Origin of the sequence: Paenalcaligenes sp. Me131, from assembly GCF_050487225.1 — a bacterium.
Taxonomy (GTDB): Bacteria; Pseudomonadota; Gammaproteobacteria; order Burkholderiales; family Burkholderiaceae_B; genus Paenalcaligenes.
Map to the genome: position 1 here is coordinate 1,490,774 of NZ_JBKQGY010000001.1, position 56,342 is coordinate 1,547,115.

Genomic DNA, 56,342 nt, shown 5'->3' on the forward strand with positions numbered 1-56,342 from the left:
GAATCTTGAGGCGTGGGAATGTCGCCTTAAGCCCCATGCTTTTCAGTTCGTTTTGATCGTTCATAGCTAAAATTAATATCTGAAAGGGGGAAGGGTTCGAGACCCATCTGGCAACAAGCACCGACGGATTCCGAGATGGGTTACATCGTAGCATAATGCACGGATGTCCAAACTCATATCCCTTATAATAACGATTTTATTTAACAAGAGCACGGTAAGCTGATGAAAGCAAAAAACTACTCTTCTGTCCTACGCACCGGCGCAGCCATGTGTTTTACCGCACTATTACTGAGCGCGTGCGGCGGTACAAAGTGGGGATTTCCTTACAAAGCTGACATACAGCAAGGTAACTGGATTACCTCTGAGCAGGTAGAACAACTGCGCGTCGGCATGACCCGTGAGCAAGTACGTTTCGTACTGGGCACCCCTACTCTGCAAGATATTTTCCACTCGGATCGCTGGGATTACCCTTACTACAACAAACCTGGCTACGGCGACGTACAGAAACGTTTGTTTACCGTTTGGTTTGATGGCAACACCTTGGTGCGCTGGGATGGTGATCACCAACCTAATCACGAGCCATTCCAAAACCCCGCCACAATGGGCCCAGACACCCCTAACACCATTCAGCAAAGCGTAGATGAATCCCCATTGGAAGCAGAAAACCCCAATATCACGGACAACTACCGCAGCCCTGATCAATAATTTCTGGAATTTGTATGCGTATCGCCATTGCTGGAGCAAGCGGCCGTATGGGCCGCATGCTGATTGAAGCTGTACTGAACAGCAACGACATGACTCTCGCCGTTGCGCTCGACCATACTGGCTCTACTTCCGTAGGCCAAGATGCGGGTGCATTTATGGGTTGCGCCACAGGGGTGGCTATTAGTGACGATCTTAATCAGTTAGCAAACGCCGACTGCTTAATTGACTTCACTCGCCCCGCAGGCACATTGGCACACCTAGACGCTTGCGTGCGTCACAACACCAAGTGCGTGATTGGTACTACCGGTTTTTCTGAAGCCGAAAAAGCCCTCATCCAACAAGCCGCCGAAAAAGTCGCTGTGCTGTTTGCCCCCAACATGAGCGTAGGCGTGAACGCCACGCTAAAACTGTTGGAAATGGCAGCAAAAATGCTGCAAAGCGGCTTTGATGTGGAAGTTTTTGAAGCCCATCACCGTCATAAAGTAGATGCGCCATCCGGCACGGCCTTAGCGATGGGTGAAGCGATTGCCACAGCCTGGAACAAACCACTAGACGAGATCGCCGACTGGGCACGCCACGGTCACACCGGTGCGCGCAAAGAAGGCAATATTGGTTTCTCGGTAGTACGTGGTGGCGACATTATTGGCGATCACACCGTATTTTTCTGCGGCGAAGGTGAGCGTATTGAGATTTCTCACCGTGCCAGTAACCGCACTATCTACGCACAAGGTAGCTTACGCGCGGTTCGCTTCTTGAAAGACAAGCAACACGGTCTATTCAACATGCAAGACGTGCTAGCAGGCTAACAGCCTAGGTTAGGCGTACAGCACAGGTTCTTGTTCCAGCTGTACGCCAAACTTTTGCTGCACATCATTCTGAATCTGCTGCGCCAGATTCAACACATCTTCCAGCACCGCCCCACCACAGTTAGTCATCACTAACGCTTGACGTGGATGCATAGCTACTGCGCCTGCTTCACGCCCTTTCCAGCCAGCCTGATCAATTAGCCAGCCAGCGGCCAACTTATAGCGGCCATCAGCTTGCGCATACGCCACCACATTAGGATGCTGTGTACGCAATACGGCGTACTGCTCAGCCTGCACCACTGGATTCTTAAAGAAGCTACCCGCATTACCCACTTGAGCGGGGTCAGGCAACTTGGTACGACGTACCTCGCACACTGCTTCAAATACGGCCTGTGCCGTAGGCGCATGTTGCAATGAGGCATGATCTCGCAAATCAGGATACTGCAATAACGGCTGCCACTGTCTGGGCAATCTAAACCGCACCGCAATAATCAACCATGTGCCTGGCTTAGCACGCTTAAACATACTGTCTCGGTACGAGAACTCGCACTCTTCCGCACTAAATTCGTATAGCTCGCCCTCTAGCAAATTCCATGCCAAAACGCTGTGCACACGCTGCTCTAGCTCTAGGCCATAGGCTCCAATATTTTGTACAGGTGCCGCGCCTACTGTGCCAGGAATCAACGCTAAGTTTTCTAAACCATACCAACCCTGCTCTAGGGTGTAGGCCACAAAATCGTGCCAGACCTCGCCCGCGCTAGCTTCCACCAACCAGAAATTATCGTGCTCGCACAATAACCGTATACCTTTGTTGGCCACGTGAATGGTCAACCCAGCCAAGTCGGGGTGCGTAATGACGTTGCTACCACCACCCAATACGCGATGTTGTGCATACTCTTTAATAGCCGCACTGAGCGTCGGCAACTGAGACACCTGTTCAAACCTAAACAGCGTCTGTGCCACACAAGGCAGTCCAAAGGTATTACAGCGGGATAGATCTTGGTTATTCAACATAGTTAGGTGTGTTTGCTTGTCACGTCAGCAGAGAAAGTCCAGCCTTGAGTATAAAGCAGGTACTGTCCCTACTTCGCTGCATAACCGGCCTTAGGTGCATTTATTTCAAATCATTTCTCAAAACCGCTTGACACAATAGCGCAAAACCCGCTATATTCACTTTCTGGCTTGATTGAACACCAAACAATCAAGTGTAGCCAAACAAACAGCAATGTAGGTGCGGCGGTGATTAGAAAAGTGGTTTTGAAGTTCCAGCAAGATACTTGCAAAACAAAAGAAACCAACTTATAATTCTAATCTTTCCTGAGAAGGAAAATAAGCGGGAATAGCTCAGTTGGTAGAGCGCAACCTTGCCAAGGTTGAGGTCGCGAGTTCGAGCCTCGTTTCCCGCTCCAAATTCTTTAGAAAGCCCAAGCCATTGTTTGGGCTTTTTATATCAGCTACGTTAGCATTAGTTCAAACCTGAAAACAGGTAGCAGTGTTAACAAAGCAGGCAACGCTTAAATGCGGGAATAGCTCAGTTGGTAGAGCGCAACCTTGCCAAGGTTGAGGTCGCGAGTTCGAGCCTCGTTTCCCGCTCCAAATTAAAAAAGCCCAAACTTCGGTTTGGGCTTTTTTGCGTTTATTCCCTGCCTACCCTTCTTGATTCACACACCAACTAACACTCTGATTCACCCCCACTTCCCCGTCATCTCGTATTAATGTGATAATAACGATTCCTATTTGCATCAATAGAATCACGATAATGCCTGTCTTACGTCACCTTCTGCTTGGTATCGCCGCCGTCTCCTTTAGCTACGCTTTACCTACTGCTGCACAACCAGCACAACAAAATGGACGTCAAATTGAGCGAGTGCAAGCCCCTAGCATCGCCGATCAAGAACTCGCCACGTATAGATTCGAGAGCTTTACGCTCTCATCAGAAGATGGCAAACGTCATTACAAGATAGAAGTAGGCATCCCTAAACGCCCAGCCCCAGCTACCGGTTTTCCGGTGATTTATATGTTGGATGGCAATGCAGCGTTAACCAATATTGATACCACCGACCTCACCGCCATGGATGCGCTGTCGCCTACGGTATTGGTAGCCATTGGCTATGACATTAATGGCAGTCACGATACGACGGCCCGCGCTTATGACTACACGCCTCCGGTGTTTAAGGATGGCGTAGAACAAAAAGAGATAGAAGTACGTGGGCGTATAGGGGGAGGCGCTGCTGAGTTTCTGGAGCTCATCGAGACTCGTATAAAACCCGAAGTGGATTTGCGCGCCCCTACCGACCATTCTCGCCAAACGCTGTGGGGGCATTCTTATGGCGGTTTATTTACGCTGTATACGCTATTTACCCGCCCAGAACTTTACCAACGCTACGTAGCGGGTGATGCGTCACTGTGGTGGCACGACGGTTTTTTAGTGACCGATACTTTTACACACTTTGATCGCAGCAAAGCCCTAGGCAAGAAAATACGCCTCATGGAAGGCGGCAATCGCTCTAAGAGCAGAAGCGCCTCAGATTCGCGTGCTCAATGGTCAGCCAAAGATATAGTTAGAGATTTGCAAATGGATGGCGTGGATATTAGCTATGAAAACTTCAGTGAGTTACATCATGGCCAAATGTTGAGGGCATCATTGAAGCCTGCGCTACGCTTGGCTGCGACACCTCCACAGTAAACGCCCCACATACTACAGCCTGACACTGATCAAGGCCCTGCTTTCGCAGGGTCTTTTTTTATGCCCACTGGCGGTGCACAGAGTGCACCTGCAAACAACTATTTTTGTGCGGCCACAAGGCCATCCATAAAATCAGTTCATACAAATACGAGGGCGCATGAGCTCCCTCCAAAACACAAGATACCGAGACAGAAATGACGCCCTCTTGCTAGCAAGTGACTATACACATGGCGGCATAAAGCGCATTTCCTCCCCTACCTGATTAAGACAAAAGCCATCCTGAATCGGCGATTTGCTGTAGAGCCTGCCGGTTCAGCCACGAAATCTGGAGATTCTATGAGTACCAGCGTTGTTAAGCTTAAGTGCCTGTCGCACACCCCATTGCGCGGTCTCAATGACCCTGCCCCTAACGTTGTCGCCGAAGTCGATGCGGTGATTGCCGCCGCTCGTGCCGAGGTGGAGGCCTTTGATCCAGAGCTGATCGTGGTCTTTGCACCGGATCATTACAACGGCTTGTTTTATGATTTGATGCCGCCCTTTGTGGTGGCGACTGCTGCAGAATCTGTTGCAGATTACAAAACGCTGCCAGGTCCTCTGTCTATTCCAGACAAGCTGGCCCTAGACCTAGTTCGTCACCTGCTGGATAGCGATCTGGACGTAGCGCTGTCTCATCGCTTGCAAGTGGATCATGGCTGCACACAGATTCTGGAAGAAATGACTGGCAGCCTTACCCGCTACCCAGTGATTCCTATCATCATCAATTCCGTAGCACCACCGTTTGCTCCCTACCGCCGTATTCGTCTGTTGGGCGAAGCTGTGGGTAAGTTCATCGCTGGCCTAAACAAACGCGTACTGATTTTAGGTTCTGGCGGCTTGTCACACGAACCGCCTGTACCCGTGTTTTCCGGCGCTAAGCCTGAGATCTCTGAGTTCTTGATTTCTGGGCGCAATCCTACTCCCGAAGCACGCGCCGCACGTCAAGCACGCACGCTGGCAACTGGGAAGATTTTTGGTACTCCTGACTGCGATCTGACGCCACTCAACCAAGAGTGGGATCACGCTTTCATGGATCTGCTGATCAACCGAGATCTGTACAAAGTGGATGACTTTGAAATTGATGTGATCTCTAAAACAGCAGGCCGTTCCACCCATGAAGTACGTACCTGGATTGCCGCTTTTGCTGCGCTGTCTGCCATGGGCCATTACGACGGCACTAAAGATTACTACCGCCCCGTGAATGAATGGATTGCTGGCTATGGCGTGATGAGTGCCGAGCCGGCCTAACGCTCACCAACAACACGTCACTTACTGATCTAGTCTGTAGGACACACCACTATGACACTCGATAACCAACTCTCGTCACTCACAGTTGCTGATGCCGCGCTCGCGCTACGGTTAGCAGCGGAACAAGGCCAACCTGTTGCTGCTCTGCGTGACCGTCTGCAAAACGTCAGTGCTGATACGGCCTACGCAGTGCAAGAAGCTAATACTCGTTTCGCCTTAGAACAAGGCCGCCGCTTAGTGGGCCGAAAAATTGGCCTGACGTCGTTGGCTGTACAAGCACAATTGGGCGTAGACCAACCTGACTTTGGCATGCTCTTTGATGACATGCACGTAGGTGATGGCGACGCTATCGCCGCTGGCCGCCTGATTCAGCCCAAGGCCGAAGCAGAAATTGCTCTGGTATTAGGCCGCGACTTAACTCGCGAACACCATAACTACGCCGACCTGATTAACGCTACCGAATACTGTTTACCCGCCATTGAAGTGGTGGACAGCCGTATTGCCAATTGGGACATACGCTTTGTGGACACCGTGGCCGACAACGCCTCCAGCGGCTTGTTTGTATTGGGTAGCCGCCCTGTACTGCTGCGCGACATAGACCTCACTGATTGCGCCATGGAAATGGAATGCGATGGTGAAGTGGTCTCGCGTGGTAACGGTAGAGCCTGCTTAGGTAACCCCATGAACGCAGCCGTCTGGCTGGCTAACACCATGGTGCGTTGCGGGCGTCCACTACAAGCGGGTGACATCGTACTGACTGGCGCGCTAGGCCCCATGGCTGTCGCGAAAAGCGGCCAACACTTCAACGTCAAGATTGCCGGCATGGGCCCTGTGTCCGTGCGTTTTGAATAACTCTGCTGTGCAGGCTGAATAACCAGCCTGCTCCTCTCGCATTTCCCGGTGCTTAGGTGCCGATCAATGACAAGGAATCATCATGACCACAACCGTGCTACATACTGAAGCCAGCACCAGCCGCTTCGCTCATATCAAAGAACAAGATCTAGACCTACAAATTCACTACAACGACACCGGCGGTAATGGCCCAGTAGTCGTTATGATTCACGGCTCTGGCCCAGGTGCTAGCGGTTGGGCTAACTTCAATCGCAACGTACAACCGTTATACGACGCCGGTTTTCGCGTCATTTTGATGGACTGCCCCGGCTGGAGCAAAAGCGACCCTATCGTTTGTACCAGCTCTCGCTCTGACCTGAACGGCCGCGCACTGAAAGGCTTGTTAGATGTGCTAAACATCGAACGTGCTCACATCATTGGTAACTCCATGGGCGGCCACAGTACCGTTGCCTTCTCGTTGGCTAACCCTGAGCGTATCGGCAAAATCGTTCTGATGGGTGGTGGTACAGGCGGCCCTAGCCAGTTTGTGCCTATGCCTGCTGAAGGCATCAAACTGCTGCAAGCGCTATACCGTGAACCTACGATCGAAAACCTGCGTCGCATGATGCAAGTGTTTGTGTTCGATACCAAAAACCTGACTGAAGAACTGTTCCAAGCTCGTTTAGACAACATGCTGTCCCGACGCGAACACTTGGACAACTTTGTGAAAAGCTTGGAAGCTAACCCTCGTCAGTTCCCTGACTTCGGGCCACGCTTGGGCGAGATCAAAGCACCTGCATTGATCATTTGGGGCCGTGACGACCGCTTTGTACCGATGGATATTGGTCTGCGCCTGCTGTGGGGCTTGGCCGATGCTGAACTGCACATTTTCAGCCGTTGTGGCCACTGGGCTCAGTGGGAACACGCTGATAAATTCAACCAGATGGTTATTGAGTTCTTCAGTAAAGACTAACTCCCTAAACGCGGCTACGGCCGCGTTGCTCTTGTTCGTCATACAAAATGGCGAGCAAGAGCAACGGGAAATCAGTAGACAGTCAACGCACTACAAAGCAGGCATATTCCATGCCCTACATAGCGACTTGCAGCGGTTACCACATACCAGAGCTGTTCAACTGTGCCTCTATTTCATCCACAGTAGAACGCAACGCGGGTAATAAACGTTGCTCGGCCTCTCGGGTAGTCATCGCATTTTTAGTAAAAATAATATTGAGACATCCCAACACGCGCTGTTCATGGCAAATGGGTAAAGCAATCGCCCCCATACGGGTTTGCTCATGCCAATCCCCGTCGTTAGAGCCAAAGCCCTGCTCCCAGGTTTTCTGCAATAACGCCGATACTAACTGTGGGTTACGTGCTAATCGTGCTTGCTCGTCAGTACCTGATCGCAATAAATGTAGAATTTCATCGCGTTCAGAATCCAAGCACGCACTTAAATACGCCCTGCCCACTGCAGTAAATAAAATGGGCATGCGTCTACGTATCATGGCCTTATGAAACGACAACGGGCTAAACCTATGCGTGGTTTCGCGTACCACCATGCTGGCACCATCCAAGACGCACAAGTCCGATGGCCACACGGCTTTTTGCTGCAAGCGTTTCAAGGCCTCGCTGGCAATTTGAGACACCCAATCTTCGTCGGTAAAGCCGTCGCTCAACTGTCGTACTTTCTGATTCAAGCTATAGCATTCATCCGCTGCATTACGACGCACATAGCCTTCGTTCTGCAGAGTTTCCAGCATGCGGCGTACCGTTGTGCGATGTATGCCTGTGGCCGCACTGATTTCTTTGATAGAGGCGTAGCCCCCTGCTGCCTGATTCAGGCTGCGCAGGATTTCTAAGCCTCGACGCAAACTCTCAATAGGCCTATAGCAAGATGGGTCATCTGACTCATCCCACTCTTTTACAATAATACTGTCGGCCACCCACGATGAGGAGGCTCTTAAGGCTTGTACCTGGGCCATCCATACTCTCCCAATGGTAAGGAATCGAGTTCGCTTTCTATGTCACGCACACACTTATGCAGCGCATCCAAATAACGCTCAGCGGCTTTGGCGGGTGTCATCGCACTTCTGAAAAAGATGATATTGATCGCCCCTAGCACGCGATTGCGCCAACATACTGGGTAGGCGATGGCGCTAATGTTGGGCTCGGTACCACCTGAGGATTCGGCATAGCCTAAACGACGGGCTTCTATACGACGCTGCAGCAGCTCGTGCCGCATATCGTCTTTTGAGACGCCATCAGGCTGCATGAGGCTGGCAAGATCTAACATCTGCTCTAGGCTCTCGTCTGCCACTTCGCTCAAGATGGCAATGCCCATCGCTGAGCGCAGTAATGGCCGAGTTTTTCCTACCATCGCACGGTTCACCGACATGGGACTAAAGCGGTGCGTGGATTCGCGAATTTCCAAATGCCCTGACGTAAAGGTCGCAAAATCGCTAGGCCACTGCACCTGTGCAAGCAAACGCCCCATATAGGGGCCAATGACCTGCACCACCCAATCTTCGTCTTTCACGCTATCGGCGAAACGACGAAAATGCTTGGTCAGAAAATAACGTCCATCACCTGCTCGCAGGTACACATAGCCCGCCTGTTCCAAGGTAAACAACAAGCGGTAAACCGTGGCTCGGTGTATGCCGGTGTACTTCGCCAGTTCCCCTGGCGTAGCCCAACCCAGATCACTTAGCGCCCCGATGAGCTCTAAACCGCGCTCTAAGGCCCTGACTCTGGGGTAGATATCAGTTTCTGGCATAGTCTGTGCCTCAAATAGGAGGATAGAGCTTCAGCATTTCTTCGCTGGGCTTCACGTAATGCCACCGTCTACCCGCATGCAAACCCGTGAGCTTATGCAACTTAGCCAACATTTCTGCATACGACAGTGGTGCTCCCACCCCATCCAACACACTGACGCCATCGATTTCATACACATCATTGGCGGCCAACACTTCGGCCACCAAGCCCTCAGCGGGAACGATCAGATCAGCCCCTTCTGCAATGGCGCGTCGTGCGGTTTCTGTGAAAGCCGCAATGTATTCGCTAGGGTCCAGAAACACCTGTTCGATGCTGCGCTCTGGTAGCTGCGGCTCAATCACATAGATGCCACTAATACGTGCCTCGAAACGATGGCGGTGCATGGCGTTTTTCAGGAACCACTGATTTTCTTCGTTCAATGTCACCAAGCCAATTTGCTGCGCCATAGAGCACGAAATCAGCACAGTGCTTTCTGGCATAGAAATCACCGGAATATCCACCAACGAACGGCACTCACGCAACAGTGGTTCTGTGTAGGTGCCAATCACAAATGCGTCATAGCCTTCTTTTTCAGCTTGATGCACATTGTGCAAAAGCTGCCGGCTCATGGCTTTGTGATAGGCATAGGGCACCTTCATCACTTCACTGGGCGACTTGCCGTGCCACATAGACTCCGGCACCCCATGCAACACAATTTCGGTACCCGGGTTGGCAATACGTGCATAGTGCGTTGCCAACGACGCTTTATACACAGGGTAGTTATCCAGATCGACGCTGGATTGATGCCAAATTTTCATCGTCATCCCCTTACACCATGTAGTAGCCGCCGTTGACGTCTACGGTGCTACCTGTCACATAGGATGCCAAAGGCCCTACCAAATACGTCACTGCCGCCGCTACCTCTTCTGGTAAGCCCACTCGCGCTAACGGTACTAATCCAACCGACTTATGATCGTCCTCGGGGGCCAAGCGCGTACGTAGCATAGGCGTGTCGATTAGACCAGGCGACACCACGTTAGCCGTAATGTTCATGGGGGCCATTTCACGCGCTAAAGCTTTAGTGAAGGCAATGACTGCTGCCTTGCTGGCCACATAGGCCGTGCACGAACGGTAGCCACCTAACTGCGCCCCGGTAGAAGCAAAGTTAATGATGCGACCATACTGAGTATCTTGATCTACTTGCATCACGAATGCTCTGCAAACCGCATAAGTACCGAAGGCATTCACCGCAAACACTTTGTCCCATAGTTCTGGGGTAGTACCTTTTACATCAATCACCGCACCGCCTTCCCCTACAGGGGAAATAGCGGCGGTGTTTACCAACACAGACACCCGCATACCGTCATCACGCAAACTCGCAAACAGTTGCTCTACGGAGGTGATGTTGCTGATGTCTACACTCGCTGCACGGTGACCGTGCCCTGGTAACGTCGCCATCACCGCTTGTACTGCCGTTAGATCCAAATCGGCCAATACCACTTGCAAGCCTTGCTCGGCCAAGGCCTGACAAACGGCTTGACCAATACCACCAGCAGCGCCCGTTACTAGGGCAATACGATTTTCATTCATGTTTATTATTTCCCTCAATTACTACTCAGCACGCTAGGCAACCACATCGTAATGATGGGGAACGATGTGAGTAGAATGACGCGGATTAAATCAGCGACCAAGAAAGGTGTCACGCCTCGGAAAATGGTAGACAACGGTAAGCGATCACCCACCACACTGCGCATCACAAATACGTTCATGCCCAGCGGTGGCGTAATCATGCCAATTTCCACTAACGATAGCGTCACCACGCCCCACCAGATCAGGTCATAGTTCATGCCTAGAATCAGAGGCACCACTAGCGGTGTAGTCACCAACACGGCAGCCAAGGTATCGAACACCGTACCCAGCAACAAATAGAACACCACCAAGCCAAATAGAATCAACCAATTAGGCATAGTCTCTATGTCGATAATGCTCAACACTAACTGGGCAATATCGGTGAAGCTCATAAAGCTGGCGAAAATATTTGCACCAATAAAGATGACGTAAATCGCACCAGCATTGATGGCCGTATCTACCAATGACGCTTTGAATTTTTCTAGCGTGAAACCTTTGGTGCTGATGGCAAACAAAAACGCCAACAATGCACCAACAGAGGCGGCTTCTTGCGTCGTAAAGATACCGCCATACAAACCGCCCAACACCAATGCAAACAGTAATACTGGACGCCATGCTTTGATTAACGCTGCACGAGCAACTGGCCAGTTAAATTCTTCTACATCAGGCGCCAAACTAGGTTTGAGTCGTACTGACACAAAAATCGCCAGTACATACATGGTCAGTGCCAACAGGCCGGGCACCAATGCTGCTTGGAAAGCGATCTGAATGGATTGCTCTACCACCACGCAGTACACAATCAGCACAACAGACGGAGGGATCAACGCCCCCAACGTACCGCCAGCCGCAATACAACCCGCTGCCAAACTGTGCGCATAGTTACGGCGTTCCATCTCGATGAAAGCCACTTTACCGAAGGTAGCCGTGGTGGCGATAGACGAGCCGCAAATGGCACCAAAACCGCCACATCCCAATACGGATGCCATCGCCAAGCCACCACGACGCGACCCCAACAAGGCTGTACCGGAGTTAAAAATATCGCCTGACAGACCTGCCCACGTCGCAAAGTTACCCATCAACAAGAACAGTGGAATCGCTGCCATGTCCATACTGGTCAACGCACGGCCTACTTCGTTTTGGGATACCACCAGCGCCTGTTCACCACCCATAGTCAGCGCCAAACTGGCCACGCCTACCAACATCAATGACACGCCAATAGGAATCTGGGCCGCAATCAGCAAGTACAAAACCAAGAACGCCATACTGGCTTGCATGCCGGGGCTGCTGTCTTCGTTGATGAACAACACTGTCAGTACCGCACACACCGCAATGGTGCCTACCGTAACTAACGCACCACGCCAGAAACCAGGTTGGGCGTAACCACGATCACGGCACAGCGCATACCAATGCTTCACGGTCTGAATCAGCACAGTCAGCACCGCCAATGACATCAGTACACCAGCAACCGCCCACCAACCTGCGGTATGCCAGCCCACTACCATCGTTTTTTCGCCGTACTCTTGAGCATCCATCGCACGAAACAGCAACGATGCCGCTAACCAACCAAACACTAGTACCTCGGCGATTTCACACACCAAGTGCACAGCCGTTTGATTACGGCCCGCTACTACCTTCATCACATCCATGCGGATATTTAGATGGCGTACAAAAACCAGCCCTGACAACCCAGCTACGATGATGGCCATGAACAGGCCATTCAATTCGAATAGCCCCCTCACGGTGTACGATGTAAAGGCACGCAGCAAGATGTCTACTAACGTCCCTGCCGACACAAACAACAGCAACGTTAAGACGGCCCAGGCCATTACTTTACAAAACTGGTCTGCCCAATCAGCCTTGGCGGAAGTTTCCACAATATTGGCTGAACTCATGCTTATTGCGCTCCACGCTGGGATTCAATACCTTGGGTATACACTTCCCAAATACGCTGGCCTTCAGGCATGCTGGCTACCCATGTGTCAATCACGGGTTGGATCGCCGCCGACCAACGTGCAACATCTTCTTCGCTAGGCGTCAATATCGTGTGTGCAGGATTCTCGGCCAGTTGAGCGCGTAGACGTGCGTTCTCACCGCCCAAGCCCTCAGACCAACGCGGCAAGAAGTTAGCACCACCGTGTTTTTCCAGTGCTGCTTTAGCTTCTGGAGGCAGACGATCATACGCACGTTGGTTGATCACCAAGAACACCGTACTAGAACCCATAGGCACATCAATGTGATACGGCACAAAGTCCAGTACCTGCCATGTGTACACGGCGTTCCAATCGTTTAAGCTGCCGCTCAAGGTTTTCTTGGACAGGTTTTCAGCCGTTTGTGACACAGGTAAACCCACAGGGATAATACCCAACGCTTCTACCGATGCACTGGCCAAGGGGCCTGCTGCACGAATACGGTGCCCTTTAAAGTCATCCAACGAACTGATTTCGCTCACGCTGTGACCCGACAAAATGCCGGACGACACCATGGCAAATACTTTCACATCGTCAAAGCCATCCATCAAGCCTTCTTCGTACAAGCGCCATACGCCAGTAGAAGCTTCTCCTACAGTACGTGCTTGGAAGGGAATCTCGGGAATATCCGCAACTTTAAAGCGACCAGGTGTGTAGCCTGTTACGCCCCACGCCATATCCACTAAACCACGACGCACCGCGTCAAAAGTATCCTCGGCTTTGACCAATGAACCACCTGAGTACAACTGAATTTTCAGCGTACCTTGTGAGTCTTCTTCTATGTCTTTGATCAGGGGCTCAAACATACCTTTGGTCAAATATGCGTTGGGCCCTGCAAAGTTGGCGAATTTTAGTGTTGTAGGTTTAGCCGTCGCCGTCACCCCGCATGTTAAAGAGAAGGCGCAAAGTGCTGCCATGAGGATTCGTTTCATCGTTATCTCCGTATTTTGGTTGGCTTACCGTGCTGAGCTAGCTCGCACTGCGCGTATCTGTGGCGGGATACGCAGCCGTGCCATTCACTTTTTTTGATCGCTTACCTAGGGTTAGGTCCGGCAAGAGTTCGTATTACACACACTCGCGTGTAGCAGAGCAATCGAAATCCTTTAGGTGTTCACCTAGTAAACACATATTCAGGGATAACCCCATAAGCCTTTATTGGCGTTGTTTCTCGCTGTTTTTTGGGTGTTTACCTGATGAACTTGTCATAGGTTTAAAGAATGTACAGAGGACATCACGGCACTTTTCTCGAATGCGAAAAGCGTCAATTACCTCGAGCTCCCCCATCACACCGTCAAAAGTATGGTGATGGAGAAAGGCGGTCGCTTACACAAGCCGTAATAATGCACATTGTTTGAGATCACAACGTAGCGTGTGGGTGTTTGAAGAAAAGTGAACGCGGTTGCGAGCAGTAGGTGAGTCCGCTCCCCCCAGCAGGGGCACGCACTGAGTGCATCAGCGCCGCAGTATGTTGCCTTCCACCTACATACGCTTAGCGCCCTTTTGCACGATGACAATACTTAACAAAGGGACTTTGCTCTATTGCAGCATCGCTACCATGCCCCCAGAAGCTCGCCTATCTCGCTATATCGCTGTATTCATCAGCTATTTCATGCAAGAAGCAGGCTTTCTTCTTTTAGGGATGGTGCCATGTCTCTCACAACAACAAAAATCACGTCTTCTGCACAAAAACAGGGCTACTAAAGGCCAGACACTCTCTTAGCCGCCTAGTACAATCATCTAATGACAGAAGGCGTCATCGTAAGGGGTCTACAATGACGCTCTAGATTCACAGGGCACAACTAGCAGAGAGTGCACCCTATACTCTGCTGGTAAAATAAAGAATTCTCGTCCCACAATTGCTTCTACGCAGCACTACGCGGCCCGCTACGTAAAACGTAGCTAAAAAATACGCTAGGAACCTTGCATGTTAACTTTGAAGAAACTACGAGTCGTCATTGCGGATGACCACCCATTGATTCTTATGGGTATACGTGAGTTGCTTAGCCGCGATATCAACATAGCCGTAGACGCCGTAGCCGCTACACCCTCCGAACTCGTACAACAACTAGAAACTTCCCCGCCAGATGTGGTGATCACTGATTACTCTATGCCGGGCGACGAGCAATACGGGGATGGCATCCGCTTTATTTCCTACCTACAGCGTCGATTCGAGAATGTTCAGCTTATCGTGTTAACCATGGTATCTAACCCCATGATTATTTCGTCGTTATACGATGCTGGGGTTCAGGGCGTGGTACTCAAACAAGACGAGCTTTCTGAGGTACTGGTCGCCTTACACCTACTTCGCCAAGGCGTTAAATACTATCCTGCAACGTTTAAGCAGTATGCCTCTAGAACAACGTTGCATAGTTCTGTACAAGAACGACTCAACACACTGAGCCCACGAGAGTTCGAAGTGCTACGACTCTTTGTTCAAGGCAACTCTATTAGCAATATTGCCGAGCAATTAAACCGTAGTATCAAAACGGTCAGTTCGCAGAAGGTCACGGCCATGCGCAAACTCAATGTGGATAACAACCAAGACTTGATTACGTTCTGTTCACAACATAACCTTTTCACCTAGTCTGGGTACTTACACGGCTCCATGCTGACGCATCCAGGTCGCTAACTCTGCGACGGGCAGAGGTTTAGCAAACATATACCCTTGGGCATAATCACAACCTGCTTGCTGTAAAAAAGCGAGCTCTGCCTGCGTTTCTACTCCCTCTGCTGTAACCTTTAATCCGCGCTGCTTACTGGTACGAATCGCTGTACGTACAAGCTCCGCTCTTTCAGGCATGTCGGATACGCCCTGCACCAAACTACGATCCAGTTTAAGCTCAGAAAAAGGCGCTAATAACAAACGCTGCATAGAGCCATAGTCAACGCCAAAATCATCCAGCGCCAAACCAAATCCATAGTCCGCCAAACTACATACTCCGGTAAATAATGCATGCGTAGTGGCAGTATCTGAGGTCTCTAGTAGTTCGAACGAGATATCGCTATGTCGTCCTTGTTTGGCCTCTACAAACTGCCCCAACCTTTGTGGCAAGGTGGAATCATCTAATAAATGGGTAGGTAGATTAACAGCAACAGGAATCACTACACCCTGTTCACGCCAATATGTTTGAAAAGCCAAGGCTTCTTCCAACATATGCATCAGTAGTGCCTCGTCCAAATCATAAGACTCAAACCAAGGCAAAAATACGTCCGGTGTCAGCACTCCCCATTCTGGGTGAGACCAACGAGCCAACGCTTCTACGGCTACTAATTGCTGCGAGCCCACCGCTATCTTGGGCTGTAACCACGCTTGGATTTGTTTCTGTTCCAAGGCGTTGAGTAACGAATTACGCGTTATGAGTAAGCCAACCTGCTCACTGGTCCATAACACATTGTTTTTCTGTGATTTTGATGCACCACCAATCTGCTTACGCTGGTTTACACGCCAGTCTGTACTGGTGTGCGATGGCGAGCTGAATAGTGAATACATAAGAATCCCCGAAAAAAGACGGGCATCCGCAAACAAAAAAAGTTTGCTCTACAGGCCATCGTCAATGCCCGTAGCATAGAACTCTTTATGGCCTTTCAAACTAAGACAAGTCTGAAAGTAAGGTTCTGTAAAGCCGCTATCTAGGCATGTACCACGCTGACCGACGCTTCGAGATTTTGACACTGGAAGCCTTGTGCGATGCTATGTTGGACGCATGCCTACTGTGCCGCTACGAAACCGTGATGCGCCCCAAAGAGCTGTATTGGGAGGACTGGTTTAACGGTCAAATAGCCAAAGTGGATTCTGGTTTAGACGACCTAGAAAACAAATGGTTTGAGTCCCTCACCAACGGTGGTTTCCACGCCGGTGCTATTGCCGCTGCCTGCACACTAGGCTATTTGGACTTCCGTTTCCCCGATAAAGACTGGCGCACTAACCACCCTAAATTGACACAATGGTTTGCGGAAGTATCCAAACGGACATCCATGAAAGAGACCTTTCCAAAAGGCTAGGCATCCCCTAGATTTGGGTCACAAGTGCTACAATCGCCGGCACCCATATAGGTCGAATACAGGCCCAAACTCGTGTTTGGGCTTTTTGTTTTACGACGCTATGTTTCGTGGACGATTAAGGAACTCAAGCAATGGATATTGCATTAACCCTATTGGCAGCCTTTGTGGTGTGGCATGTGCTACGTACGAAGTATCAGCGTACGCATATTGCACTGCTTGGACGTCATTTATCCAATCTGCAACTTGAACGCCACATGGAAACGCTGACGCAGGGCTATACCCGCGCCATTAAAGAAACCGACGAAATGCGTCAGTTGCAGGTGCTGGAAACCTACGCGCAAACCGAGCGTGCCGTGGCCGCACAAATCCAAACTTTGGCCACCTCCATACAGAAAGAAAGCCAAGAAGCCACAAGCGTAGGCACGTTACCCATGTGCGTCCCTTATGCCGAACGCTTCTTGCCTATGATTACCCGCGATTTTCGTGAGCTACTGGCTATTCATGCCGTTGGCTTGCGGTATGTAGTGGATAACGAAGAAGGCTTAGACGCTAAAGGCCGAGCCTTCCATTTGTCGGCTGAGCTCTACTTGTTCCAACACAGTTGCCACTGGTTTTGTAAATCCAAAGCCGTGGCTGATGCTCGCTTGGCGGTACGCCATCAAGTCACCCATCAGAAGGTACTGGAATCGGTATCTAGTGTGACGCGTGCGGCGTATCAGAACTGGTTAAAAAACCGTGCGTAGCCTTTTTACTTAAGCCACCTACACAAATACATCCTGCAGCACTGTAACGGTAGGCACGTGCTAGCAGAGTAGAAAAAGCCATGGTAGTTTTACCATGGCTTTTTTACGGCAATCACACTGATGAGGCTATCAAAACTCAGCCGAAACGCTCAACATAAAAGTGCGTGGCTGCGAGAGTACCAAATAACCATTATTAGGATACCCACCTACAGAAGACCAGTACGATTTATTGGCCACGTTCTCTACACTGGCACGAACAGTAACCGGCACGCCAGATACTTTTCTGGTGTAACTAGCCCCCACATCCCAACGCATCCAACCCGGCACATTAATTGAGTTACTCGCATTCGCATACCTAGCACCTGTAGCCAGTAACTGTGTATCCAAGGAGAACCCTTCTACACGTGGCACATCCCATGTTAGCCCTATGTTTCCTTGCCAACGCGGTACACCAATAACGCGTTTCCCATCACTGCTCGCATCGCCTGTTTGCTTTTGCTTAGCATCCAGCATGGTCACCCCGCCAAGCAAGCGCAAGGAGTCACTTAACTGGCCATAAAAACTCAACTCCACCCCGTTGTGGCGGTCTTTACCGGACTCCTCAAAGTACATATCACTGTTTACCAATGATCTGGGTTTGGTCGTAGTAAAGAAGGTTAAGCCTCCACCTATAGAGCCGTTATCGTACTTAACACCTACTTCTTTTTGCTTAGCGACAAATGCCGATAGGCGCTGCCCCGCATTGACTACGGGTTGATTGTCATAGGTATTAGGGGCGATGGCACCTTGGGCTAAACTTTCGGTGTAGTTACCATACAGCGCCCACTCATCTGTTAGCTTAAAGACCAGCCCTACCGCAGGACTAGTGTGGCGTTGCTTGTCTTTACGCTCTAAGTCAGCCGTGCCATACGCATAGCTACGTGATTCCATCACCTGATGACGCAAGCCCAGCATTAACTCTAGACGGTCATCCCACATGTACATGAGATCGCCAATGGTATAACTGGTCAGCTTCGTACGCCCCACCAGCCCTGGCGAACCTAAATCGCCACCCGTAAAAGCAATTGGTGGCAAAGCATGGTCTACCGGGTTGTACAAATTACTGTTCAACGCCGAACCCATGGCCCAAGCGTTTTTCTCTTTGTGGTCATACACCGACGCCGCAGCCACAAGTTCATGCAATACCGGGCCTGTTTCAAAACTGGCGCGCACCCCTAACTCCCCAGTTTTGACATCGTCTCGCCTACTGTTATCAAAACGGGACATCGTGCCATCACCGGTAACGGCATTGGTTACCGTTAAGCCGGCGAGCTGGTTTTCTTCTTTACCATGCTTCATGCCATACGCCGCCCAGAGCGTAATGGCATCATTCAGATCGTACTCACCCCGCACGGTTCCAAAGACGGTTTTCTCATTGGAGTACGTCCACGGCTGTGCAAAATTACGCTTGTTAGACGGCATATCAGGCAGCGCTGTCAAACCAGCATGCAGCGTCACATTCGGCCTAATCTCACGTAATTTATGCTCTTGATAACCCACATCGGCAGAAAGGCGGAAACGTTCGCCGCGCCAATCCATCCCAACGGTATAGAGATCTAAACTGGCATGCTCTCCATCAACAGCGGTGCCGCCTGTGCGCCTGACCGCATTCACTCGTACACCGGCTGCATTATCCGCAAAACGACGCGAGATATCGGCTTTGATATAACGCTGTGCGCCCGTAGCATACCCAACACCGACTTGCGTTAGTGGGTCGTCCGAGGCACGTTTAGGCAACACGTTAATGGTCCCACCTATACCACCACCCGAAGGGGCTGCACCATATAAGAAACCACCCGCGCCATGCAGCACTTCTATACGCTCCGCCAACTCTGCTGCGGTAGATTGTCGGGGTAACAAACCGAACAAGCCGTTATACGCAATGTCATCCGACGCTGTTAAGAAGCCCCGGATAAAGAAGCTTTCTTGGAAATTACCAAACCCCCGTGCCGTACGTACCGAAGGATCATGACGCACTACATCTGCCACAGTCGTGGCCTGCAGTTCTTCTATATAACGGCTGGTATAACTGTTCACACTAAAGGGGGAGTCCATATTGCTTAAGGACCCTAAAATCCCGACTCGCCCCCCGCTCGCCACCTGCCCACCCGCATACTCTGGCAACAAGCCATCTTTAGAGGCATCGGCACTGGCATTCACGGTAATGGTGGATAACTGCTTGGCAGCTATGTCCTCGGTCTGCTCTTGTGCCGTCACTACTGCAGGCACCGCAAACACCGACAACACCACCAAACGCCCTACACTCAATCTGACTACTCCTTGCATCGCCACACCCTTAGCCCTTCACATTGTTTAAATCAATGCGAACCACGCTTTCACGCGCACTGGCTTTGTACTGTGGGGTGAACGGTGCTTTCACGGTCACATACAGCTGATTATTTGGCCCTAATAACAAGCTATTTGGGTTTTCCTTCACGTCGTAGCTCGCCTTAACGGTGTAGTCTGCGCCGTTCAAAATGGATACTTTGCCCTGCTCTCTGTGGGTGACATACAGTTCATCACGCGTAGGGTTATACAAAATGTCCAACGCATCGCCTACTGGTAGTTTGCGTAGCAACTCACCCGTGGTGGCATCCAACACAAAAATGGTTTGCTGATGCTTGGTCTCGGTCACATATAACAAATTTCGGTCTGCATCTAAGGCAAAATTCAACAACAAGGCGGGCTCGCCTGCGGCAGGTTTCCAACGTTGCTCTATCTGATTGGTTTCGGTATTAATGACCATTACTTCACCATCACCATTGCCTGCATACAGACGTGGTGAGCGAGGGTCCACCAACAAACCAGTCACCCATTTACCCGCATTTTCTATAGTATCCAGCAACTCAAAACTGCTGTCGTCCAGCACCCAAATTACCGCTGGAGCCCCTACAGCACCAACGTAGACACGACCATTCTGGGGATCATGCCGTATGGTTCTCGGCCCCATTTTGGTGTCGTCATAACTGGTATTGCTAAACCGTGTACGTTGTATGGTTCCCTTTTCACCCACACCTACTTTGGAAGCAGCGGCGGCAATACTGTTGGTGACATAAAGTGTGTCCCCTGTGGTATTCACGGCCAGCCCGAAGTTACCTTCATCGGTATAAATGGCCCCGGTCACATCCAAGCTCATAGGGTCTAATTTATAAATGACGCCTCCGCGTACACCGGGCAGACTTTCTGCTGAAGCCACGTACAAAGACTGATCCGCTGGGCTATAAGCGACCTGATATATCCCATAAGCCAAATCCTTACGTAGCAAACCATCTGCCGTCAGAGACGTTTTCTGGGCCAATTCTGGCGTTAACGCTAAGGCGGGAGGATTAACGGGTTGTGCATAGCTAGCCGTAACACCTACACCCAACATTGCAGCAGATAAAAGATACGAGTAAATGCGACGATTTAGCATGACTTGCCCACTTAAATAGAAATAATAACGATTATTATTATCACACAAGTCACCGTAGACGCCATTCAATCACCACACAAAACCACAACTACCACACTGCTCACACCCCCACTGCCATGCGGCAGCACTCTATATTTTCTCGCTATCTATGTTGTATAGTCCTGCTTGCGAATGGTTACTGATCCATTGCATTGTCATTTGCGCTATGCTAAAAAACGGCGCTCAATCAACCATAGCGGGAGACATTTGCTGTGATAGACCAAGGTCATCGGTCAGGGGAAGCTCACTGGCCCACACCTGAAGAGAAGAAAAGCAAAACCCAAGCCAGCCAAACGCTGCTTCGTGGGTTAGACATTATTGACGCCGTCGCTAGCGGCATCGACGATTTGTCCGAGATTGCTAAAGTCACCGGCATGACCTACAGCACTGCCCACCGTATTCTTAGCGCTTTACAACAGCGCCACTACATACGTCGTGAACCCGATCAAGGGTATAGATTAGGGCATGCCCTGTTAGGGCTGGGTTATCAAGCGCAAGCACAAATTGACCTGGTCACACTGGCTAAGCCGTTGTTGGTAGACCTCGCCAGACAAACTTCAGACACCGTGCATCTGGGTATGCCCTCGCAAGACAGCGTTGTGTACCTAGAAAAAATATCTAGCCGCCGACCTGTGGAAATCAGTTCGCGCGTTGGAGGTAACAAGCCGCTATTTTCTACCGGTATTGGTAAAGCGCTGTTGCTAGACCAAACCGAAGAGCAATGGTTAGCGCTGTATGACCGCAGCCCGGCTAACCTGCAAGCCATCTGCGACCGCGATAAGTGGCTACAAATGATGCGTCACTATGCACAAGGTGGTTATGCGTTTGACTTGGGTGAGGATGAATCCACCATTCGCTGCGTGGCCGCCCCCATTCGAGATGGCCGCAACCATATTGTGGCGGCAGCCAGCGTATCTAGCACGGTGGAATACATGCCGCCCGGGCGTATGCAACAACTGGTGGCAACCGTACAAGAAACAGCATTAAAGATCAGTACCGTTTTGGGCTACCGCGCTGTCTAAGAGGCCGGCTTCTATATCAAGCCGTTGGCCTTGACGCCTCAGCGACTGCTTGAGGCGTTTTTCTAAAACTCACGCCCATGCGGTTATACGCATTCATCAAGCTGATCGCAATGGTTAGGTCAGCAACTTCTTTCTCGTTAAAGACTGCGCTAACTGCTACGAAGTCAGCTTCGGGTACGCCGGTGGTCGCCACATTAGTCACGCTTTCAGCCCATGCTAACGCCGCACGCTCTCGCTCATCAAACAAGGGGCCTGCCTCTGCCCACGCCTGTACCAAGGCGATTTTTTCTATTTTCACGCCACGCTTCAGCAAGTCACGGGTATGCAAGTCTAAGCAGTAGGCGCAGTTATTGATTTGAGAGACACGCAAGTACACCAAATCCACCAATACCGGCGACAAGCCTGACTGCGCCACATACCCATAAACCGAACTCAGCGCTTTAGCACCATCTGGGGCAACGTGAGCATAATCTAGTCGTGTAGTCATGTGCATCATCCTTTGAAAATGTGACCTACATTACGTCGTTGTGCGATCCGCAAACATGCGGTCGTCGTACATAAACTCGTACTGCTCCGCTATCTGCACCTGTTTGATCTCAGGGTGCAGCGGGTTGATCACAATATTGTGTTCTAACGGTAGTACGGCCGACGGCACAATCAAACCCAAATACTTGCTCTCGCGCAACCAGGCCGTGCCATAAGCCATGCTGGCTCTATCGGGGGGAATGCTGTTCCAGCCTTTGGGTAAGGTGCGTGGGTCAGGGGTGAAATACAACGCGTTATCCTCAGGCAATTGGAAACGTGTGATTTTTAGTGGCAACAAGGGATAGCTGTTGGTGTGCACGAAGGTTTCCAGACAGCAGATAGCGGGTGATAAGCCCATGTACACCGCCCGCACATCGGCCTCATTCCAACGCCCGCCTTCTAGCGCCGCCCCCACGCCAGATAAGTCGTTCGCGCGTTTGGCTTTAGCGATTCGCCACGCAATCATTAGGCTACACCGCCCCACTCTAGGGCATTCAAGATACGCAGCACTTGCTTAGCACCAATGGCGGTTTCGCAGTTCATCACAGGGCTATTACCGTTTAACGCTTTATGAGGCGTAGACATCCACTTGGCAGCCGCTGCACTGTCTTCAAACACGCTTTCGGCTTGTAGTGCTACGGTGGCTACCCTATCCAAACGCTCTGAAGCGGTAACGTCTAGTGGCTTATCAGATACGCGTCGTCGTTCGTAGGTAGCGGTAGAGACATTCAGCAGCTCTACCAACGAACGCATATCCATATTGAAGGTTTCGCGTACGGCATCCGCCATCGCTACCGAGTGACCCGCTTTGATAGAGCTAATACGGTCGGACTCACTCATTTTGCCCACAGAGTGCGCTATCGCCCAAAAACCAGCATCCTCGGCGCGGCGGCGGGTGCGACGTTTACTGCCGTCTGCCGATACCCCGGCACCGCGTGCCGTGCGGCTGCTACGTACAGGGTTAGTTAGCATGGCTTTCTCCTACAGAGTGATAACAGCAAAAACCCATCAATTGATTAAAATAATACCATCAAAAGATTAAACCATACACTACTTACATCGCTACAGTCGCAACCCGGTTTATGCACTGCTGCCCATCCGTAAAGAAATTACGCCTCACTCAACACGCAAAATGGGCCGTTCGCTTTCAAATACAAAGACTCTGTTTTGACCTTTTCCAGCATATGCTTTCCTATCCTACAACCAGAAACCGCATAGCCTGCTGTAGCCTGTACGTTCGCTGGCAAGGTAGTCTGCCGAAACACTTTCCAAATTAACGTAAGCTGCGCCGCTAATTCTGCTTGAGCGGCGTCATCACCATCCTGGGTATTCCAACGTATGGCCATGCGACCACACTCCACCATGTTTATCGTTGGCGGATAACGGTAGCCAGGTGCGTAGTTATCAATCACATGGCTCAGTGTCTTGGGCTGAAAAGTCAGAAACTGCAAAACAGAGAACTCAAACTCAGCAAAGGCTTGGCTCACAAACGGTGATGCGCCACCAAATGATCGGGGCTGGGGTGAGAACACCGCCACGACAAACTAGGTAAGGCTTCACGCAGTTTGGCGCTGAACTCTGCCACATCGTCTTCGCTTAACCAAAAATAAATAGATTTAGTTTTCTGCCCTTTAGGTCGCATCGCTGTAGAGTGCTGAAAAGTAGATGGGGATGTCGTACTCACCAAAACGCCTAGCGTCTTGTCATCCCTAATATTGTCTTCTGCCTTGGCGTTATTCCCAAGCAGTATTCGTCTGCCTACAAACAAAAAAACACCCCAACGACTGTGAAAATTCAATCGTTGGGGTGCTTAGCCTCGCGTTGTGTACTACACGCTTAATCCTGAATTTTGCCTGGGTTCAGAATATTGCGTGGGTCTAACGCTTGCTTCATCAGTTTCAGTGTATGCAGTTCTGCTGCACTACGGCTGTATGGCAACCATGGTTTTTTGTGCAAACCAATACCGTGTTCCGCTGATACAGAACCTTCGTTGTGGCGTACCACTTCGTAGAAGGCTGTTTCAATGGCAAGGCTAGTCGCTTCGTCAGGGAATGGGCCCACCACTACGTGTATGTTGCCATCACCCACGTGACCAAAGAACATCGCGCGAATACCGTCAAACTTAGACGACATCACGTCTTTCAAGCTCTCTACACAACGACCAATGCTAGAGATTGGGAAGGAAATATCAAAGTTGATAGTCGGTGCGTACGCTTGCAGCAATTCGGCAATTGCATCACGCAATTCCCAGAAGGCTTCAGCATCAGCGTGTGATTGTGCAACTGCTGCATCCACTACCCAGCCTTCTTCCAAGGCATGTTCCAACACCGCTTCAAACTGAGCCGCTTGCATGTGTGGATTAGCACTTTGCTGATCCATCAACACGTAGATGGGGTAATCGGCTGGCAACGGTGCACGAATACCGCCATCGGTGGTGGCTTCTTTGTAGTAGTCGTTCCACATGACCTCGAAGGCACTCACTTGGCCTGACAACTGCTGCTGTGCATACACCAGCAATTTTTCCACGCCCTCAAAGCTCTCCAATGCCATCAACGCGGTGTTGGCACCATTCACTTGAGGATGCAGTTTCACTACCGCTTTGGTGATCACACCCAGCGTACCTTCGGCACCAATAAAGGCTTGTTTGATATCTGGACCAGAGTTGTTTTTGACCATTTTGTTCAGCATGGTCAACACGGTGCCGTCAGCCAATACCACTTCCAAGCCCAGCACCAAGTCACGCGCCATGCCGTAACGGATCACACGGTTACCGCCAGCATTGGTGGAAATGTTGCCACCAATCTGACACGAACCACGCGCCCCCAGATCCAGAGCGAAGAAGAAACCGGCTTTCTGCGCCGCTTCTTGCATCACTTGCAAGGGGGTACCTGCCCACACTGTCATGGTGCCGGAAATACCATCCAGCTCTAGGATGCCGTTCATGCGTTCCATGGAAATGGCCACACAGCCATCAATAGGCGTAGCCCCGCCGGCCAAACCTGTGAGACCACCTTGAGGCACCACTGGGCACTTGTGCTCATTACAAATTCGCAGAATTTGCGATACCGCTTCGGTGCTACGCGGCAACACTACCGCACTCAGGTCACCACCTTTTTCACCGCTCCAATCTTGGCGGTATTTGTCGCTGATGGCATCACCAGTCAATAGCTCGTCTGCGGCTAATACGCTGCGTAGCGCATTGATGGCCTCTACATTACTGCTCATCTTTTACGTCTCCCTGCTTTACGATTAAATTCTCATATATTGAGAACACATATCAATAGTTGAAAAATTTTACCACTGATACTAGAATTTCCTCATTAATAACGATGACAGGTTAATACACTCGCTGTCACATTTTGACCCACCACCCTTGTCACACTCGGAGACTCTTATGCTGACAAAAACCTTGCGTAACCGCACCTTGACCTTGGGCTTAGGCCTCTGTGTATCCCTTTTCGCTGGCTTAGCAAACGCTAACACTGTTCTGAAAGCCGGTCACGCTTCTTCCAATACCAGTACTGGACAAGCAGCATTTGAGTTTCTAGGCAAAGAACTTGCCGAAAAATCCAACGGCCGCATCACCGTCGAAATTTTCCCTAACTCCCAGTTGGGTAGTGAACGCGAACTGATAGAAAGCATCCAGTTAGGTAACGTGGACATGGCCTTTGCCTCTTCCGCCGTGCTGGGTAACTTCAACAAAGAATTCTTTGCCTTGGATATCCCGTTTTTGTTTAAAGATCGTGAAAGTGTGTACCGCGTTCTGGATGGCGAAATTGGTCAACAACTGCTGCAAAGTTTAGAACCTGTAGGCATCAAAGCCGTAGCCTACTGGGAAAACGGCTTTCGCCAATTGACCAACAACAAAAAAGCCATCCACACGCCTGACGATCTGAAAGGCATGAAAATGCGCACAATGGAAAACGAAGTGCACATTGCCGCATGGAAAGAAGAAGGCGCGAACCCTGCTCCTTTAGCATTTGGTGAACTGTTTACTGCCTTGCAACAAGGCACATTCGATGCACAGGAAGGCCCAATCAACCTGTTCTACGACATGAAGTTCTACGAAGTTCAGAACCATATCACCAAAACCAACCACGTGTACTCACCGTGGCCTTTGATGATCAACCCTGACGTGTACAACAGCTTCAGCGACGAAGACCGTGCCATTTTTGACGAAGCCGTCAAAAAAGCCACTGAATACCAACGTGCTCAAGCACAAGAAGCTGACGAAAAAGCCGTTGCCAACATGCCTAACGTCACCATTACTGAGCTGACACCAGAACAGCACGCAGCCTTTGCTGATCGCATGGGCCCTGTGCACGAGCTGGTAAAGAAAAAAATCGGCGCAGATATTGTTGATCGTATTGTGGCAGAAGCCAACCGCTAATACCCCCGATCAGCCTTATCAAGGCTGATTCCCTTTCTCGCAGTAGGCAAGCCACACGCTTGCCTGCTTGCCGACCCCCAAGTCGGTACCGGAGATCCCCATGCTCAAATTTTTAGACAAGCACTTTGAAGAAAGCATCTTAGTGCTGTTGCTTGCACTCATGTCCATCTTAATTGGCGTGCAAGTATTCATGCGTTATGTGTTGAACGACTCTCTGACATGGTCTGAAGAACTCGCACGCTACTGTTTTATCTGGGCTACCTATATTGGTGTGTCCTACGGCGTACGCGAGAACGCCCACATCTGTGTGGAAGCCGTGACCAATCGTTTGCCTGAGCTGTATCAGCGCTATGCCGCCATTCTTGCCCACGTCATCTTTATTGTTTTCGCGGTGTTGGTCATGAAAGAAGGCTATGCCCTGAGCATGAAGGTCTTCAAATTTGGTCAGACCTCCTCGTCCCTCAGTATCCCCATGGGCTACATCTACTTGGCTCCTACCGTAGGGTTTGGGCTGGTTATTTTGCGCCTGCTGCAAAAAATCGTGCAGGAAATCCGCATTATCCGTATTGAGAGGCAGTCATGATTTCATTATTGCTATTTGGCTGCTTTGCCCTGCTATTAATTATCCGCGTACCGGTAGCCATCTCGCTGGGTTTGTCGTCAGCTCTGGCCTTGATTTACAGCGGAAAAGTCAGCAGTACCTATATTGCTCAAGGTCTGGTGACCTCTATTGATTCCTTCCCATTGATGGCTGTGCCGTTCTTTATTTTGGCAGGCGACTTAATGGGACAAGGCGGTCTATCACGCCGTCTGCTGAATGTCGCGAACGTGTTTTTTGGCCGTTACACCGGTGGTTTGGCCATTATTGCGGTAGTGACTTGCATGTTCTTTGCAGCGATCTCTGGTTCAGGCCCAGCGACAGTAGCCGCGATTGGTGGCTTGTTGCTACCCGCCATGGCCAAAGCGGGTTACGACAAAGGCTATTCCATTGGTTTGATTGCGTCTGCAGGCAGTATTGGGATCATTATCCCGCCTAGCATTCCTATGATCATCTATGCGGTATCTGCCAACGTCTCCATTACACAGATGTTCTTGGCCGGTATTGTGCCAGGCTTGCTGATTGGCGTGGGCTTGATCGTTACCGCCTACTTCAAAGCACGCAAAGAAGGCTACAAAGGCTCCGACAAGCGCTATTCCGCATCGGAAATCTGGCAAACCATTTGGGATGCTAAATGGGCTCTGCTGGTACCTGTGATTATTCTGGGCGGTATTTACGGTGGCGTGTTTACGCCTACCGAAGCCGCTGCAGTAGGCGTGATCTACGGTTTTATCGTAGGTGTATTTGTCTACAAAGAATTGAAATGGTCTGACCTATACCGCTTGATTGCAGGTTCTGCCCTGACCTCTGCCACCGTGATTGTGATTGTAGGTACTGCCACGATCTTCGGTCGCATGCTGGCGATTGAACGTATCCCGTTCATGATCGCTGACTACATCGTGCAACTGACCGATAGCCCCATCCTGATTCTGTTGCTGATCAACGTACTGCTGCTGTTTGTGGGCATGTTCATGGAAACGTTGGCGGCGATCATTATCTTGGTTCCCATTTTGCTGCCAGTAGTGACTGCAGTAGGCATCGATCCGGTGCACTTCGGTATCGTGATTATCGTCAACTTGGCGATTGGCATGGTGACCCCACCCGTAGGCGTGAACTTGTTTGTGGGCTCACGAGTAGGTGAAACCAGTCTGGAAAAAGCCATCGTGGGGGCTATCCCCTTCATCATCTCGATGCTGGCTGTGCTGTTACTGATTACTTATGTTCCGTGGTTGTCGCTGTTCCCCTTGAGCCTCATAGGCTAAAGACAGCCCCAACTCCTTAACGCATTTATCTTTTGTTTTACCCTGGAGACATACATGGCTGAGAAAATTCGTACTGCCATTATTGGGCCCGGCAACATCGGCACTGACCTGCTTGCCAAGCTAATGCGCAGCCCTGTACTTGAACCCGTCTGGATGGTGGGTGTAGACCCACAATCCGACGGCCTGAAACGCGCAGCTGAGCTGGGACTGAAAACCACATCCGAAGGTGTGGACGGTCTGTTGCCCCACGTAGAAGCAGATAACATCCAAATCGCGTTTGACGCCACCAGCGCCTACGTACACAAGGACAACTCTGACAAGCTCACCTCTCGTGGCGTCATGATGATTGACTTGACCCCAGCGGCGATTGGCCCATTTTGTGTGCCTCCAGTAAACCTGCAAGAACTGCTGGTTGAAGGTGCTCAAAACGTCAACATGGTGACCTGCGGTGGCCAAGCCACTATTCCTATGGTGAACGCAGTATCTCGCGTGCAGTCAGTGGAATACGCTGAAATCGTCGCCACTGTATCGTCCCGCTCTGCTGGCCCAGGCACACGTAAAAACATTGATGAATTCACCCGTACTACAGCAGGTGCTGTAGAGCGTGTAGGCGGTGCCCGTCGTGGTAAAGCCATCATCATCTTGAACCCTGCCGAGCCACCACTGATCATGCGTGACACCGTTCACTGTTTGACAGACGACACGCCAGATCAAGACCGCATCACTGAATCCGTACACGCCATGATTGCCGAAGTACAAAAGTACGTACCCGGCTACCGTTTGGTGAACGGCCCAGTATTTGATGGCAACCGCGTTTCCATTTACCTGGAAGTGGAAGGCTTGGGCGATTACCTGCCTAAATACTCCGGCAACTTGGACATCATGACAGCCGCCGCAGCACGCACAGCAGAGATGTTTGCTGAACGCCTGCTCGCCAAGTAATGACACGCGCTTTTGCAAGGATTGTGTAATGAGCAACAAAAACATTATTTTGCATGACATGTCGCTACGCGACGGTATGCACCCAAAACGTCACCAGATCACTCTGGAGCAAATGCGTAACATTGCTCGCGGTCTGGACGAAGCTGGTATCCCTCTAATCGAAGTCACCCACGGCGATGGCCTGGGCGGCGCCTCGGTAAACTACGGTTTCCCTGCACACAGCGACGAAGAATACCTGAACACTGTCATCCCCGAGCTTAAACAAGCCAAAGTGTCTGCCCTGCTGATCCCTGGTATTGGTACTGTGGATCACCTGCGTATGGCACACGACTTGGGTGTTAGCACCATTCGTGTGGCCACTCACTGTACCGAAGCAGATACCTCTGAACAGCACATCAGCCTTGGTCGTGAGTTGGGCATGGATACTGTGGGCTTCTTAATGATGAGCCACATGAACAGCCCCGAAGGTTTGGTACAACAAGCCAAACTGATGGAAGGCTATGGTGCTAACTGCATTTACGTGACCGACTCCGCTGGTCACTTGCTGCCAAACACAGTTAAAGAGCGTCTACTTGCCGTACGTGATGCGCTGAAACCTGAAACTGAATTGGGTTTCCACGGTCACCACAACTTGGCCATGGGCGTAGCAAACAGTGTTGCTGCTATCGAAGCCGGTGCAAACCGTATCGATGCCGCCGCCGCTGGTTTGGGTGCTGGTGCCGGTAACACACCAATGGAAGTGTTGGTTGCTGTATTGGATTTGATGGGTATTCCTACTGGTGTAGATGTATTCCGTATTCAGGACGTTGCTGAGGATTTGGTTGTGCCTATCATGGACTTCCCCATCCGTTTAGACCGCGACGCTCTGACTCTAGGTTATGCCGGTGTGTACGGTTCATTCTTATTGTTTGCTAAACGTGCTGAACAAAAATTCGGCATCCCTGCTCGCGAAATTCTGGTCGAAATGGGCCGTCGCGGCATGGTGGGTGGACAAGAAGACATGATCGAAGACACCGCCCTGTCTTTGCTGCGTCAGCGTCAAGCTGGCTAAGCAAAAAACGCGCAAACCACCCTACCCCAAAAAAGCCTCAAGGTTCACGCCTTGGGGCTTTTTTAGTTCTACACTATAGGCACGTTGCACTACACACCTTTAGGCTGTTGGATTTATGGATTGGATGACACTCATGCTGTATAGCGTAACCGTTGCGGTTGTTACGGTTACGCCCGGCCCCACCATGTTGTTGGCACTGAATAACGGTGCTCGTGGTGGCATGCGTACGGCAGCCTGTGGCATTGCTGGTGCCGCCTTATCTGATTTAATTTTGATCTCTGCCGTAGGTTTTGGGCTAGGTGCTGTGCTGCAAGCCTCTGAACTACTGTTTAGCGTGGTGAAGTATGCGGGTGCTGCTTACTTGTTGTACTTGGCTTGGCTGTTTTGGCACGCCCCCGTACAACTGATGAATGCCTCTACTGCCGAACTACAACTGCCACCCAGCGGTCGTACAGCGTTTATACGCTCATTATTAGTGGCCTTATCCAACCCCAAAGGTTTGCTGTTTTTCTCGGCCTTTTTACCGCAATTCATTCAGCCCAACGGCAGTGCTTTTCAGCAGTACGCCACGCTTGCTGTGGTCACCGCCCTGATTGATATCGCCTTGATGACGCTCTACGCATTCAGCGGTAAACAAGCCATGCGCACCTTGTCTGGCAATGCGTTGCGCTGGTTAAACCGAAGTTGTGCAGGCTTATTGGCTGGTTTGGGTGTAGCACTGGGGTTTTATCGCCGACACGACTAAGCCGTATGGTGTAGAAAGTTCTGCACTGTGAATGGCCTATTCGCCCCTTGAGCTGCCACTGCTATTGAATACCCGGTACACCCTTACGGATGGCACTAGAGAAGTCCTCTCCGGTTTGATCGGCTTGCAACGCTCGTTCATTAATGTATCCCGCTTGCTGCAAGACCTCATACGACACGTTAGGTGTTAAACCGTTTTGCTCTTGCACGTATTCGGCCACATGGCCCGATGCCAGTAAGCGGTAATCCATAGGCAACGGTGCGATCACTTTTGCCAACTCATAGATTACCGTTGTGCAATTACTGGTCAGGGTGTTGTAGAACTCTGGCTGTTGCTCTAGTTCTTGAGCTTTGGCCACGTAAGCTAAAAACAAATGCTGCAACGCCGGTTGATCTAACTGCACTCTATAGATATAGACATCTTCCCCGCGTGCATTACTACGGGTACGCACAATATCACTTTCTTCTGCCGCCACTAGCACCTGTTCATATTGGCGGAAAAAACCTTTCCACGCCGAAAACTGCTCATGGCTTTCTTTGCGTATTTCTAGGGAAAATGTCAGGTAGCGACCATCAGCAAAACCGAAAGACACTAAAGTATGCGCAATGTGCGGCCCCATCCAATACGACAAAATCAGATCGGCGCTTTGTAGCTGATCTAACGGGTACTCACGTGACTCCCAACTAGCGGTGTAATCGTCCTCGGTACGCCAGGTGAAATTACGTACGTTATTCAGATGCACGGTATTACCATCTACCCGTGCCTCTAACAACCTTGCCACATCGTCTGCCCAAATACGATCATGTGATGGCGTTTGGCTAAACCACCATCCCGCAGCCAGTGCGAATAGCAGCGCTATCCACGGCAAACACCCTATGCGACGCCATTTACTGAACATCGCTGCGTAAGGTAATTTCAGCAATTTCAGATGGGCGACCTAAGCGCAATGGAAAGCCTGACCACAGCCCTGCCCCATTCCCTACGTACAACTGTCGCCCCTCAGTACCTACTTGGTACAAGCCCGACACAAAACCCTCGTTGGCTATACGTATCACTTGGTCTATGCCCAAAATATGGCCCCCATGCGTATGACCGGATAATTGCAAACTTACCCCTTTGGGTGCGTTACGCAGAATATTGCCTGGTCGGTGATCCAATAAAATCACCGGCACACCAGCAGGGGCATTAGCTAAAGCCTTAGTCGTATCGGGAGCCACCTGCCCAAAATTAGCGCTGATGGTATCCGGTACACCTGCCAATACCAACTGAGCACCGTCTTTATGCAGTACCACATGTTCATTTTCTAGCATGTGTATACCTAGCTCGTTAAACACTCGCATCCAGCGTTTGAAGTACGCATAGTATTCGTGATTACCTGCTACGGCATACACCCCATCTTTGGCGTGCAAATCACCCAAAGGGGGATAATCGTTTTTACGCGCTTCGGGCGTACCGTCAATCAAATCGCCCGAAATCACAATCAGGTCAGGCGATAATGCATTCGTACGCGCTACCACCTGCTGTGCCCACGGCCCTTGCAGCAATTTGCTTAAGTGCAAATCGGTCAAATGCACCACCTTGTAGCCATCAAACTCTTTGGCCAAACCGGGAATAGTGATTTCCATGCGTTTGACCTGCGGCACACTTACCGCCTGCCATACACCGATCACCGCCAGTACACACGCTAATACGCCTAAGCTATGTGCCACAGGCATGCTGCGCCATAGTGCTCGCCCTTTAGGGCGCGACACCACAAACAGCAGCAACCCAGCCACATCTCGCAGCAACAAGAAGCACGCAAATAAAATGACGGCACCTAAACAAGCACCTAAGACCCACAGCGCTTGGGGTGAAATTTCAGGGGAAGCAATGCTGCCACCAAACAGGTATTGCACGACTCTATGCTGCAAGACTATCAGTACAGGTACGGCGCTAAGTAGTACACGCCACGGCCATGCTAGCTTAAGCCGCCACACGTAGCGCCAAAGTAGATACAGCCCAATCAGCCCTGCAGCATTCAAAATCACGTTACAACACGTCCTATTCGGATTGATACACCAACGGCACACGCTTCACATTACACATCAGCTCGTAAGAGATAGTGCCCGCAGCATTTGCCACGGCATTCACATCAACGTGCTTGCCCCAAAGTTCCACCTTACTGCCTATGCCAGCATCCGGCAAATGGGTTAGATCAACGGTCAACATATCCATGGACACACGCCCTATCAGTCGCGATGGTTGGCCATCAATACTCACTGGTGTGCCATTAGGTGCACGACGTGGATAGCCATCGGCATAGCCTACCGCCACCAACCCCACACGTACTAATTCTTCTGCCACAAACGTACCGCCATAGCCCAAGGCCTCACCGGGCAATAAGGTACGCACGGCAAACACTTCGCTCTGTAAGCTCATGACGGGCTGCAAGGCATGTTCAAAAGGCGTAGGGTCAGCGCCGTACAGCAAAATGCCGGCACGCCCCCACCCTTGTCTGGCCTCAGGCCATTCCAAGATACCGGCAGAATTACAAATACTGCGCCCGCCCGCCAAGCCTTCCACCGCTGCCTCAAAAACAGCCAACTGTGTTTCCGTCGTGCCGCTGTCTGGTTCATCAGCTCGTGCAAAGTGCGTCATGAACGTGATGTCCATCACTTTGCCCGTCACCAGCAAACGCTTATAGATATCCGCCACCATGTCTGGCCTGAACCCCACACGATGCATACCGCTATCCACTTTCAGCCACACACGTAATCCATGCACATCACCCAATTGCTCGATCATGCGCACTTGGGCCTCGTGATGTACCACAGTCCACAAGTTATGGGCCTGTACCTGCTCTAGTTCATCGGCATGAAAAACACCTTCCAATAACACGATGGGCAGGGTGATACCCGCCTCGCGCAGTGTCAGTGCCTCGGCCAGAAAAGCGACGGCAAACCCATCTGCTATATCGGCTAATGCCTGGGCACACTCTACCGAGCCGTGACCATAAGCATTGGCTTTTAATACAGCCAGCGTAGGACCATCCTGCAGGCGACGTGCCAGCAGGTAGTTATGGCGCAAAGCGCCCAAATCAATCATTGCTTGAGAAGGACGAGTCATAATGAATCAGACAGAAGTGTGATAGCGGTTAATCGCCAAACCATCCGTAGGGATTTCCGGCTTCTGGCCTGCAATCAGGTCGGCAATAAGCTTGCCTGATCCACATGCCATGGTCCAGCCCAAAGTGCCGTGACCAGTATTCAAATACAGATTAGGGTAACGCGTTGCTCCTATGATAGGAGTACTGTCTGGTGTCATGGGTCGCAGCCCTGTCCAGAATGTGGCTTTAGGCACATCGCCTCCGGGGAACAACTCGTTGACCACCAATTCCAACGTGGCTCGTCGGCGCAAATCTAACTGCGTGTTGTAGCCGGCCAATTCAGCCATGCCACCTACACGTATACGTTGATCAAAGCGCGTTACCGCAATTTTATAACTTTCATCCAACACTGTGGACTGCGGCGCTAAGGCAGGATTCACTAATGGCACAGTCAAGGAATAGCCCTTGACGGGATACACCGGTAGGTCTATATCCAATTGCGTCAAGGTCTGACGTGAGTAGCTACCAAAGGCCAATACGTATTTATCGGCTTTCAGCACCTTGTCACCTACACGCACACCAGCGATTTGCCCTTGCTCAATCACAAAGCCATCCATGCTTTGCCCAAGCATAAACTTCACCCCCAAGGCTCGCGCTTTCTCTGCCAAGGCTTGGGTGAACAGATGACAATCGCCCGTTTCGTCATTCGGTAAGCGCAAACCACCAGTGAGTTTTTCTTTGGCCTGTGCCAAGGCTGGTTCGTACTGACACAGCCCCTCTCTGTCTAGCAACTGATACGGTACGCCGCACTGCTCTAATACCGTGATATCACTTTGCACGCTATCCAATTGAGCTTGTGTACGGAACAACTGTATCGTGCCGCCCGTACGTTGCTCGTACTGAATATTGGTATCGGCACGTAGCTGTTGCAGGCAATCACGGCTGTACTCCGCCACGCGCATCATGCGTTCTTTGTTGACCACGTAACGCTCTGGTGAACAATTGCGCAGCATTTGCAGCATCCAACGCAGTTGAAACAGACTGCCATCTAAGCGTATGGCTAAGGGTGCATGCTTTTGAAATAACCACTTCAGCGCTTTGGTAGGAATGCCCGGAGCCGCCCACGGTGTGGAATAGCCCGGCGACACTTGGCCTGCATTGGCAAAACTGGTTTCATCCGCCACCCCAGGTTGCCTATCTATCAGCGTCACTTCCATGCCGGCTTGACGCAAGTAGTAGCCGCTGGTGACTCCCACCACGCCTCCACCCAAAACAAGGACATTCATTCCCATCTCCGCTATCTATAAGTATTTTTACTATTTTAAGTAATGACTTATAGTTAATACGGCTAAAATTTAGCCCTAAAGCAGTGTTAATCACTATAAAAAATCACACTATTCTTCTTTAAAAGTGAAATGCACCAGTTAGACAGAATCGATAAAAAAATCCTGCATATACTGCAGCGAGAGGGCCGTATTCCTATGACGGAATTAGCCGAACGTGTAGGCCTGTCACCGTCGCCCTGTACCGAGCGTGTGAAGCGTATGGAGCGCGATAAGATCATCACAGGCTACCATGCCAAGTTATCGGCAGCGGCCTTAGATAAGCCTATGTTGGTATTTGTAGAAATTAAATTAGCGTCTAAATCAGAAGAAATTTTCGATAAAGTAAAACAAGAACTTTCTTTGATTCCAGACGTGCAAGAATGCCATTTAGTTTCGGGCAGTTTTGACTATCTCATTAAAGCTAGATTAAGCGGCATGCGTGAGTACCGCCGTTTACTCGGTGATATACTAAAACGGTTGCCTGTCGCGGCAGAATCGCAAAGCCACGTGGTCATGGAAGAAGTAAAAGAAAGCCTTTGGCTGAACCTCGATCGGTAAAACCTATTAAAAGGCCCTTAAATATAGTTGGCTTCTGTATAGATCATTGACCGCTGTCAATTACACTTGAGGGAAGAGCGTGTTCCAATAGCTCTATCTGATTTCATGACATGGTACACGCCATTTTGCGTCTGCCTTTTTCTTGTTTTAAGCATGGAGATTGTGACTTATGTCTATCAAATATATTGCTGCAGCTTTGTTGACCGCTGCTAGTTTGCCTGTTTACGCTGCACAATGTGACATCACTATTGAAGGCAATGATGCCATGCAGTTCAACATGCAGGAAATCGTTGTAGATAAAACCTGCACCGAGTTCACCGTAAACCTGAAACACGTTGGTTCCATGCCTAAAGCTGCAATGGGCCACAACTGGGTACTGACAAAAACAGCCGATTTCCAAGCGACAGCCACTGAAGGTATGTCTGCAGGTATCGACAACGACTACATCAAAGTTGGTGACGAGCGTGTGATCGCTCACACAGACGTAGTGGGTGGTGGTGAGTCCACATCCGTAACGTTTGACGTTGCTAAACTGGCTGCTGGCGAAGACTACACATTCTTCTGCTCTTTCCCTGGCCACTGGGCTATGATGAAAGGCACACTGAAACTGGGCGAATAATCCCCTAGTCTCTTGCATGCCAAAAGCGCCGCAATAGCGGCGCTTTTTTGTGTCTGCGAATTACGTATTAGTAGCCTGGGCCAGATGCCGCTTTAGCCACGGGCGCCCCACCTTTGTAGCGAGCCGCCATACTGCGCAAACCAGCAGCCAGCACCGACGTATCTAAACCTACCGCTACAAACTCACAACCCAAGTCTAAATAATGTTGAGCGTACTCTTCGCTCACCGACAAAATGCCAGCGGCTTTTCCAGCTCCTTTAATACGCGCAATCGCTGTATCAATCGCCTCTTGCACATCAGGGTGACCAGGGTTTCCTAGATGCCCCATCGCTGCGGATAAATCAGCTGGGCCAATGAAAATACCGTCCACACCCTCTACCGCTGCAATGGCTTCGATGTTTTTCAGCCCTTCTAGGCTTTCTACCTGCACCAACAAACACATTTGATCATTGGCTAGCTCAGCATAGTTTTCAATGGCATTCCAACGAGAGGCACGTGCCAATGCCGCCCCTACACCACGAACCCCTTGAGGTGGATAACGCATGGCTTGCGCCATTAAGGTTGCCTGCTCTGGTGTATCTACCATCGGTACTAGCAAGGTTTGCACGCCAATATCCAACATCTGCTTAATCAACGCCACATCCCCTACCGGCGGACGTATCACAGGATGAGAATCATAAGGAGCAACCGCCTGCAGCAATGGCAATAAAGAGCGCACATCATTAGGGGCATGCTCGCCATCCAACACCAACCAATCAAAGCCAGCGGTCGCGGCAATTTCTGCTGCAGTGCTATTGGGTAAACCTACCCATACACCCACTTGTTGTTCGGTACGTAGACGCTGTTTAAACGTATTGACGGGGAGATCCATACTTCAACCTTAGAAAGAAGAAACCATTGAAGTAAGGTAGCACACTACTCTGTGCTTATCGCCTGCATAGTGCACTGTTTTTGGATGGCCAGCACGAAAAACTACAACGTGTGACGTTGCTCGTGCAAAAGACGCGCTAACTCAGGCAGTACTGCTACTTGCCCCGGCAATTGAGCCACTACACTGCCCTGTTTGCACACCACAATTACTGGCACAGAACGTATGCCATAACGTTGGCTAATGGCCGAAGACGCGGACACATCCACCTCGCCGTAATAGGCAAGCTCAGGATGTTGCTGTGCAAAGGCTTGCACCGCTGGGCGTACTTGATGACAAGGCTGACACCATGGTGCAGAAAAATACACCACGGCAATCTCAGCCTGCATCACCGTTTGAGAAAAATTATCCAGGGTTAGCGCATGCCACCCCTGTTGTGTCACCTTTTCAAGCGTAGCCGTCATGCCTGAGCGGCTTTGCGCTTAACCTGACGCACCACGATAGCCCCCATGCTAAGACCCAATATGGCAGCCACCAGCGAAGCCGTCAGCACACCTAACTTGGCCGCACCTAGCAAGCTTTCATCTACAAACGCCAGCATGGCGATAAAGATGGACATGGTGAAACCAATACCTGCCAACAAGCCAATCAGTGCAATACCAGACCAGCTCACACCTTCGGGCAGCTTACAGAGCTTCAATGTCACCATCAGCCAGCTCACACCCATGATGCCTATAGGTTTACCCAGCACCAAGGCCGCTATCACCCCAACCATCACCCAGTTTGCACCATCTTGGCTCAGGTCTATGCCATCAAAGCTCACACCCGCATTAGCTAAGGCAAACAGCGGCATCACCCCAAACGCTACCCATGTGTGCAACGCCATTTGTACGCGAGTGACTGGTGCCAGCATGTCGCGCTGTGCACGACGTACATCGCTTAAGGCATGGGCGAGTTCTTCGGGCTCAACGGAATCTCTACGTTTACGCAGGTCTTGTACGACACGCTCTAGGGTTTGCATGGGGCGCTCAAGACGACGGCTAGGCAGTACAGGCGTCATCAAGCCCAATACCACACCCGCTAAGGTAGGATGCGCACCCGTCATCAGTACGCCACCCCAAATAATCAACCCCGGAATCACGTAGGCATAGGCACTCCCGATACCAATGTGCTGTAACCCCAATACCATCGCAATACCCAGCGCCACCACCAAAAATCCGCTGTAGTCCAAACCGCCGGAATAGAAGAAAGCAATAATCAGCACCGCGACGATGTCATCAATGATGGCCAATGCCAGCAAAAACACGCGGATATTAGAAGGAATGGAACGCCCCAACAAGGCCAACACCCCTACCGCAAAAGCAATGTCTGTCGCGGTAGGCACAGCCCAACCATGACTCTGCGGGGATTGGCTATTGAACGCCACATAAATCAATGCCGGTACAGCCACACCACCAAAAGCTGCTGCGATAGGCAGCATCGCTTGGCGTATATCGCTCAACGCACCTTCATGCATTTCACGGCGTATCTCCATCCCTACCACCAAGAAAAACAACGTCATCAAGGCATCGTTAATCCAGAAGTGCAACGGACGATCAAACACGTGTTCGCCCAAGCCAATGGAAAATGAGGTATGCCACAACGCGTGGTAGCTATCAGCCCAAGGCGAGTTCGCCCAGATCAATGCCACGGCCGCTGCAATCAACAGCACCATGCCACTCACGGCTTCAATGTGGAGAAAACGACTTACAGTAGAAAAGGCGCGCTCGGTCAGTACCTGAGCTTTAGGCAGGATGGGTGTATTCTGGTTCATTGTCTTTGATACTTTGCGTGGCGGCCCGACCAACGCTTGTGAACCTGTCTCACTGCCGGATTGCAGCTGACACCCAGCTGAAAATTTTAACGCGTCTTCCCATTTCAAGAATTAGGGTTTACCACTATTTTCCTGTTCTAGATCAGAAAATCATCCAGAAATAGCCGTAAATATGTGATCAACGGTAGACTATTTATTTCACGTATTTCTTTGGAGCTGACCATGACTTCCACTACGCCCCGCATGACTAATCTGTTTCTGCAACTAGGGCTAGACGCCAGTGAACAAGCCATTGCCGATTTCATTATCAGCCACCAACTGCCCGCCGACACCTACATCTCTGACGCCCCTTATTGGGACGAAGGCCAGCGTCAATTTTTAGCAGAACAACTCAAAAGTGACGGCGCTTGGGCAATCATTGTGGATCAACTCAATGAGTCCTTGCACGAAGACGCCGTCAAAAAAATCACTGGGCTATAACACGCCCCTACACCGCATCACGCGGTAGGCTCTGTATCGCTAAATTCTTTGTATGCTGCCACCGCATTGGCAGCATACATTACCGATGGACCTCCGCCCATATACACGGCCACACCTAAGGCTTCGTGTACCTCTGCTTCCGTCGCCCCTAACTTCACCAACGCCTTGCTGTGAAAGCCTATACAGCCATCGCAACGCACAGCCACACCTATAGCCAATGCAATCAATTCTTTGGTTTTGGCATCTAACACACCCTCTGCACTGCCGGCTTTATTCAGCTCGTTAAAGCCTTTAAGTACCTGCGGAATATTTTTGCTCAACTCACCCAAATTAGCTGAAATATCCTGCGTCAGTTTTTTGAATTCCACTGTCACGTTCCTGTTTTCCTTTTTAAAAAACACAGCGGTCATCGTTACTGACACGCTGATTAATCAAGCGGTTTAGCGGACTCGGCAGGCGCGCAATAAATGTCCCACAAAGTTTGCATTAACCGCATCGTGCTGGGATCCGCCAAGCGGTAATACACGTATTTGCCTATCTTTTCTGTCTCTACTATCCCCTCTTGACGCAGCACAGCTAGCTGCTGCGATAAGGTAGGCTGATGTATACCTGTTCGCGCCTCTAACTGCCCTACATTCAACTGCTCAAATGCCATCTGGCACAGCAACATCAAGCGGTCTTCATTGCCTAAGGTTTTGAGCAAGGCACAGGCTTTGCCTGCGTGCTCTCGCATCTTTTCTGGCGATAACTGGATGGATGGTGTGGTCATGGTAGAAAGTCACTCAAAACAATATATTTAATTATATATTGTTGAATAAAAAATCCACCACTGACTTCCTACCTAAGGAATTAACTCGTCCACTTCACCGGAATTTTCAGATACGACACGCCGTTATTTTCTGGCTCAGGTAAATTCCCTGCCCTAATATTCACTTGCACCGATGGCAACAACAGCACAGGCGCAGCCAGCGTGGCATCCCGCGTTTCGCGCAACGTGACGTAAGCCGCTTCATCCACGCCATCGTGTATGTGTATGTTCTTGGCACGCTGCTCCGCCACCGTGGTTTCCCAGGCATATTCATCACGCCCTGCCGCTTTGTAGTCATGGCACATAAACAAACGCGTGTGTGGCGGCAACGCTAATATTTTTCGGATGGACTGGTACAACTGCTTAGCACTACCACCAGGGAAATCCGCACGAGCCGTGCCGTAATCCGGCATAAACAAGGTATCGCCCACAAACACCGCATCGGCAATTTTGTAAGCCACACAAGCAGGTGTATGACCAGGCGTATGCAAGACCTCAATACGCAGGTTGCCCAAGGCTATCACCTCGCCATCGTTTAGCAACGTGTCAAACTCCACACCCTTACCCGACACATCACTCACATTGAACACATCGCTAAAAATGCGTTGCACCGTACAGATGTGTTCGCCTATGGCAACCTTCGCCCCTGTATGCTGCCTTAAAAATGGCGCTGCACTTAAGTGGTCTGCATGCGCATGGGTTTCCAAAATCCACACAATGCTCAGCCCTTGCTCGGCAGCATAATCCAGTAATTTCTGCGCTGAGCGCGTAGACACAGCCCCGCTGCGATGATCGTAGTCCAACACAGGATCAATCACCGCTGCCTGCTTAGTCGCCGGGTCCGACACCACATAACTCACGGTATAAGTGGGTTCATCAAAAAAAGCCTGTATATGAACAACATCCTTATGCATGGCATTTTCCTTTCACTGGATTTTTTAATTTAGAATATGCTAAATTAGATACAACTAAAATACAAGACCCACATCATGACAGCATCATCAGACTCCATCCGCTTCTTACAAGAAGGTGCCAGCCAAGCAGCGGCTATGTTGCGTACCGTCGGTAACGAACACCGATTACTGATTCTATGCTTATTGATAGAACATCAAGAAATGACGGTAGGCGCATTAAATAGTTACGTAGACTTAAGCCAATCGGCGTTATCGCAACACTTGGCCAAGATGCGAGAAGAAAACCTGATCACCTACCGACGCGATGCCCAAACCCTGTATTACCGCATCGCCGATCCAAAAATTGAGCAGTTAATTAGTACCCTGAAAACCATTTTCTGTCCGTAATCACTACGGATCAAACCCATTACGTACCTGTGTACAACTGGAGTCCATATGAAAACCAACGTAGGCGGTATAGATAGAATTTTGCGCGTCGTTATAGGGCTAGTCTTGGTGATACTTGCCAGTAGCGGCACGGTAGGCTGGTGGGGTTGGCTGGGCTTGATTCCACTGCTTAGTGGCTTGTTCCGTGTTTGCCCGTTGTATTCGATGCTGGGAGTTAATACGTGCGGGACATGCCGTAAATAAGAGACAGCGTGTACGGTGAGTACAGCTCCAACGTACTCACCACTGGCTGCTGTAGCTAGCACTGCGAAAAGTATTTTTTAATTTGGCCACCAAATAAAAAAATACTTTCCTCCGTTTTCCCTCCATCGCTTGCCACGGTTTTTAGTGTGGTTGCTGTTGAGATGTGTGCGTACTTTTGTGACAGATAAAAGGGGCGTGCTCACCCATTTCTGAAGATGTCTGCTTATTCTGTGGGCTGATAATTTCGGCACTTGCTTCGCTCATCAAAAAGCCAAGCGGCATTTTCTGATGCTACAGCTGACATACAGACGTATCTAAACACCCGCGTCCCAATTGATCAAGCCGTGCCAACAACCCAAAAGAAAGGGCGGTAAACCTACCCACACTCAGAACAACCGGGGGACGGAGAGGAAACTTTTTTGATTTGGTGTACAAATCACAAAAAGTATTCCTGCAGTTCCCAGCGTGTGCGATGAACATAACGTCGCCATATAAAACCACGTTACTTCTCATAAAATATACGCTTCACACCTAGTCATCTCCACTAACAGCCATAAAAAAAACCGCCCGTAAACACGAGCGGTTTTTCTTTGCGAATAGATCAGCGTTATTCTGCTGCCACAACCGGAGTAGCCGTGGCTGCCTGACGGCGGTCCACAATCACACCTAGCAGCACAATCACCAACGCCAAACCTGTGGTGTAGAGCACCTCTGTACGGTATGTACCTTCAATCACCATCACAATCAACGCACTGATAATAGTGACGATCACTGCGTAGGTTAACCACGGGAACAACCACATTTTGAAGGTAAGCTCACGCTTTTCTTTGATCAGCTTACGACGCATACGTAATTGCGAGAAGGCAATACACAGGTACACATACAGCGCAATCGTACCGGTAGCTTGCATCAGCACATCGTAAATATCCATCGTTTCAGTTGCCGTCAAATACACAGCTACCAATGCAAACACACTGGATGCCACCACACCAATGTACGGTGTGCCTGTACTGCGACCCACTTTCTGGAATGACTTCGGTGCATCGCCGCGTCTGGACAAGGAGTACAGCATGCGGGATGAGGTGTAGAGTGCCGAGTTAAAGCAACTGCACACCGATGTCAGCACCACAAAGTTCACGATCTCGCTGGCATGAGGGATACCCAATGCATTCAAGGTCACCGCATAGGTACCTTGAGTGGATAGCTCCAAACCTGGGCTGTTATAGGGGATCAAACACACCACGATGAAAATCGAACCCACGTAGAACAGCGAAATACGCCATGCTACGGAACGTGTAGTCTGCACAATGGCTTTGCTGGGGTTTTCGGATTCTGCCGCCGCAATGGTCACGATTTCCGCACCAATAAACGCAAACATCGCCCCCAGTAACGCTACCACCACCGCTCCAAAGCCATTAGGCATGAAACCTTGTGATGTCAGGTTAGACCACCCTTGGGTAGTACCAGAAGGCCATAGATGCACGATCGCCAGCGAGCCAATGATAATAAACAGCACAATGGCAACCACTTTGATCAAGGCGAACCAGAACTCGAACTCACCGTAATTGCGCACGTTCATGAAGTTAACAACCATTAACCCCGCAGTCACAATCAACATGTAGCCCCAGATAGGAATCATTGGGAACCAGCCGTGCAAGATCGCACCGGCCACATAGGCTTCCCATCCCATCAATAACGACCAGAAACTCCAATACAACCAGCCAATCGTAAACCCAGCCCAGTGACCAATAGCTCGGTCGGCATAGGTAGAAAAAGACCCTGTATCAGGCTGAGCAACGGCCATCTCGCCCAGCATTCGCATTACTAAGATTACGAGCGCTCCACCGCCCATATACGCCAGAATGGCAGCCGGTCCAGCATTCGCAATTACTTTCCCGGATCCTACAAACAACGCTCCACCAATGACTCCTGCTATAGATAGCATGGTCAAGTGACGGGATTTCAGCCCGCCCTTTAACTTATTTTCTTCTGCGCAACTCATTTGTGCCGCCTTTTAAAACGGATTAACTCTTAATGCCCATTAAGCGTTTGACAAGATAGTCATGAAATGTGTTTTGCCCTCCTTTGCAGACAATTGAAATAGTAATAATTATTTTTTAATGGCAAAACTATAACGCCATATGCCTCAACAGTACGTTTTTTTTATCTTAAAATTTCTGATTTAAGACAAGAAAACGGGGCTTAAACCCCGTTTTCTTGAATACTTCTAGCCCTATTAATGGCTAACGTGACTGAGATCTTCTTGAACCAAATCAAAGACTTCAGTAACGACCGGCTCGGGTTCTTTGCCCATCATGCTCACTACCACGATAGCGATAGTAGCCAAGATAAAGCCAGGGATAATCTCGTACAAGCCGAACCAAGCGTAGTGATTCCAGATCAGCACCACTACTGCACCTACGATCATGCCTGCCAACGCGCCGTTGCGAGTCATTCTGCGCCACAACACGGACAACAAGATCACAGGACCAAAGGCAGCACCAAAACCTGCCCATGCGTAACTCACCATAGACAGCACACGGCTATTGGGATCCCATGCCAAGATAATGGCCACAATAGCTACCAGCAGTACCATCGCACGGCCAAACCACACCAACTGCGCATCGGTAGCATCACGTTTGATGAAGGTTTTGTAGATATCTTGAGTCAGTGAGCTTGAGCACACCAGCAACTGCGCCGACAAGGTACTCATCACTGCAGCCAAAATAGCGGCCAACAAGATACCGGCAATCCATGGGTTAAACAGCAGCATGGACAACTCAATGAACACACGCTCAGAGTTCTCGTTCACGCCAGCGGCTTGACTTGGGTTCGCAGAGAAGTACGCAATACCGAAGTAACCCACTGCCACCGCACCAGCCAAACACAGAATCATCCATGTCATACCGATACGACGTGCATTAGGGATAGTTTTTACCGATTCTGCTGCCATGAAGCGCACCAGAATGTGCGGCTGGCCAAAGTAGCCCAACCCCCATGCCAGCAAGGAGACCACACCCACGAATGAGGCGCCCTGCCACAAATCAGCATGCATAGGATTAATAGCGATCACTGCAGCGTTTGCATCCGCAAAACCGCCTGCGCCCAAGATCACCACCAGAGGGGTCAAGATCAGCGCAGTAAACATCAAGGAAGCCTGAATGGTGTCTGTCCAGCTCACCGCCAAGAAACCACCAATGAATACATAAGCAATGGTGCAGAATGCGCCCACAAACATCGCTGTGGTGTACGACATGCCGAACATGCTTTCAAACAATCTGGCGCCAGCTACTACACCGGATGCGCAATACAGCGTGAAAAACACCAGAATTACCACGGCTGACACAATGCGCAGCACGTTGGATTTGTCGTCGAAACGATTTGAGAAAAAGTCGGGTAATGTCAGTGCATTGCCTGATTTCTCGGTGTACACACGTAAACGTGCGGCCACAAAGCGCCAGTTTAGATACGCCCCCAAGGTTAAGCCAATGGCAATCCAGGATGCTGAGATCCCGTTGTCATAGACCGCGCCAGGTAAGCCCATCAGCAACCAACCGCTCATATCTGATGCCCCAGCGGCAAGTGCCACCACGAAAGGCCCCAGTCGGCGTCCGCCCAGAATATAGTCGGACAAGTCATTTGTAGCCCTGTAGCCCAGCCATCCGATCAACAGCATTCCTACGATATAGATTACAAACATCGTCGTAATCTGCATATTGGCTATTTGCATAGCATTCTCCCTTTTGAGGCAGACAAGGGGTGTAAAACCCCTTGTCCCTGCACATTGCTATCCGTGCATATCGCTTGTTGTAGTAAAAATTAGACTACTGCCATGAGCGTGGCATTCCCTCCCGCCGCTGCGGTGTTTACGCTAAGAGAACGTTCTGCTACCAGCAGCTCCATCCTATAGAGCTGACCATTAGCCAACTCTGCACTGGTACGACCCTGCGCTTGTAACACGGGGCCGTCCTGCTCCGCTAAGAACTGCGATAGCGATTTCAGCGCATCACAATCCCCCTCGAATACCACACCCCCTACGCGATGAGTCATCGCGTCTTTCAGGGAGTCCACCACAACCACCTGCTTACGAGCAGCTTCAGGCAGTTGGGTTAAAACGGGTTCCAAAACTTCTGTCGCAACGCCTTCACGCACGATCAGTGCTTCGTTGCCACATGCCAAGCTAGTTGCTACCTGCACCAACAAACCATGTTTGGTGGCTGGTACACACACGACTGCACCACGGCCTAGCAAGCTGTATGTGTTCGCCTCGCCGGTAGGACCAGGCAACTCAACACGGGTGTTGAACAGCGACACTGCAGACAAATGCTTCAAGCTTTGGCTGAGTTCTTTTTCGCCATGTTTTTCGGCCCACTGTTGCAGGCTTTCTAAGGCTTCGTTGCTAGCGGCTTTTTGTGCCTTACCACCCAGTACCAACTGGTCTGGACGCTGGCTTAACAAACGATTCAAGTAAATAGGACCGCCCGCTTTAGGACCAGTACCCGACAAGCCTTCACCACCAAATGGCTGTACACCTACTACCGCACCCACAATATTGCGGTTCACGTACATATTGCCGGCGTGTACTTGAGCTACCAAACGGTTGATGGTTTCATCGATACGGGAGTGCACCCCAAAGGTCAAGCCATAGCCTGTGTCATTGATGGCTTTCACCAGAGCATCTTGTTCAGAACGTTTGTAGGTCATGACGTGCAGCACAGGGCCGAACACTTCACGCTCTACATCTGCAATGCTCTTGATCTGGATAATGGTTGGCGGCACAAACGTACCGTGCTGGCATGCTTCGCTCAGCGGCAACTGCTCCACATCAAAACCACGGCTACGCATCGTGTCAATGTGGCTACGAATATTGCCTTGTGCCTCAGCATCAATCACAGGGCCCACATCGGCGTACAACACGTCGGGGTTACCCACACGCAATTCACGCATCGCGCCACGCAACATGGTGATCACGGTGTCGGCTACGTCTTCCTGCACACACAAGATACGCAGTGCTGAACAACGCTGACCAGCCGAGTCAAAGGCAGAGTTCAGTACGTCAGCAATCACTTGTTCTGGCAAGGCAGAAGAATCCACGATCAACGCGTTCTGACCACCGGTTTCCGCAATCAGCGGAATAGGTTGGCCATTGTTATTCACACGCTGTGCCAAGGTAGCCGAAATACGTTTAGCCACTTCGGTAGAACCGGTGAACATCACACCTTGAACACGATCATCGCCCACCAACATCGCACCCACATCGCCCTCACCAGGCAACAGTTGCACAACGTCGTGTGGCACCCCTGCTTCGTGCAAGAAGCGAATACCTTGAGCAGCAATCAAACCAGTCTGTTCAGCAGGTTTAGCCAACACGGTATTACCAGCAGCCAATGCCGCAGACACCTGACCCAAGAAAATAGCCAGCGGGAAGTTCCAAGGGCTAATACACACCACAGGGCCCAAAGGACGGTGGCTGTCATTAGAGAAATGCTGGTCGATACGGTTAGCGTAGTAGCGCAAGAAGTCTACCGCTTCACGAATCTCTGCTACCGCATTCGCAAAAGTTTTACCCGCTTCACGCACGATCAAACCAATCATGGTGGTTTGCTGGGCTTCCAACAAATCAGCCGCACGCAGCAAGCAACGAGCACGCTCTTGTTCTGTAGTGGACTGCCAAATTGGTGCAGCAGCGACCGAACGCACCAACGCGGCATCGACTTCAGCAGCAGAACTGAAAATCACTTTACCCACTACATCACGGTGGTCCGCTGGGTTCACTACAGCCTGCTCACGCGCCTCATCAACCACTGCCAATGTGGCTGGGCTGGCGTGCCAGTTGTTGGTCGTGCTGGACAACAATGCTGCCGACAACGAAGCCAAACGGTGTTCGTTGGACAAGTCCAAACCTTGGGAATTCTGACGGTTCTCGCCCTGCGCTTTATACAGCTCTGCTGGCAGCGGAATCATCGGGTGAGGTGCACCTACTGGGCTGATGCTTTCAGCTTCATCAATAGGATCACGGATCAGCTCATCAATAGAGACGTTTTCGTCAGCAATACGGTTCACGAACGAGGAGTTCGCACCGTTTTCCAGCAAGCGTCGTACCAAGTACGCCAACAGTGTTTCGTGTGTACCCACTGGCGCGTAAATACGGCAAGGACGGGCCAATTTACCTTGGCTAACAGGGCCTACCACTTCTTCATACAGCGGCTCACCCATACCGTGCAAGCACTGGAACTCGTACTGACCCAAGTAGTAGCTAGAGCCTGCCATTTCATAAATAGCCGCCAAGGTTAAGGCGTTGTGTGTGGCAAACTGCGGGAAGATCGCATCCGGTGCGCTCAACAGTTTTTTCGCACATGCCAAGTACGCGATGTCGGTGTAAATTTTACGGGTGTAAACAGGGTAGCCTTCCAAGCCATCAACCTGCGCACGTTTCACTTCTGTATCCCAGTACGCGCCTTTCACCAAACGCACCATCAAACGGTGGTTAGTGCGTCTACCCAAGTCGATCACGTAGTCGATCACGTATGGCGCACGTTTTTGGTAGCCTTGAATCACAAAGCCAATACCGTTCCAACCAGCCAGATCCGGGTCCTGACACAGGGCCTCTAGCAGATCCAACGAAATTTCCAGACGATCCGCTTCTTCGGCGTCGATGTTCAGACCCACATCGTATTGGCGCGCCAACATCGTCAATGCTTTAACGCGTGGCAACAGCTCGCTCATCACACGGTCGTACTGAGCACGTGAGTAACGGGAATGCAGCGCAGACAATTTGATGGAAATACCGGGGCCTTGGTAAATACCTTTGCCGCCCGATGCTTTACCAATCGCGTGAATGGCTTGCTCGTACGAAGCGTAGTAACGTGCCGCATCTTCTTCGGTCATCGCTGCTTCGCCCAACATATCGTAGGAGTAGCTAAAGCCTTTGTTTTCCCATTTTCTGCCATTTGCCAAGGCATCAGAAATGGTTTCACCACACACAAAGTGCTCACCCATCAAACGCATGGCCATGTCCACACCTTTGCGGATCAATGGCTCACCACCTTTGCTGATCAATCGACCAATGGCGGAACTCAAGCCTTTTTCGCTGCTGGTGCTGACCAACTTGCCGGTCAGCATCAAGCCCCACGTTGCGGCATTCACAAACATAGAGCCAGAGCTCAAGTGTGATTGCCATTCGCCTTTGCTCACTTTGTCGCGAATCAGTGCATCACGGGTAGCGCGGTCAGGAATACGCAATAATGCTTCGGCCAAACACATCAAAGCCACGCCTTCTTGGCTAGACAATGAGAACTCGTGAATCAAGCTGTCTACACCACTGCCTTGGCCTTTAGCGCGCAACGCTGTCACCAGCTTACGGGCTAACTCACGTACTTTAGCTTGGTCTTTGCTGCGCGCTTGGCTAATCAAGCCAGGTAAACAGTCTTCTTCGGCGCGACGGTAAGCGCTAGTGATCGCAGCACGCAACACGGATTGCGGTGCAATAGATTGGGCAAATTCCAAGAACGGCTGTGTAGGCTCATTGTCGCCCACGCTCAAACCGGCTTGTTCCAGATCCACCCCTTTCTCACCCTCTGTCTGGGCAAGATAGGCTAAGGATGGCGGTAACTTACCCGACTCGATTTCTTCCAAGAACGAAAAAATGGCTTGCTTGATGAACCAATGCTGGGTTCTTCCAATACGTTCAGCCGCCTCGCGTATACGCCCACGTAATTCGGCGTCTACTTTCACCCCTAGTGTCGTTGCACTCATAACCCTCTCACTTACAGACAGAGAGGTTGCAACCTTACGATTAATAAAGGTGCAACCTTAATGATAGATATGCGAATTCTAGGTGCAACCTTTTTGAAGTCGTATAGGTACTTACCCTAGATCACAAGGGAAACTGTTTCGTACACTTACAAAAAAGCCCGGATTAACCGGGCTTTGTCTCATCATTACTTCTTAGGCAGATACCGCAATGCATCGACGGGCTTACCGTTATAACGCAGCTCAAAATAGAGCTGTACCTGCGATGTACCCGAATTGCCCATCTCGGCAATGGTTTGACCTTGCGACACCGTTGCCCCCTCGGACACTAGCAAACGGCGGTTATGTGCATATACCGTTAAAAAGTTATTAGCGTGGTTCACGATCAACAAATTACCGTAGCCACGCAACCCGTCACCTGAATAAATAACCTTACCTGCCGCCGCCGCTTTGACCGGCGTACCCGCTGTATTAGAGATGTACACACCTTGGGAGTGCGCTGCCGACACACCACGCTTAGACGTACCTGCTGCCGGCCAAATCAAATTAATATTGCGCGGCGCGGCCACTGAGTTGGTAGACGCATTACGCGGCGGCAAAGCGGTACTGCTACCAGCACTACCCGTCGCCCCACTTGATGCCGCCGTCGCGGCAGGCGCTGCCGAACCACCCTGAACCCGCAAGCGCTGCCCCACCGTTATACGGTTAGGATTAGAAATATTGTTCATGCGCATCAGTGACGACAAGCTTTGATTATGTTGGCGTGCCACCTTACTTAAGGTATCGCCACGCTTCACCACGTAATAGCCATCCTTAGTACCACTCGTACTGCCACATGCCGCCAACGTCACCGCCACAGCGCCATACAGCACCCAGCGCAAGACAGACGTACGACCAGACATAAAACGGGAATAAAGCGATAACAAAGACACGGTATCAGGCTCACACCAAAGTAAAAGCAGTCTTAACACTGCGCAAACAGTAGCATAGCAAGAATTACAGCTAGGCAAAAACCCCGCTTGTAACGTTGACGGAACCTAACAATGGCCACAACACCTGAAATTTCATGTACACAAAAGGCCAACATTAGCGCCACACACCTTGCCAAACCGTCCTATACACGCTATAGTTCTTTTCTTTTGGAGCAACGCGCTCAGGTCTGCATCGTACTTGTACGGCTGCATGAAACCATCGCGAATTACTCCAAAAAATAATTTCCGCAAGGAAATGCTATGGCGCAATGGCAGATAGGTTATGCACCGGATTGCAAATCCGTGTAGGTCGGTTCGATTCCGGCTTGCGCCTCCAAGAATTTAAGAAAGCCCCTAGGTTTAACGACCTAGGGGCTTTTTTTATGTACTTTTCCGCAAAAAAGAAAACGCAGCCTAAGTTGATGACACATCCTTCAACCCTATATTTTTTGCTCTTAACTTAGAATACTGTTTTTATAATTAGCATACAAAGCCATACCAAACCACCCCACACTGATTACCGGTGCAACATACTGCGTGCCAGTGCGTGACTAATCCATGCGCGATACAGGCGCTAACGTTTTTTAGGGGGTGTGTTGCTTGAACGCTGACACCAATAGCCACTTACTATCGTAAACACTTTGTTAAAACAGAATTTTCAAGAAAATTTTTGAAGTATGAATGCCATTAAAAACAAAAAAACCATACTAACCTTTGTCACTTTTTTTATTGTGCTGGCCTTGGGGTTTTGGTTTTTTATAGACAACACCCCGCCAACCCCAGAAGAGACTTTCATAGCCATCAAGCGAGAAGCAGAGTCTGGTGACTCAATAGCTCAAAGAGAACTAGCTGTTTTATACGAAAGAGGCATAGGTACTAAGCAAGACTACATACAAGCACATGCATGGTTCAAAAAAGCAGCTACACAAGGAGATGCTGTAGCTCAAAGCTACTTAGGTGCTTTATATGCATCTGGAGATGGAGTTACCAAAGATTATATAAAAGCACACGAGTGGTTCGAAAAAGCGGCTGCACAAGGAGATGCTAAAGCCCAAAGCTACTTAGGTGCTTTATATGCACATGGAGATGGCGTTACCAGAGATTATATAAAAGCACGCGAATGGTTCGAAAAAGCAGCTGCACAAGGAGATGCTAACGCTCAAAACGACTTAGGAACTTTATATGCATCTGGAGGATATGGGTTTCCCAAAGACCCAGAAAAAGCACGCGAGTGGTTTGAAAAAGCAGCTGCGCAAGGACATGTTAGAGCTCAATATATCTTAGAAAAGTTAGATGCTTCTGAACATAGCATTTCAAAAGACTAGGTAAAAGCACGCGAATGGTATAAAAAAACCGCCACACAAGGACAGACCTAGGCTTGCGTCTCCAATAATTTAAGAAAGCCCCAAGGTTTAGCGACCTAGGGGCTTTTTGTTTTTCGCATCACACTCAAACATCTATGCAACACCCCAGCATGCGCTAAGACGCAGGAGCTCAGCCCAAGTACAATACCCTCGACTTACACACTGGAAGCACGATGGATAGAAACACAGAAGACCGCTTTACCGCGTTTTTACACGGTAAAGCAAACGAGATGAAGAAAGAGCTGAAGTACACCCCTAGGCAATTTATTGCCATGCTGGGTAGTGATGGTGGTTTGGCTACGGCTCAAAAGTTGGTGCGCAAGGAAGAGCTGTCCTACGGTATATCTGAGCTGTACATGGGCAACAGGCTGGATCTATCCATAGAGGCACTGATTCTAGAGACTGAATGGATCAGCTACTTCGATGAAGAATTGTTAGCACAAGCAGAAAAGAAACTTAAAAAACTGAACTACCCCTACACACGATACGCAGAAAACGATTAACTGGCTGTGATCGTGATAACTATCGCAAAGGCTTAGGCTTACCCCTAAGCCTTTTTGTTGGCCATCGTTTTCATGCTCTGCGCTTGCACGTAGAATAAGTGCTCATTATCCAGATACACTGTCTTTCGCACACAGCACTTCACAGGGAACCGGTTTGGCATACGAACTAGAACACCGCCTTGTTATAGGCCTCGCCTCCAGCGCGTTATTTGATCTGTCCGAGACGGATAGGATTTTCCGCACCGAAGGTGAAGAGGAATATCGTAAGCATCAGCGTGAGAATCAAAGTATTCCACTTACTCCTGGGGTGGCCTTCCCTTTTATTAAGCGTTTGCTGTCGCTCAACGATGTGCGTCCTGATGACCCGCCTGTTGAGGTTGTGCTGCTCTCACGTAATGATCCCGATACTGGCATGCGGGTGATGCACTCTATTCGTCATCACCATTTAGATATCTCACGCGCTGTGTTTTTACAGGGTGGCAACCCGCATCGCTATATTCCCGCGTTTTCTATTTGTTTGTTTTTATCGGCGAACGAAGCGGATGTGCAGCAGGCAACTCTAGCAGGCTACCCCGCAGGGCAAGTGTTGGACTCTGCGCATTTAGAAACTCAGGGCGATGATGAGCTTAGGGTTGCCTTTGACTTTGATGGGGTGTTGGCGGATGACGAAGCTGAATCTGTCTTTCAGGCCAATAAAGATCTGAACGAGTTTCATGTGCATGAGCAAAGCAAGATCAATGTGCCACTGAACTCTGGCCCGCTACGCCCTTTTCTGCAAAAGCTTTCTAATATTCAACAATTGGAACAGAAACGCGCCGAGCAAGACCCTGCCTATAAACCCAAGCTTAGACTGATTATTGTGACTGCCCGCAACGCCCCCGCCGAAGAGCGCGTGATCAATACCATGCGTAGCTGGGGCATCAATGTGAATGAGGCGTTTTTCTTGGGTGGCGTAGAAAAGAAACGGGCATTAGAAGTGATCAACCCGCACATTTTCTTTGATGATCAGAAAACACACCTAGTGCCTGCGTCTGACATTCTTCCTGCAGTGCATGTACCTTTTGGCATCACTAACAACGTGAAGTCCAAAATTAGCTAGATAAAAAAACACACTATTGAGCCGCAGCCCAATAGTGTGAACATAAAAAACTCGCTATTTCTACCTTACTACCACTTACCCTACTGGATGCAGCACCCTGATCCAGGGTGCTGTGGTTGTTGCATCGTTAATGTGGGATTTGCCCGAAGTTACCGCTATTGAAGTCTTGCAATGCTTGCTCGATTTCTTGCGAACTGTTCATCACAAAGGGGCCATACCCTACTACTGGCTCATCAATAGGCTCACCGCTTAGCAACAGAACAATGGCATCGTTGTTGGCTTCCACAGAAACGGTTTGACCCGCTCTATCCAACACCACCATTTGTGACTCACGGGCAATGGTTTGGCCATTCACCTGAATCGTGCCATGCAGCACCACCAAAGCGGTTGTCCATCCATCTGGCAATTCCAGCGTGCTGTAGCTGCCTTGTTTCAAGCGCATATCCCATACGTTCATAGGCGTAAAGGTGTGGGCTGGACCGCGTTTACCCTCTAGCTCACCAGCAATAATTCGGGCCACACCCGCACCATCAGGCAGCTTCACCTGCGGGATAGCGCTGTCCACAATGACTTGATAGTTAGGCGGGGTCATTTTGTCTTTGGCTGGCAGGTTCACCCACAGTTGCACCATTTCCAGTGCACCACCGGATATAGTGAAAGCCTCAGAGTGAAACTCCTCATGCAAAATACCTGCGCCCGCTGTCATCCATTGCACGTCACCAGGGCCAATCACACCACCTTGGCCGGTAGAATCCATGTGAGCCACTTCGCCTTTGTAGACGATGGTCACAGTTTCAAACCCACGGTGAGGGTGCTGCCCTACACCTCGTAGTTGCGAGGTGGGAGTGAAACCGGCGGGGCCTGCATAGTCCAACAGCAAAAAAGGACTCAGCTGTTTAGCGTGTGTGTGGTACGAGAACATTGAGCGCACTGGAAAGCCATCACCCACCCAGTGAGGACGTGGTGCGCTGTAAACGCCAAGAATCTTTTTCATGCGACTCTCCTGTTGAGGTATCGTTAGAGCTATCTTATTCTTGTGCTCTTTTTGCGTGTAGCCCCTTAAAATAAGGCTCAGTGTCCTATTTATGGAACGATAAATACTCATGCAAGACTTGAACGATCTGTATTACTTCGTGCAGGTGGTGGATAACGCTGGCTTTGCTCCCGCAGGTCGCGCCTTGGGTGTGCCCAAGTCCAAACTCAGCCGCCGTGTCGCCATCTTGGAAGAGCGCTTAGGCGTGCGCTTACTACAGCGCTCTACCCGCCGCTTTGCCGTCACCGAGATTGGTCGCACCTATTACGAGCATTGCAAAGCCATGCTGGTGGAAGCCGAGGCCGCTCAAGAAGTCATTGATGCCTCTCGTGCAGAACCGCGTGGTGTCATCCGCATGAGCTGCCCTATTGCTCTGCTACACGCTCACGTAGGTGGGATGTTGGCTGACTTCATGAAAGAGTGCCCACACATCAGTATCTATTTAGATGCCACCAACAGACGTGTGGATGTGGTGAGTGAGGCCATTGATATCGCTATTCGTGTGCGCCCGCCGCCATTGCAAGATAGCGACTTGGTGATGCGTGTGCTGTCTAACCGTAGGCAGTGTTTGGTGGCTAGCCCCAGTTTGCTGCTAGAACACGAATTTCCGGCTGTTCCTGCCCAACTCAATGGTATGCCTAGCCTAAGCCTAGGCAGCCCGCAAAATGAGCACAGTTGGACGCTATACGGCCCCGATCAAGCGCAAGCCACGGTACATCACAACCCTCGCTTTGTGACCACCGACATGACGGCATTACGAAACGCTGCGTTAGCGGGGGTAGGCATAGTGCAATTGCCTTTGTTGATGGTGCGTGAGTATCTGAATACAGGCGCGTTGGTGCGTATCGTGCCTGAATGGGAACCTAAGCCTGAAATCATTCACGCCCTCTTCCCATCACGACGCGGGTTATTGCCATCGGTGCGAGCCTTGCTGGATTACCTAGCCAAACGCTACGAGGAAATAGACGAGGAATAGCGCCCTGTCATCGCCCCCTATAGCTCAGCTCAGGCTGGGCTATTTTTACGTCTTAGCCAACAAGCACATATTTCCTCACGGGTGGCGATAAAAGCGTGATTTTCGTGTTTTGTTG

Annotated in this window: 57 protein-coding genes and 3 tRNA genes (1 of these 60 cut by a window edge); 28 read left to right on the forward strand and 32 right to left on the reverse strand. The window is 50.4% G+C overall.

The annotated features are described in order from the left end of the window. A protein-coding gene (fur, locus tag ACLPHM_RS07260) for a ferric iron uptake transcriptional regulator (RefSeq protein WP_135865641.1) crosses the window boundary here: on the reverse strand, positions 1 to 64 show its beginning. Its footprint begins 395 nt before the window's first position; only the first 64 of its 459 coding nucleotides appear in the window; the start codon lies at positions 62 to 64; the stop codon falls past the left edge of the window. 158 nt (positions 65 to 222) lie between these two features. On the opposite strand from fur, the gene ACLPHM_RS07265 reads away from it, so the two are divergent. Together ACLPHM_RS07265 and dapB are read left to right on the forward strand one after the other, a co-directional pair. Further along, positions 223 to 705 carry an outer membrane protein assembly factor BamE gene (locus ACLPHM_RS07265; protein WP_430220561.1) on the forward strand — a complete coding sequence of 161 codons (483 nt, stop codon included), beginning with the start codon at positions 223 to 225 and terminating at the stop codon, positions 703 to 705. A gap of 14 nt (positions 706 to 719) precedes the next feature. Beyond that, positions 720 to 1,511 carry a 4-hydroxy-tetrahydrodipicolinate reductase gene (gene dapB, locus ACLPHM_RS07270; protein WP_430220562.1) on the forward strand — a complete coding sequence of 264 codons (792 nt, stop codon included), beginning with the start codon at positions 720 to 722 and terminating at the stop codon, positions 1,509 to 1,511. 9 nt (positions 1,512 to 1,520) lie between these two features. Here the strand turns inward: dapB and murB are convergent, their stop codons facing one another. Continuing rightward, positions 1,521 to 2,525: a UDP-N-acetylmuramate dehydrogenase gene (gene murB, locus ACLPHM_RS07275; RefSeq protein ID WP_430220563.1), complete on the reverse strand. Its 1,005-nt coding sequence runs from the start codon at positions 2,523 to 2,525 to the stop codon at positions 1,521 to 1,523. A 319-nt stretch (positions 2,526 to 2,844) separates the two neighbouring features. Here murB and ACLPHM_RS07280 point away from each other — a divergent pair. The 6 genes from ACLPHM_RS07280 (at position 2,845) to ACLPHM_RS07305 (ending at position 7,285) form a co-directional block, all read left to right on the forward strand. Then, a tRNA-Gly gene (locus tag ACLPHM_RS07280) sits at positions 2,845 to 2,920 on the forward strand. Positions 2,921 to 3,031: 111 nt separating this feature from the next. Then, positions 3,032 to 3,107: transfer RNA gene (locus ACLPHM_RS07285), tRNA-Gly, on the forward strand. Between the two features lie 163 nt (positions 3,108 to 3,270). Then, complete coding sequence (locus tag ACLPHM_RS07290) at positions 3,271 to 4,197, forward strand: alpha/beta hydrolase (protein WP_430220564.1); 927 nt, start codon at positions 3,271 to 3,273, stop codon at positions 4,195 to 4,197. Between the two features lie 336 nt (positions 4,198 to 4,533). Further along, positions 4,534 to 5,481 carry a 3-carboxyethylcatechol 2,3-dioxygenase gene (locus tag ACLPHM_RS07295; protein WP_430220565.1) on the forward strand — a complete coding sequence of 316 codons (948 nt, stop codon included), beginning with the start codon at positions 4,534 to 4,536 and terminating at the stop codon, positions 5,479 to 5,481. 51 nt (positions 5,482 to 5,532) lie between these two features. Beyond that, the gene (locus ACLPHM_RS07300) at positions 5,533 to 6,333 is read left to right on the forward strand and encodes a 2-keto-4-pentenoate hydratase (RefSeq protein ID WP_430220566.1); all 801 of its coding nucleotides are present in this window, start codon (positions 5,533 to 5,535) and stop codon (positions 6,331 to 6,333) included. Positions 6,334 to 6,415: 82 nt separating this feature from the next. After that, positions 6,416 to 7,285 carry an alpha/beta fold hydrolase gene (locus ACLPHM_RS07305; protein ID WP_430220567.1) on the forward strand — a complete coding sequence of 290 codons (870 nt, stop codon included), beginning with the start codon at positions 6,416 to 6,418 and terminating at the stop codon, positions 7,283 to 7,285. A 136-nt stretch (positions 7,286 to 7,421) separates the two neighbouring features. Here ACLPHM_RS07305 and ACLPHM_RS07310 read toward each other — a convergent pair whose 3' ends face one another. The 6 genes from ACLPHM_RS07310 to ACLPHM_RS07335 are packed head-to-tail and all read right to left on the reverse strand — an operon-like array spanning position 7,422 to position 13,591. Further along, positions 7,422 to 8,294 (reverse strand): DNA-binding transcriptional regulator, encoded by an 873-nt coding sequence (locus tag ACLPHM_RS07310; RefSeq protein WP_430220568.1) that lies wholly within the window; start codon positions 8,292 to 8,294, stop codon positions 7,422 to 7,424. After that, positions 8,273 to 9,085, reverse strand: a complete 813-nt coding sequence (locus ACLPHM_RS07315; RefSeq protein ID WP_430220569.1) for an IclR family transcriptional regulator domain-containing protein — start codon at positions 9,083 to 9,085, stop codon at positions 8,273 to 8,275. Before ACLPHM_RS07315 ends, ACLPHM_RS07310 begins: the two co-directional genes overlap by 22 nt. Positions 9,086 to 9,095: 10 nt before the next feature. Further along, complete coding sequence (locus ACLPHM_RS07320) at positions 9,096 to 9,887, reverse strand: aspartate/glutamate racemase family protein (protein WP_430220570.1); 792 nt, start codon at positions 9,885 to 9,887, stop codon at positions 9,096 to 9,098. A 4-nt stretch (positions 9,888 to 9,891) separates the two neighbouring features. Then, positions 9,892 to 10,653 carry an SDR family NAD(P)-dependent oxidoreductase gene (locus ACLPHM_RS07325; protein WP_430220571.1) on the reverse strand — a complete coding sequence of 254 codons (762 nt, stop codon included), beginning with the start codon at positions 10,651 to 10,653 and terminating at the stop codon, positions 9,892 to 9,894. 14 nt (positions 10,654 to 10,667) lie between these two features. Next, on the reverse strand, positions 10,668 to 12,584 hold the full coding sequence (locus tag ACLPHM_RS07330; protein WP_430220572.1) for a TRAP transporter large permease: 1,917 nt from the start codon (positions 12,582 to 12,584) through the stop codon (positions 10,668 to 10,670). Between the two features lie 2 nt (positions 12,585 to 12,586). After that, positions 12,587 to 13,591, reverse strand: coding sequence for a TRAP transporter substrate-binding protein (locus tag ACLPHM_RS07335; RefSeq protein ID WP_430220573.1), 1,005 nt, complete (start codon positions 13,589 to 13,591; stop codon positions 12,587 to 12,589). A gap of 992 nt (positions 13,592 to 14,583) precedes the next feature. Here ACLPHM_RS07335 and ACLPHM_RS07340 point away from each other — a divergent pair. After that, the gene (locus tag ACLPHM_RS07340; RefSeq protein WP_430220574.1) at positions 14,584 to 15,243 is read left to right on the forward strand and encodes a response regulator; all 660 of its coding nucleotides are present in this window, start codon (positions 14,584 to 14,586) and stop codon (positions 15,241 to 15,243) included. Positions 15,244 to 15,252: 9 nt separating this feature from the next. Here ACLPHM_RS07340 and ACLPHM_RS07345 read toward each other — a convergent pair whose 3' ends face one another. Beyond that, on the reverse strand, positions 15,253 to 16,149 hold the full coding sequence (locus ACLPHM_RS07345; protein ID WP_430220575.1) for an EAL domain-containing protein: 897 nt from the start codon (positions 16,147 to 16,149) through the stop codon (positions 15,253 to 15,255). 146 nt (positions 16,150 to 16,295) lie between these two features. Between ACLPHM_RS07345 and ACLPHM_RS07350 the strand changes: the two genes are divergently transcribed. Together ACLPHM_RS07350 and ACLPHM_RS07355 are read left to right on the forward strand one after the other, a co-directional pair. Further along, positions 16,296 to 16,661, forward strand: a complete 366-nt coding sequence (locus ACLPHM_RS07350) for a glutathione S-transferase C-terminal domain-containing protein (RefSeq protein ID WP_430220576.1) — start codon at positions 16,296 to 16,298, stop codon at positions 16,659 to 16,661. Between the two features lie 131 nt (positions 16,662 to 16,792). Beyond that, on the forward strand, positions 16,793 to 17,404 hold the full coding sequence (locus ACLPHM_RS07355) for a hypothetical protein (RefSeq protein ID WP_430220577.1): 612 nt from the start codon (positions 16,793 to 16,795) through the stop codon (positions 17,402 to 17,404). Positions 17,405 to 17,533: 129 nt separating this feature from the next. Here the strand turns inward: ACLPHM_RS07355 and ACLPHM_RS07360 are convergent, their stop codons facing one another. Together ACLPHM_RS07360 and ACLPHM_RS07365 are read right to left on the reverse strand one after the other, a co-directional pair. Beyond that, positions 17,534 to 19,729: a TonB-dependent receptor gene (locus ACLPHM_RS07360; RefSeq protein ID WP_430220578.1), complete on the reverse strand. Its 2,196-nt coding sequence runs from the start codon at positions 19,727 to 19,729 to the stop codon at positions 17,534 to 17,536. Between the two features lie 10 nt (positions 19,730 to 19,739). Further along, entirely contained in the window at positions 19,740 to 20,855 is a 1,116-nt protein-coding gene (locus ACLPHM_RS07365) for a YncE family protein (protein ID WP_430220579.1), read from the reverse strand. Between the two features lie 251 nt (positions 20,856 to 21,106). Here ACLPHM_RS07365 and ACLPHM_RS07370 point away from each other — a divergent pair, with 251 nt between their 5' ends. After that, positions 21,107 to 21,916, forward strand: coding sequence for an IclR family transcriptional regulator (locus ACLPHM_RS07370; RefSeq protein WP_430220580.1), 810 nt, complete (start codon positions 21,107 to 21,109; stop codon positions 21,914 to 21,916). A gap of 16 nt (positions 21,917 to 21,932) precedes the next feature. On the opposite strand, the gene ACLPHM_RS07375 is transcribed toward ACLPHM_RS07370, so the two are convergent. The 6 genes from ACLPHM_RS07375 to ACLPHM_RS07400 all read right to left on the reverse strand — a co-directional run bounded on the left by ACLPHM_RS07375 (position 21,933) and on the right by ACLPHM_RS07400 (position 25,666). Next, the gene (locus ACLPHM_RS07375) at positions 21,933 to 22,403 is read right to left on the reverse strand and encodes a carboxymuconolactone decarboxylase family protein (RefSeq protein ID WP_430220581.1); all 471 of its coding nucleotides are present in this window, start codon (positions 22,401 to 22,403) and stop codon (positions 21,933 to 21,935) included. A gap of 30 nt (positions 22,404 to 22,433) precedes the next feature. Then, complete coding sequence (locus tag ACLPHM_RS07380) at positions 22,434 to 22,907, reverse strand: RES family NAD+ phosphorylase (RefSeq protein ID WP_430220582.1); 474 nt, start codon at positions 22,905 to 22,907, stop codon at positions 22,434 to 22,436. Continuing rightward, positions 22,907 to 23,413 carry a type II RES/Xre toxin-antitoxin system antitoxin gene (parS, locus tag ACLPHM_RS07385; protein ID WP_430220583.1) on the reverse strand — a complete coding sequence of 169 codons (507 nt, stop codon included), beginning with the start codon at positions 23,411 to 23,413 and terminating at the stop codon, positions 22,907 to 22,909. The genes ACLPHM_RS07380 and parS overlap by 1 nt, the downstream gene beginning before the upstream one ends. Positions 23,414 to 23,550: 137 nt before the next feature. Continuing rightward, entirely contained in the window at positions 23,551 to 23,928 is a 378-nt protein-coding gene (locus ACLPHM_RS07390) for a hypothetical protein (protein ID WP_430220584.1), read from the reverse strand. Further along, entirely contained in the window at positions 23,925 to 24,125 is a 201-nt protein-coding gene (locus ACLPHM_RS07395) for a hypothetical protein (protein ID WP_430220585.1), read from the reverse strand. Before ACLPHM_RS07395 ends, ACLPHM_RS07390 begins: the two co-directional genes overlap by 4 nt. 152 nt (positions 24,126 to 24,277) lie before the next feature. After that, on the reverse strand, positions 24,278 to 25,666 hold the full coding sequence (locus ACLPHM_RS07400; protein ID WP_430220586.1) for an FAD-binding oxidoreductase: 1,389 nt from the start codon (positions 25,664 to 25,666) through the stop codon (positions 24,278 to 24,280). Positions 25,667 to 25,835: 169 nt separating this feature from the next. Between ACLPHM_RS07400 and ACLPHM_RS07405 the strand changes: the two genes are divergently transcribed. The 6 genes from ACLPHM_RS07405 (at position 25,836) to ACLPHM_RS07430 (ending at position 31,429) form a co-directional block, all read left to right on the forward strand. After that, complete coding sequence (locus ACLPHM_RS07405; protein WP_430220587.1) at positions 25,836 to 26,831, forward strand: TRAP transporter substrate-binding protein; 996 nt, start codon at positions 25,836 to 25,838, stop codon at positions 26,829 to 26,831. Between the two features lie 100 nt (positions 26,832 to 26,931). After that, the gene (locus tag ACLPHM_RS07410) at positions 26,932 to 27,414 is read left to right on the forward strand and encodes a TRAP transporter small permease (RefSeq protein WP_430220588.1); all 483 of its coding nucleotides are present in this window, start codon (positions 26,932 to 26,934) and stop codon (positions 27,412 to 27,414) included. Then, a complete protein-coding gene (locus ACLPHM_RS07415) occupies positions 27,411 to 28,691 on the forward strand; it encodes a TRAP transporter large permease (RefSeq protein WP_430220589.1) in 1,281 nt (426 codons plus the stop codon). Before ACLPHM_RS07410 ends, ACLPHM_RS07415 begins: the two co-directional genes overlap by 4 nt. A 54-nt stretch (positions 28,692 to 28,745) precedes the next feature. Next, complete coding sequence (locus tag ACLPHM_RS07420; RefSeq protein ID WP_430220590.1) at positions 28,746 to 29,633, forward strand: acetaldehyde dehydrogenase (acetylating); 888 nt, start codon at positions 28,746 to 28,748, stop codon at positions 29,631 to 29,633. 28 nt (positions 29,634 to 29,661) lie between these two features. After that, on the forward strand, positions 29,662 to 30,684 hold the full coding sequence (gene dmpG, locus ACLPHM_RS07425; RefSeq protein ID WP_430220591.1) for a 4-hydroxy-2-oxovalerate aldolase: 1,023 nt from the start codon (positions 29,662 to 29,664) through the stop codon (positions 30,682 to 30,684). A gap of 115 nt (positions 30,685 to 30,799) precedes the next feature. Next, positions 30,800 to 31,429, forward strand: coding sequence for a LysE family translocator (locus tag ACLPHM_RS07430; RefSeq protein WP_430220592.1), 630 nt, complete (start codon positions 30,800 to 30,802; stop codon positions 31,427 to 31,429). A 61-nt stretch (positions 31,430 to 31,490) separates the two neighbouring features. Here the strand turns inward: ACLPHM_RS07430 and ACLPHM_RS07435 are convergent, their stop codons facing one another. From ACLPHM_RS07435 to ACLPHM_RS07450, 4 genes are read right to left on the reverse strand one after another with little or no spacing between them, the layout of a single operon-like run. Further along, complete coding sequence (locus tag ACLPHM_RS07435; protein ID WP_430220593.1) at positions 31,491 to 32,327, reverse strand: Lnb N-terminal periplasmic domain-containing protein; 837 nt, start codon at positions 32,325 to 32,327, stop codon at positions 31,491 to 31,493. Further along, positions 32,317 to 33,456 carry a metallophosphoesterase gene (locus tag ACLPHM_RS07440; RefSeq protein ID WP_430220594.1) on the reverse strand — a complete coding sequence of 380 codons (1,140 nt, stop codon included), beginning with the start codon at positions 33,454 to 33,456 and terminating at the stop codon, positions 32,317 to 32,319. Before ACLPHM_RS07440 ends, ACLPHM_RS07435 begins: the two co-directional genes overlap by 11 nt. Positions 33,457 to 33,469: 13 nt before the next feature. Beyond that, a complete protein-coding gene (gene alr / locus ACLPHM_RS07445) occupies positions 33,470 to 34,534 on the reverse strand; it encodes an alanine racemase (protein ID WP_430220595.1) in 1,065 nt (354 codons plus the stop codon). Positions 34,535 to 34,540: 6 nt separating this feature from the next. Continuing rightward, the gene (locus ACLPHM_RS07450; RefSeq protein ID WP_430220596.1) at positions 34,541 to 35,800 is read right to left on the reverse strand and encodes a D-amino acid dehydrogenase; all 1,260 of its coding nucleotides are present in this window, start codon (positions 35,798 to 35,800) and stop codon (positions 34,541 to 34,543) included. A 129-nt stretch (positions 35,801 to 35,929) separates the two neighbouring features. On the opposite strand from ACLPHM_RS07450, the gene ACLPHM_RS07455 reads away from it, so the two are divergent. Together ACLPHM_RS07455 and azu are read left to right on the forward strand one after the other, a co-directional pair. Further along, positions 35,930 to 36,397: a winged helix-turn-helix transcriptional regulator gene (locus ACLPHM_RS07455; protein ID WP_135866370.1), complete on the forward strand. Its 468-nt coding sequence runs from the start codon at positions 35,930 to 35,932 to the stop codon at positions 36,395 to 36,397. Between the two features lie 169 nt (positions 36,398 to 36,566). Beyond that, positions 36,567 to 37,016: an azurin gene (gene azu, locus ACLPHM_RS07460; protein WP_430220597.1), complete on the forward strand. Its 450-nt coding sequence runs from the start codon at positions 36,567 to 36,569 to the stop codon at positions 37,014 to 37,016. Between the two features lie 67 nt (positions 37,017 to 37,083). Here the strand turns inward: azu and hpaI are convergent, their stop codons facing one another. The 3 genes from hpaI to nhaA all read right to left on the reverse strand — a co-directional run bounded on the left by hpaI (position 37,084) and on the right by nhaA (position 39,697). Then, on the reverse strand, positions 37,084 to 37,887 hold the full coding sequence (gene hpaI / locus ACLPHM_RS07465) for a 4-hydroxy-2-oxoheptanedioate aldolase (RefSeq protein ID WP_430220598.1): 804 nt from the start codon (positions 37,885 to 37,887) through the stop codon (positions 37,084 to 37,086). Between the two features lie 101 nt (positions 37,888 to 37,988). Then, entirely contained in the window at positions 37,989 to 38,348 is a 360-nt protein-coding gene (locus tag ACLPHM_RS07470; protein ID WP_430220599.1) for a thioredoxin family protein, read from the reverse strand. Next, entirely contained in the window at positions 38,345 to 39,697 is a 1,353-nt protein-coding gene (nhaA, locus tag ACLPHM_RS07475; RefSeq protein ID WP_430220600.1) for a Na+/H+ antiporter NhaA, read from the reverse strand. Before nhaA ends, ACLPHM_RS07470 begins: the two co-directional genes overlap by 4 nt. A gap of 222 nt (positions 39,698 to 39,919) precedes the next feature. Here nhaA and ACLPHM_RS07480 point away from each other — a divergent pair, with 222 nt between their 5' ends. Continuing rightward, on the forward strand, positions 39,920 to 40,177 hold the full coding sequence (locus ACLPHM_RS07480; protein WP_430220601.1) for a DUF2789 domain-containing protein: 258 nt from the start codon (positions 39,920 to 39,922) through the stop codon (positions 40,175 to 40,177). A 17-nt stretch (positions 40,178 to 40,194) separates the two neighbouring features. Here ACLPHM_RS07480 and ACLPHM_RS07485 read toward each other — a convergent pair whose 3' ends face one another. The 3 genes from ACLPHM_RS07485 to ACLPHM_RS07495 all read right to left on the reverse strand — a co-directional run bounded on the left by ACLPHM_RS07485 (position 40,195) and on the right by ACLPHM_RS07495 (position 41,899). After that, complete coding sequence (locus ACLPHM_RS07485; RefSeq protein ID WP_430220602.1) at positions 40,195 to 40,551, reverse strand: carboxymuconolactone decarboxylase family protein; 357 nt, start codon at positions 40,549 to 40,551, stop codon at positions 40,195 to 40,197. A 53-nt stretch (positions 40,552 to 40,604) separates the two neighbouring features. Continuing rightward, a complete protein-coding gene (locus ACLPHM_RS07490; RefSeq protein WP_430220603.1) occupies positions 40,605 to 40,946 on the reverse strand; it encodes a metalloregulator ArsR/SmtB family transcription factor in 342 nt (113 codons plus the stop codon). An 80-nt stretch (positions 40,947 to 41,026) separates the two neighbouring features. Then, a complete protein-coding gene (locus ACLPHM_RS07495) occupies positions 41,027 to 41,899 on the reverse strand; it encodes an MBL fold metallo-hydrolase (RefSeq protein WP_430220604.1) in 873 nt (290 codons plus the stop codon). 75 nt (positions 41,900 to 41,974) lie between these two features. Here ACLPHM_RS07495 and ACLPHM_RS07500 point away from each other — a divergent pair, with 75 nt between their 5' ends. Together ACLPHM_RS07500 and ACLPHM_RS07505 are read left to right on the forward strand one after the other, a co-directional pair. Continuing rightward, complete coding sequence (locus ACLPHM_RS07500; RefSeq protein ID WP_430220605.1) at positions 41,975 to 42,286, forward strand: ArsR/SmtB family transcription factor; 312 nt, start codon at positions 41,975 to 41,977, stop codon at positions 42,284 to 42,286. 48 nt (positions 42,287 to 42,334) lie between these two features. After that, entirely contained in the window at positions 42,335 to 42,529 is a 195-nt protein-coding gene (locus ACLPHM_RS07505; RefSeq protein WP_430220606.1) for a YgaP family membrane protein, read from the forward strand. 607 nt (positions 42,530 to 43,136) lie between these two features. Here the strand turns inward: ACLPHM_RS07505 and ACLPHM_RS07510 are convergent. The 4 genes from ACLPHM_RS07510 to ACLPHM_RS07525 form a co-directional block, all read right to left on the reverse strand. Beyond that, the gene (locus ACLPHM_RS07510) at positions 43,137 to 44,531 is read right to left on the reverse strand and encodes an amino acid permease (protein ID WP_430220607.1); all 1,395 of its coding nucleotides are present in this window, start codon (positions 44,529 to 44,531) and stop codon (positions 43,137 to 43,139) included. 234 nt (positions 44,532 to 44,765) lie between these two features. After that, positions 44,766 to 46,259 carry a sodium/proline symporter PutP gene (gene putP / locus ACLPHM_RS07515; RefSeq protein ID WP_430220608.1) on the reverse strand — a complete coding sequence of 498 codons (1,494 nt, stop codon included), beginning with the start codon at positions 46,257 to 46,259 and terminating at the stop codon, positions 44,766 to 44,768. 89 nt (positions 46,260 to 46,348) lie between these two features. Then, entirely contained in the window at positions 46,349 to 50,284 is a 3,936-nt protein-coding gene (gene putA, locus ACLPHM_RS07520) for a trifunctional transcriptional regulator/proline dehydrogenase/L-glutamate gamma-semialdehyde dehydrogenase (protein WP_430220609.1), read from the reverse strand. Positions 50,285 to 50,469: 185 nt separating this feature from the next. Next, positions 50,470 to 51,183: a peptidoglycan DD-metalloendopeptidase family protein gene (locus ACLPHM_RS07525; protein ID WP_430220767.1), complete on the reverse strand. Its 714-nt coding sequence runs from the start codon at positions 51,181 to 51,183 to the stop codon at positions 50,470 to 50,472. Positions 51,184 to 51,515: 332 nt separating this feature from the next. On the opposite strand from ACLPHM_RS07525, the gene ACLPHM_RS07530 reads away from it, so the two are divergent. The 4 genes from ACLPHM_RS07530 (at position 51,516) to ACLPHM_RS07545 (ending at position 54,218) form a co-directional block, all read left to right on the forward strand. Next, positions 51,516 to 51,589: transfer RNA gene (locus tag ACLPHM_RS07530), tRNA-Cys, on the forward strand. A gap of 340 nt (positions 51,590 to 51,929) precedes the next feature. Then, entirely contained in the window at positions 51,930 to 52,577 is a 648-nt protein-coding gene (locus ACLPHM_RS07535; RefSeq protein ID WP_430220610.1) for a tetratricopeptide repeat protein, read from the forward strand. Positions 52,578 to 52,789: 212 nt separating this feature from the next. Further along, the gene (locus ACLPHM_RS07540) at positions 52,790 to 53,119 is read left to right on the forward strand and encodes a hypothetical protein (RefSeq protein ID WP_430220611.1); all 330 of its coding nucleotides are present in this window, start codon (positions 52,790 to 52,792) and stop codon (positions 53,117 to 53,119) included. A gap of 154 nt (positions 53,120 to 53,273) precedes the next feature. Then, the gene (locus ACLPHM_RS07545) at positions 53,274 to 54,218 is read left to right on the forward strand and encodes a 5'-nucleotidase (protein WP_430220612.1); all 945 of its coding nucleotides are present in this window, start codon (positions 53,274 to 53,276) and stop codon (positions 54,216 to 54,218) included. Between the two features lie 127 nt (positions 54,219 to 54,345). On the opposite strand, the gene ACLPHM_RS07550 is transcribed toward ACLPHM_RS07545, so the two are convergent. Beyond that, positions 54,346 to 55,212, reverse strand: a complete 867-nt coding sequence (locus tag ACLPHM_RS07550) for a pirin family protein (RefSeq protein ID WP_430220613.1) — start codon at positions 55,210 to 55,212, stop codon at positions 54,346 to 54,348. 109 nt (positions 55,213 to 55,321) lie between these two features. Here ACLPHM_RS07550 and ACLPHM_RS07555 point away from each other — a divergent pair, with 109 nt between their 5' ends. After that, positions 55,322 to 56,227 carry a LysR family transcriptional regulator gene (locus ACLPHM_RS07555; protein WP_430220614.1) on the forward strand — a complete coding sequence of 302 codons (906 nt, stop codon included), beginning with the start codon at positions 55,322 to 55,324 and terminating at the stop codon, positions 56,225 to 56,227. Positions 56,228 to 56,342: the final 115 nt, after the last annotated feature.

What these genes read in the sequence shown, in the direction of transcription:
- ACLPHM_RS07265 (WP_430220561.1), top strand. Translation starts at nt 223, where the DNA reads ATGAAAGCAAAAAACTACTCTTCTGTCCTACGCACCGGCGCAGCCATG.
- dapB (WP_430220562.1), top strand. Translation starts at nt 720, where the DNA reads ATGCGTATCGCCATTGCTGGAGCAAGCGGCCGTATGGGCCGCATGCTG.
- murB (WP_430220563.1), bottom strand. Translation starts at nt 2,525, where the DNA reads ATGTTGAATAACCAAGATCTATCCCGCTGTAATACCTTTGGACTGCCT.
- ACLPHM_RS07290 (WP_430220564.1), top strand. Translation starts at nt 3,271, where the DNA reads ATGCCTGTCTTACGTCACCTTCTGCTTGGTATCGCCGCCGTCTCCTTT.
- ACLPHM_RS07295 (WP_430220565.1), top strand. Translation starts at nt 4,534, where the DNA reads ATGAGTACCAGCGTTGTTAAGCTTAAGTGCCTGTCGCACACCCCATTG.
- ACLPHM_RS07300 (WP_430220566.1), top strand. Translation starts at nt 5,533, where the DNA reads ATGACACTCGATAACCAACTCTCGTCACTCACAGTTGCTGATGCCGCG.
- ACLPHM_RS07305 (WP_430220567.1), top strand. Translation starts at nt 6,416, where the DNA reads ATGACCACAACCGTGCTACATACTGAAGCCAGCACCAGCCGCTTCGCT.
- ACLPHM_RS07310 (WP_430220568.1), bottom strand. Translation starts at nt 8,294, where the DNA reads ATGGCCCAGGTACAAGCCTTAAGAGCCTCCTCATCGTGGGTGGCCGAC.
- ACLPHM_RS07315 (WP_430220569.1), bottom strand. Translation starts at nt 9,085, where the DNA reads ATGCCAGAAACTGATATCTACCCCAGAGTCAGGGCCTTAGAGCGCGGT.
- ACLPHM_RS07320 (WP_430220570.1), bottom strand. Translation starts at nt 9,887, where the DNA reads ATGACGATGAAAATTTGGCATCAATCCAGCGTCGATCTGGATAACTAC.
- ACLPHM_RS07325 (WP_430220571.1), bottom strand. Translation starts at nt 10,653, where the DNA reads ATGAATGAAAATCGTATTGCCCTAGTAACGGGCGCTGCTGGTGGTATT.
- ACLPHM_RS07330 (WP_430220572.1), bottom strand. Translation starts at nt 12,584, where the DNA reads ATGAGTTCAGCCAATATTGTGGAAACTTCCGCCAAGGCTGATTGGGCA.
- ACLPHM_RS07335 (WP_430220573.1), bottom strand. Translation starts at nt 13,591, where the DNA reads ATGAAACGAATCCTCATGGCAGCACTTTGCGCCTTCTCTTTAACATGC.
- ACLPHM_RS07340 (WP_430220574.1), top strand. Translation starts at nt 14,584, where the DNA reads ATGTTAACTTTGAAGAAACTACGAGTCGTCATTGCGGATGACCACCCA.
- ACLPHM_RS07345 (WP_430220575.1), bottom strand. Translation starts at nt 16,149, where the DNA reads ATGTATTCACTATTCAGCTCGCCATCGCACACCAGTACAGACTGGCGT.
- ACLPHM_RS07350 (WP_430220576.1), top strand. Translation starts at nt 16,296, where the DNA reads ATGTACCACGCTGACCGACGCTTCGAGATTTTGACACTGGAAGCCTTG.
- ACLPHM_RS07355 (WP_430220577.1), top strand. Translation starts at nt 16,793, where the DNA reads ATGGATATTGCATTAACCCTATTGGCAGCCTTTGTGGTGTGGCATGTG.
- ACLPHM_RS07360 (WP_430220578.1), bottom strand. Translation starts at nt 19,729, where the DNA reads ATGCAAGGAGTAGTCAGATTGAGTGTAGGGCGTTTGGTGGTGTTGTCG.
- ACLPHM_RS07365 (WP_430220579.1), bottom strand. Translation starts at nt 20,855, where the DNA reads ATGCTAAATCGTCGCATTTACTCGTATCTTTTATCTGCTGCAATGTTG.
- ACLPHM_RS07375 (WP_430220581.1), bottom strand. Translation starts at nt 22,403, where the DNA reads ATGACTACACGACTAGATTATGCTCACGTTGCCCCAGATGGTGCTAAA.
- ACLPHM_RS07380 (WP_430220582.1), bottom strand. Translation starts at nt 22,907, where the DNA reads ATGATTGCGTGGCGAATCGCTAAAGCCAAACGCGCGAACGACTTATCT.
- parS (WP_430220583.1), bottom strand. Translation starts at nt 23,413, where the DNA reads ATGCTAACTAACCCTGTACGTAGCAGCCGCACGGCACGCGGTGCCGGG.
- ACLPHM_RS07400 (WP_430220586.1), bottom strand. Translation starts at nt 25,666, where the DNA reads ATGAGCAGTAATGTAGAGGCCATCAATGCGCTACGCAGCGTATTAGCC.
- ACLPHM_RS07405 (WP_430220587.1), top strand. Translation starts at nt 25,836, where the DNA reads ATGCTGACAAAAACCTTGCGTAACCGCACCTTGACCTTGGGCTTAGGC.
- ACLPHM_RS07410 (WP_430220588.1), top strand. Translation starts at nt 26,932, where the DNA reads ATGCTCAAATTTTTAGACAAGCACTTTGAAGAAAGCATCTTAGTGCTG.
- ACLPHM_RS07415 (WP_430220589.1), top strand. Translation starts at nt 27,411, where the DNA reads ATGATTTCATTATTGCTATTTGGCTGCTTTGCCCTGCTATTAATTATC.
- ACLPHM_RS07420 (WP_430220590.1), top strand. Translation starts at nt 28,746, where the DNA reads ATGGCTGAGAAAATTCGTACTGCCATTATTGGGCCCGGCAACATCGGC.
- dmpG (WP_430220591.1), top strand. Translation starts at nt 29,662, where the DNA reads ATGAGCAACAAAAACATTATTTTGCATGACATGTCGCTACGCGACGGT.
- ACLPHM_RS07430 (WP_430220592.1), top strand. Translation starts at nt 30,800, where the DNA reads ATGGATTGGATGACACTCATGCTGTATAGCGTAACCGTTGCGGTTGTT.
- ACLPHM_RS07435 (WP_430220593.1), bottom strand. Translation starts at nt 32,327, where the DNA reads ATGTTCAGTAAATGGCGTCGCATAGGGTGTTTGCCGTGGATAGCGCTG.
- alr (WP_430220595.1), bottom strand. Translation starts at nt 34,534, where the DNA reads ATGACTCGTCCTTCTCAAGCAATGATTGATTTGGGCGCTTTGCGCCAT.
- ACLPHM_RS07450 (WP_430220596.1), bottom strand. Translation starts at nt 35,800, where the DNA reads ATGAATGTCCTTGTTTTGGGTGGAGGCGTGGTGGGAGTCACCAGCGGC.
- ACLPHM_RS07455 (WP_135866370.1), top strand. Translation starts at nt 35,930, where the DNA reads ATGCACCAGTTAGACAGAATCGATAAAAAAATCCTGCATATACTGCAG.
- azu (WP_430220597.1), top strand. Translation starts at nt 36,567, where the DNA reads ATGTCTATCAAATATATTGCTGCAGCTTTGTTGACCGCTGCTAGTTTG.
- hpaI (WP_430220598.1), bottom strand. Translation starts at nt 37,887, where the DNA reads ATGGATCTCCCCGTCAATACGTTTAAACAGCGTCTACGTACCGAACAA.
- ACLPHM_RS07470 (WP_430220599.1), bottom strand. Translation starts at nt 38,348, where the DNA reads ATGACGGCTACGCTTGAAAAGGTGACACAACAGGGGTGGCATGCGCTA.
- nhaA (WP_430220600.1), bottom strand. Translation starts at nt 39,697, where the DNA reads ATGAACCAGAATACACCCATCCTGCCTAAAGCTCAGGTACTGACCGAG.
- ACLPHM_RS07480 (WP_430220601.1), top strand. Translation starts at nt 39,920, where the DNA reads ATGACTTCCACTACGCCCCGCATGACTAATCTGTTTCTGCAACTAGGG.
- ACLPHM_RS07490 (WP_430220603.1), bottom strand. Translation starts at nt 40,946, where the DNA reads ATGACCACACCATCCATCCAGTTATCGCCAGAAAAGATGCGAGAGCAC.
- ACLPHM_RS07495 (WP_430220604.1), bottom strand. Translation starts at nt 41,899, where the DNA reads ATGCATAAGGATGTTGTTCATATACAGGCTTTTTTTGATGAACCCACT.
- ACLPHM_RS07500 (WP_430220605.1), top strand. Translation starts at nt 41,975, where the DNA reads ATGACAGCATCATCAGACTCCATCCGCTTCTTACAAGAAGGTGCCAGC.
- ACLPHM_RS07505 (WP_430220606.1), top strand. Translation starts at nt 42,335, where the DNA reads ATGAAAACCAACGTAGGCGGTATAGATAGAATTTTGCGCGTCGTTATA.
- ACLPHM_RS07510 (WP_430220607.1), bottom strand. Translation starts at nt 44,531, where the DNA reads ATGAGTTGCGCAGAAGAAAATAAGTTAAAGGGCGGGCTGAAATCCCGT.
- putP (WP_430220608.1), bottom strand. Translation starts at nt 46,259, where the DNA reads ATGCAAATAGCCAATATGCAGATTACGACGATGTTTGTAATCTATATC.
- putA (WP_430220609.1), bottom strand. Translation starts at nt 50,284, where the DNA reads ATGAGTGCAACGACACTAGGGGTGAAAGTAGACGCCGAATTACGTGGG.
- ACLPHM_RS07525 (WP_430220767.1), bottom strand. Translation starts at nt 51,183, where the DNA reads ATGTCTGGTCGTACGTCTGTCTTGCGCTGGGTGCTGTATGGCGCTGTG.
- ACLPHM_RS07535 (WP_430220610.1), top strand. Translation starts at nt 51,930, where the DNA reads ATGAATGCCATTAAAAACAAAAAAACCATACTAACCTTTGTCACTTTT.
- ACLPHM_RS07540 (WP_430220611.1), top strand. Translation starts at nt 52,790, where the DNA reads ATGGATAGAAACACAGAAGACCGCTTTACCGCGTTTTTACACGGTAAA.
- ACLPHM_RS07550 (WP_430220613.1), bottom strand. Translation starts at nt 55,212, where the DNA reads ATGAAAAAGATTCTTGGCGTTTACAGCGCACCACGTCCTCACTGGGTG.
- ACLPHM_RS07555 (WP_430220614.1), top strand. Translation starts at nt 55,322, where the DNA reads ATGCAAGACTTGAACGATCTGTATTACTTCGTGCAGGTGGTGGATAAC.